Below are 57,671 nucleotides of genomic sequence, written 5' to 3'. Positions count from 1 at the left end.
TCGGTAAATTTAAACTAATTGTTTTTGATGAAATAGACAGTACAAGCTCTGAGGCTATGAGAACTGCTAAAAGGGGAATAGTTGATTCAAACTATGCAGTACTTGCTAAATCTCAAACCAAAGCACGAGGAAGAAGCGGTAAAAACTGGCAGTCTAGGGTAGGTAACTTACATGTAAGTTTACTAATAAAGCCTGATAAAGAGCTAGAATTATTACCGCAATTATCTTTTGTTACAGCACTTGCCGTTTATGAGAGTATAGCCTCTTTATGTCACTCCCATAGTTCTCTATGTCATTCCCGCCTACGCGGGAATGACATAAGAGGTGAGGATGACATTATACAACTAAAATGGCCTAACGATGCTCTCGTGAACGGTCGGAAAATTGCCGGTATACTTCTTGAATCCGTTAAAGTAGAAAATAATTATTACCTTATTATCGGTATCGGTATTAATATCACCTATCACCCTGATAATATCGACCAGCCTACTACTAGCTTAATAAGCGAAAATCTACCTCCTATAGAACCACAAGCTTTACTTGAAAAATTAATAGAGAATTTTGAAAAATATTATCAAATTTGGCATAATAACGGTTTTTCTTTTATTAGAAAAAAATGGTTAGAACATGCTTATAAGTTACATAAAAATATTAGCGTTAAATATCAAAATGATATAGTAACCGGTCTTTTTAAAGATATCGATAGTACCGGCAGAATAATATTGCAACTACCTTCCAAAAAAATAATCTCTTTTTCCACTGCCGAACTTTTCTTTTAGCAAAAATATTACTAAATTTAAATTGTAGATTTAATTTTTGTTAACTTCTACTTAAGCTCCAATTTAACAAGGTAATATTAATATGCCCCAAGAGAATAGCAACTCTAAGTCTCAAGAGTTTTTAATAAATGCGTATAAGCAATTAAACGAATTTAAAAAGTTTTCTTCTCGTAATATTAGTGAAGATTTTTTAAAAACTGAAAAAACTTTTAAATGTGCATTATTTACGGGTAATAATAACGCATGTGAAGGTTTAGTAGAATTATATGATGAAGTAATAAAAAAAATGCCTGATTATGAACTTAAGAATATAAATATAACACAATTTAGAGATATTATGGTCTTAGTCGGCAGAGAACTTAATAATGAAAAATGTATAAATACCTCCTTATTGTCAGTAAAAATTAATGAAAAATTTTTCAAACCAAGTGTTGTTGCTCATGTAAAAGCTATTGAACTATGTCAAAAGCAAAATAGCAACAATCCTTTCGCAGTTAACGAGGATAAAATTATCGACGATTTTAATCTCACTCTTGATAGACTCCCATGTATATATGTACCAATAGATTATTCAGAGCTTGTATCCTCAATACCTACAGGCGAAGATGAGGTAATAACCTCAGGAGATAATTATTGTAATATATCATAGGGATATGGATTATGAAAGAAACTCTTATTTCAGCTCAAAAATTTATACAACTAACTCCTGAGTATTTATATAAAAAAGGTAAAGAATCTTATCAGCAGGCTTTAGTGGAAGAGGTAATTTTTACACAACAAAAATTATATACAAACGCTATATTATATTTTCAAGGTGCTATGTTTTTAGGAAGCGAAGATGCTTGTGCATATTTATCTGAATTTTATAAAAATGGAAATCATCTTGGAATTAATAATGAACGACTAAGTAATTTAATAAAAATTGTAGCTAATATAGGAAAATTTTTACATTACAGTAAATTAACAAATTCTATGTGTTTAAAAGATTTTGGAATATCCGATTATTCTGAACTTATGGAACTAGCTATAATAGAAAAAGGATATATGAATGCAGTGCAGGGGGAATGGCATAAAATTTCCGTTCCTGAATATTTGAGCCTGACTAACTTAAAAACAATTATACAGGAGTTTAATATCGAGTTACCGCCTGAATATCAATTAATTACCGATGAAAGTATTTTTGAACATAAAGAAGAAATAAGAAAAAAAGAAATCAAAGACTCTATTGAAGAAGAAATCAATAAAGAATTAAATGAATTTACTCATCTAACCCAATCTCAACCTATAACTCTAGAACCAATAGAAGAATATAGAGAGAATACTAAGCACGATTATTCTACACTACTCGGGGCAGGAAACTGTACCATATCTTAAAAAAAATAAAGGAATGAAATTTAATGATAAAAAAGAAAAATAAACAAATAGAAAAGAAACTACTCACTTCTTTTGAAATGTTACAAGAAGCATTATCAGATTATTTACAAAATGTTGAAATGCCTCTTACAAATTCAGGAAGCAATATACTAATAATAACAAACGATAATATAGACATTATAATTGAATTGCATAAAGAATTAAAAGAGGCGTTAGTTTGTGGTCAAGGAGATGCAGCTTACTATTTTGCTCAGTTTTATTATAATGGCTGGTTGGTAGAAAAAAATTATACTAAAGGAGATTTTATCCTAGAAATAGGGAAGAAACTTGATTCTATTAAATGTACAAATACTTCCTATAAAAGTGATAATGCTTTATCAGAAGAGTTTAAAAAATTAACTACCGTTTGTGCTAATTCTATTTTAAATACCAAAGGTATATATCAAATGGGCATTAATTATATAATGAAAAGTAATGCTGAATTTGCTTTCAATAAACATCTAATGAATACTAATTTAACAGATATACTCTGTATTCCGGAATCAACATTTTCGCCTATCTCTACTGTTTCAGCACCACTGCCAAATACTAATATTAACCACACTACTAAAACACAAGATACTAATGGCGAAATAAAACGCTCAACTAGTTATATCCCTTCAAGCTCTATCATTCATGAAGCACCAAATGACCAAATTCTAACACTTGGTCAAGACAACTATTATAACAAACATGATAGCAGTGGATGTACTTGTTTAACGATGTAATATATTGTGGTATATATCTTGAAAAACAATAAAATCTTTTATCTATCACCGGTAAATCAGTTGCTTAAGGAAGGTTTAAGGCTGCAGGAAATGTTTTTTGTTTTTCACGATAAATGGCCTTCCTATACTAAAAAAGCAGTTAATCTATTGTTTGAGTCAGCAGTAGAAAATTTAACCTGTGCGATATTACTTGGTGAAGAAGAGGCGATATTGCCTCTATCTCAGCTTTATTATAGCGGTACTATTTACGATATTTTACCGGATTTAGTTTTTGGTGATTATATTATTTTAATAGGTCAAAAACTTGGATATAAATCATGCCAAAATATTTCTTTAAGAATGATTACTAATACTAAATGTTTAGAAAAACAGCTAGATAGTATCGCTATTACTATTACTTCTAATATGTTATTTTATCATCGTCATTTTAAATACATAGGTGATGAGATTAAAAAAAAAATTATTAAAGACTGCAATGAGCAATTTGATAAAGCATGGCATTTTTGTAAATTTGAATATTCCTATTCAACATTATTATCTTTTGAAATGCCGGAAGAAGAAGCCGAAAAACTTGAAGAAGTACCTTTGATGGGTACAAAATCTACTGATGATAGTAAATGTTTGATATCTTGAATGTTATTCCTGTCATCCTAGCTAACTTGATCGCGGGATCCAGTCTTTTTAAATTTTTTTATGGATCCCGTGGTCAAGCCACGGGATGACACCGTATTTTTCGATCCATGCAACACCCACCTCTTAGTGCTAGCATTTTTTCAGTTATATTATCTTAATTAATGCACCGAGTGATTAAGTCATGGGGTGACAACAGAAAATAGGTAATAAATATATGAAAAAAGTAATCTACAGCAATCAAACTTTCGATAATATGGAAATAAAATCTGTAACCGATAATGAGGTAGTAATTATCGGCTATGCGAGTGTTTATAATATTGCCGATCATCATAACGATTTAATTTCTAAAGGAGCTTTTGCAAATGCTTCTCACCATAACGTAAAATTTCTTTGGCAACATGACAGTAAAAAACCTATCGGAATTATTACTCATTTGGCTGAAGATGACCACGGTTTAAAAATGGAAGCGGTGATAAATAATAAAGTCAAAGCAGGAGTAGAAGCGATAGAGCTAATAAAGCAAGGAGCAATAGATGGATTATCTATAGGCTTTTATATAAAAAACTTGGTTTATAATGATGCAAGGCAGAGGGTAATTACCGAAGCAGAGCTTTTAGAGATAAGTATTGTTACTTTTCCAGCTAATCAAAGTGCTAAAATCTTATATATCACTAAAGGGCAAGAAATAGAATATAACGATAAAATCAATGAGTTAGAGGAAAAGCTATATAATATGCAAAATATTTTAGAAAGACCAAATAGTGTAAATATAGAAGAACAAGAACAGAAAACAGCTTTCATTAATTATGTACGTAAAGGCGAAGATACCGGGCTTATGCAAAAATCATCCCTAAATAGTAGTACTGAAGCAGGCGGCGTTTTAATATTACAGACTTTATATAACAGTATCATCACCGAAATAAATGCTAGATCACCAATGAGAGGACTTGCTTCGACTGAAACGATTTCTACAAATGCCCTTGATATAATAAGCGAGGACGGTAAATTTAGTAGTGGCTGGATTGGGGAGGTAGAAGCACGAGAAGAAACTCCGGCAGCGAAGTTAAAGCAACAGCGTATTTTTGTTCATGAGCTATATGCACAGCCGAAAGCTAGCCAAGCACTACTTGATGATGCGACTATTAGGGTTGAAAATTGGTTAGGTGAAAGATTGCGTGATAGTTTCGTTAAAATGGAAAATAATGCGTTTATAAACGGTGACGGCATAAAAAAACCTAGAGGTATTTTATCGCCTGACCATGATAAAATCGAGAAAATTAAGATGGGTAATAAAATTACCGCCGATGGGTTACTTGACTTTATAAATTCGCTTAAGGAAGAATATTTAACAAATGCAACTTTGCTAATGAATCGTATTACTTTGTCCGAAGTACAGAAGCTTAAAGATAATCAAGGGCGTTTTATTTGGCAGCAATCACTATCAGATTCGTTTAAGCAAACAATATTTGGAATACCGGTAGTTTGTAGCTCCGATATGCCGCCTATAGATAAAAAGGGAAATGCTATAGCGATAGGTGACTTTAAAACAGGTTATAAAATAGTAGATAGAAGCGGTATTAATATAATGCGTGATCCTTACACTGAAAAGCCTTTTGTAAAGTTTTATGCAGTGAAGAGAGTAGGGGGTGATGTGGTAAACCAAGAAGCTATTAAGATTGGCGTGTTTGGTTAGATAATTCGTCATTGCGAGGAGGCATTGTTGCGTGAATCTAAAAACACGTTCGATGTCATACCGTGGCTTGACGACGGTATCCAAAAAAACAATTTTCAAATCATAAAAACATTTCCGCAAGAAGTGTGGAGTTTAGAGCAGGTAAAGAATTATATGCGGGTGGAGGCTAGTTATGATGATGATTTAATAATCGGATTAATTGATGCGGCAATCACAGCAGCAGAGAATTTTACTAAGCTAAATTTTATCTTAAAACAAATCAAGTTTATTTGTAATATTTCAGGGAAAAAAGAGTTTTTATTTAAATATAACCCATTAATAAAAATAACAAAGATAAAGAAAAAATTTAAAGACCAAGAAAATGACTTAACGGCAGATGATTATGCGATTGAGCAGAATCTTTTAACTCTAAATAAAGCATTAAGTAATGAAGAGCTGACGGTAGAATATATAAGCGGTTACGATAAAAAAAATATTCCGCACGCTATAAAACACGGAATAATGCTACATATTGCCGAGATGTATGATCGTCAAACTACGAATTGTATTGGGTTTTCCAAAGAGGTAAAAAATTTATATTTGCCTTATCGCAATATACAAATTTGGGAAATATGGCATTTATTGTCATACCGTGGCTTGTCCACGGTATCCAGTTAAATCACCTGATAAAAAGACTGGATGCCGTGGTCAAGCCACGGCATGACACCCCGCTTAATTTAACAAGGTAATAAAATGACAAAAACAGTAGTGAAAAATTTTCAGCATCAAATTAAATTTTTAGAAAATATCGCAGGAGAGGGGATGGAAGAGGATAGATGGGTAGAGAAATTAACAATCTATGCCGAAATCAAACCGTTATGTGATAGTAAATTTCTTGCTCTAGAAAATATAAGCTTCGGACATATAATAACGGAAGGATATTTTTTATTTAGAATAAGATTTATAAAAAACATCACTACTAAAATGCGTATTTTATTTAAAGAACGGGAATTTGAAATTAAACGGATTATTAATGTTGAAGAAAAAAGTAAATTTTTAAATATAATAGCGTTGGAAATATATGTATCATGATTTTATCTATAATTTTCAGCTAAGTTTGTATAAATTACTTATAAATGATAATGAAATAAAAACTGAAATTAATAAAATATATTTTTCCGTTGTTCAGGATGCAAAATGCCCATTCTTACTTGTTAATATATTGAATGTTAATAATATATCTACTAATGTACAAAATATAATACAGCTGGAATTTGAAATATGTATCTTTACTAATGATAAAAATCGTAATATTGCTCTAAACCTTGCTAGCAAAATAAGCGATAAAATAGAGCATCACTCATTTGAAAATGTTGCAGGGATAAAAGCAAATAAAATAGAATTTCAAACTAGCAAAGACTTAGTCAGTACAAAACTGATAATGAATTATCAGACATTGTTGAAAGGTTCTAGGTGTCATACTTAGCTCAGCATTGTCTGCGTAGATACCTAATTGTCATTGCAAGGAACCGTAGGCGACGCGGCAATCCAGCAAAAATAATAAAAAAAAAATGCTAATTTATAGCATTTTTTACTGGATTGCTTCGTCAAAATTTTCAATTTTTCCTCGCAATGACGGGAAAACCGGTCCACGCAACAATGCCTTCCCGCGAAAGTGGGAATCCAGCATAAAGCGAGATAAATCGAGCTTTTAATTTCAAAAACTTGCTGTATTTGTGTTTATTTTTCCTGGATTCCTGCTTTCGCAGGAATGACATATACAAATATAATAATTTAGGTATCTTATGAATTTTCACGATATACGTATGCCGGAATTTATTGAAAGTTTTGCGGTCGGAAAGCCGGAATTTTCTACTTCTCACGCTATAACTAAATCAGGTAGAGAAGCAAGACATTTAGACCGCAATTACAGTTGCCAAAAATATTTAATCAAAAATACTAGATTAAGTAGCTCTGAATTTAAGCAGTTTAATAGCTTTTTTAAAGCAAGACGTGGAAGTAATTTTGCTTTTAGGTTTTTAGGGATTATGCCGATTATAAAGTAACGAACGGAATGATTGCTAAGGGTGACGGCAATTTAAATAAATTTCAGCTAAAGAATATATATAGCGATTCTATTGCTCCTTACGAACGAGTTATCACTAAACCGGTTAATAATAGTGTAATTCTATATATTAATAATGTAAGAGCTATGGGCATTGTAGATTACAACGATGGTATAGTGACCTTACCAAGTCCCTTAGGTCAAGATGTAATTTTAACTGCTGATTTTACTTTTGACGTAGCAGTTAGATTTAGTATAGATAGTTTTGAATATTCTTATTGTAATGACGGTTCTATAGAATTATCCAACATAGAGTTAGTGGAGGTGATTATATGAGTATTGCGATTGAAGAGGTAATTACAAAGCTTACGAATTTTGTTTATTGTTTTCAAATTAAGCTAGCTAGCGGTGAGGAATTAAACTTAACAAATAATGACTATGCTATAAAAAGTGAATAGAGAGTTTTTTTACCAAATTCCGGTTTAGATTTAAAAGAAGCAGAATTTAACGATTCCGCACAAAACCATATAATCATTGAAGGTATTTTTGAAGAAAACGGCATTACGACGGCAATGGATTTAAATAATTCTATTGTTAAAATAATAATATATACTGACAAGCTTTTTGAGCATTTCGTTACATATTATTGCACTTTATATACAAAATACGATTTAAACTTTTAAATACATTTAAAACCCGAAACAGTAAAATATAATCAGACTGTAATTAATCGATATAGCAAAACATGTAGAGCAGTTTTTGGAGATAGTAAATGCAAAATAGATAAAGCTTTATATAGCGGTATATATAAGGTTAAAGAAATGCTCAAGGAAAGTTTAAGAATACTAGATTTAGATAAAGAAAACGGCTATTATAACGGCGGTCAAATTATATTCGGCGAAAATCATTTTAACAGTAAAGTTCTAAGTAATTTCGGTGATTTGATTATATTAGAGGATATTATACCGGATGCTGCCAAAGATGCCGAGGAAGTAAAAATTATTGCCGGATGTGATAAAAATTTCATAAGCTGTTGCAATAAATTTAATAATGCTATAAATTTTAGGGGCGAACCACTAATACCAAAAAAAGATTTTATAAATTTAGTATAATCAATGAAACAAAGTTTTATAAAACTAGTATATGCAGAGCTAAAGAATATAATAAATATGAAAAGCTCCAAACAACAGCAAAAAAAAGAAACGCAATTAATTGATTATTTTAAAATAGTTGAAAGTAATATATTATATACATTTCAAAAAATAAAAAAGGAATATGAAAGAGACTAAACGTTTTTTTAACAAAAATAATAGATTAAATAAAGGTTATGCTAAGACTTTTAGTGTAAACGAGCCTGATAATAATTTTTACCGTAAAAAATTTGAACATATATTACCGCCAATTGATTTAATCAGTGAGTATGAGAGTATTTATCCCGGTACTTTACAGGAATTAATGCATATGGCACAAAAAGAACAAGCTCATAAGCATGCTATAGACCTAAAAAACTTGAAAATACAGGAAAGAGTCGCTAAATTAACACGAATCTGTTTATTAATATTTGGAATTTGTCTTGTAGTTTCAATTTTTTTTAAAACTTTCTAAATAAAATTAAAGATAAAATATTTTATTTACTTGTAATTTTAAATAAAATAAGTTAAATGCAATATATATTTATTTACAAACATAATACGGAGAAATTTTATTTCTAAAAATAATTTTCCTAAGGCTAATAGAGAAATCAGAGCTAGAGAAGTTCGTCTAGTAGGCGAAAACGGCGAAATGCACGGCGTCGTAAATATTAGAGAAGCATTAGATATGGCGGAAAGAGCTGGTCTTGACTTAGTCGAGATATCACCGAATGCTGTACCCCCTGTCTGTAAAATTCTAGATTTTGGTAAGTTTAAGTACGAAAGCAAAAAGCGTTTGCATGAAGCACGCAAAAAGCAAAAAATCGTCGTACTTAAAGAAATGAAATTTAAACCTAATATTAGTATAGGTGATTTTGAAACTAAGCTAAGAAAAATAAAAGAATTTTTAAAAGACGGAGATAAAGTAAAAATTTCTTTATGGTTTAAGGGACGAGAGATTCTTCATAAAGAGGTCGGTCAAGAACTATTTAAACGTATAGAATTAGGACTCGAAGGACTCATTAAAATCGATCAGCATGCTAAAATGGAAGGTAAGCAGATGATAATGATAGTTAGCCCTGATATTAAGGTGTGATAGCTGTGATGTCATCCCGTGGCTTGACCACGGGATCTTGTATTACAGGCTGTATCCTGAGATCCCGCGATCAAGTCGCGGGATCTCAGCTTTTTAAAACAATAATAAAAAATCAAATCTAAATAAGTTATGCCGATTAAAATTTTAATGCCTGCTTTATCTCCAACTATGACGGAAGGAAATCTAGCTAGGTGGTTAAAAAAAGAAGGGGATAAAGTTAATCCCGGGGAAGTAATTGCCGAAATTGAAACCGATAAAGCAACGATGGAATTAGAAGCAGTAGACGAAGGTATACTTGCCAAAATAGTTATCCCACAAAATAGTCAAAATGTACCTGTTAACTCTTTAATTGCCGTGTTAAGCGAAGAGGGTGAAGAAAAAACGGACATTGATGCGTTTATTGCAAAAAATAATAATGTATCACCGTCACCGAAAACAGATGCTAACCTTCCAAAACCCCACGAAAATATAGCTAAGGTAGAAGAACAGGTAGCAGTTATAAAACATGATGCTAGTAAAATATTCGCCTCACCACTAGCAAAAAGACTTGCAAAAATGGGAAATATTAGACTTGAGAGCGTGAAAGGTAGCGGTCCGCACGGTAGAATAGTCAAACAAGATATCTTATCATATACTCCTAACATTGTTCATAATAAAATAGTTAGTAGAAATCCTGAAGAATATCGTTTAGTACCAAATAATAATATCCGCAGGATTATAGCTAAGCGTCTGCTTGAATCTAAACAAACAGTACCACATTTTTATTTATCTATAGAATGTAATGTCGATAAATTGTTAGATATAAGAGAAGACATTAATAAATCTTTTTCTGAAGATAAATCAACAAGGATATCGGTTAATGATTTTATTATTTTAGCAGTAGCCAAAGCTTTACAAGAAGTACCAAATGCCAATGCTAGCTGGGGAGAAGATGCAATTAGGTATTACAATAATGTCGATATTTCAGTAGCGGTAGCGATTGAGAACGGGCTTGTTACGCCGATAGTTAAAAATGCCAATCAAAAAAACATTATAGAGCTATCTCGTGAAATGAAAGAATTAATAAAGAAAGCAAAAGATAATAAATTAACCCCTGAAGAATTTCAGGGCGGAGGGTTTACCATTTCTAACCTTGGTATGTACGGTATTAAGAATTTCAATGCTATAATAAATCCACCGCAAAGCTGTATAATGGGCGTTGGAGCTAGTGCAAAACGTGCTATAGTCAAGAATGATCAAGTAATTATAGCAACAATTATGGACGTAACTCTTTCTGCCGATCACCGAGTAGTAGACGGAGCAGTCGGTGCTGAGTTTTTGGCAGCATTTAAGAAGTTTATAGAAAGTCCCGCTTTGATGCTGATATAAATGGTCATTGCGAGCATTGCCCATGTGGATCAATTTCACCTCTGTGTCATCCCGTGGCTTGACCACGGGATCCATAAAAACAATTTAAAATACTAATATTATAGTATTTTAATCTGGATCTAGCTCACAAGTCGCGGTATGACAATAATAAAAATAAATCAAAAATAACATGAGTTTTTCAGATAATTTAGCAAAAATTTTAGATAAATATGAAAATTTAGGCAAAAAACTATCTTCCGGCATTATGGGAGACGAGTTTGTTAAGGCATCTAAAGAATATGCCGAACTTGAAGATGTTGTAGCAAAAATTAAAGAATATAATAAAGCTAAATCTGAGCTTGAAGAAGCAAATAATTTTAAGCTAGAAGTGGGACTTGATAATGCCACTTTAGAAATGATTGAAGACGAAATACACACCCTTGAAAATTCGTTACCAAAACTTGAAAGAGCCGTAAAAATTGCTTTATTACCGAAGGATGATGCGGATAGTAAAAGTGCTATTATTGAAGTTAGAGCAGGAAGCGGCGGAGAAGAAGCCGCACTTTTTGCTGCCGTACTTTTCAATATGTACCAACGATATGCCGAGTTAAAAGGATGGCGTTTTGAGATATTAGCAATTTCCGATACGGGAATAGGCGGTTATAAAGAAGCATCGGCGTCGATAAAAGGCAAAGATGTATTCTCTAAGCTCAAATTTGAGTCAGGCGTTCATAGAGTGCAGAGAGTACCGGAAACGGAATCACAAGGACGTATTCACACTTCGGCAGCAACGGTTGCAGTACTTCCTGAAGCTGAAGAGGTTGATATTAAAATTGAAGATAAAGACTTAAGAATCGATACTTATAGAGCTTCAGGGGCTGGTGGGCAGCATGTTAATACTACCGATTCTGCCGTACGTATCACTCATATCCCTACCGGTATTACCGTAGCCTTGCAAGATGAGAAGTCACAGCATAAAAATAAAGCAAAGGCATTAAAAATTCTACGTGCTAGAATTTATGAGGAAGAACGCCGCAAAAAAGAACAAGAAAGAGCCGACAGTAGACGAGGGCAGGTAGGTTCGGGAGATCGTTCGGAACGGATACGTACTTATAATTTCCCACAGGGAAGAGTATCCGACCATAGAATAAACTTAACACTTTATAATATAGACGAAGTAGTTAAAAACGGACAATTAGATGAGTTTGTTGAAGCTTTAATTGCAGATGACGAGGCTAAGAAACTTTCAGAGATATAAGTGTATACTCGCTGAATTTGAAAAATTGGCTATGTGGTTTTTTGCTTTTAATCCTCACGTACTAGTATGTACGCTGCGGTTAAAAGCTTCAAAACGCCTTGCTCTTTTCCAAATTGAGCTTCGTATACCAACAAGTATATATGTCATTCCCGCGTGGCATTGTTGCGTGGACCAACTTCACCTCTGTCACCCCGTGGCTTGACCACGGGGTCCATAAAAACAATAAAAAATACTAATAATTTTAGTATTTTAACTGGATCCCGTGGTCAAGCCACGGGGTGACAGAGGTGAAGTTGGTCCACGCAACAATGCCACGCGGGAATGACATAGGAGTCACTAAATGAAACCACAAGCATCTATAAACGGTAAAATCTGGCAGCAGAAACTGATTAACGAAGATATAGTCACCGAGTTATGTCGTAGTTTTAAAATTAGTGATTTACTGGCTAGGATAGTATCATTAAGAGTAAATAATCTAGAGGAAGTAGAAAATTTTTTGATACCGAAAATCAAAAATTTATTACCTAATCCTTTTCATCTACTCGATATGGAAAAGGCTGTAGATAGAACAGTTAAAGCTATTTTAAATAACCAAAAAATATGTATCTTTGCCGATTATGATGTGGACGGTGCTACTTCAGCCGCTTTACTTAAAAATATTTTTAGAGATTTAAATATAATATGTGATATTTATGTTCCCGATCGTATAGCTGAAGGATACGGCCCCACTCCTTTTGCTATGCAAAAAATTAAAGATAACGGCACAGAATTATTAATTACGGTTGATTGCGGTGCTATGGCACATGAAGCCCTAAAATACGCAAAAGACGTTAACCTTGATGTTATAGTAATCGATCATCATATAGCTACGGAAATATTACCTGATGCAGTAGCTATAGTAAATCCAAATCGTATTGATGAAAAAAGCGAATGTAAACATTTGGCAGCCGTAGGAGTTGCTTTCTTATTTGCAACTGCAATATTATCGAATTTAAAGAAGCAAAATTATTTCACGCAAACAATGCTTCAGCCTAATCTAATGAGATATCTAGATTTAGTCGCTCTTGGTACTGTTTGTGATATGATGAAATTAACAGGCTTAAATCGTGCATTTGTCGCAAGCGGATTGAAAGTAATGCAACAAAGGCAAAATATAGGGATTAAAACATTATATGATATGGCAGGGCTTAATGAAATACCGAAATGCTATCATTTAGGGTTTATTCTAGGTCCACGTATCAATGCAGGCGGTAGAGTAGGAAAGTCAAGTTTAGGGGCTAATCTCCTATCTACTAGTTGTTCTAATGAAGCAAGTAAATTAGCTGAAGAACTTGAAAAACATAATAATGAGCGTAAAGTAATTGAGTTATTAATGATAGAAGAGGCAACAGAAATTGCTTTAACTCAACAAGATAGTAGTTTATTATTTATCGTAAAAGAAGGATGGCATCCAGGTGTTATAGGAATCGTTGCCGGCAGATTAAAAGAAAAATTTGATAAGCCGGTAGCGGTTGTGGCTTTAAATGACGGGATTGGTAAAGCTTCATGCCGTTCTATTTTAGGTATTGATTTCGGTGCTGAGATTATCAATGCTAAAAGCAAAGATTTGCTAATAGCAGGCGGAGGTCATGCTATGGCGGCAGGTTTTACCGTAACTGCTGAAAAATTACAAGAATTGCAGAATTTTTTTAATAATGCTTTTAGAATTAGTATAAATAAACTAGAAAATTATAAGCATGCGGAATATGATATTGATTTAACGGTTAATAGTGTAAATTTTCCTTTAATGGAGGAATTAAACACTTTAGAGCCTTTCGGTCAAGGAAATCATGAGCCTATATTTAAATTCGATGATTTATTTGTATTAAAAGCAGATATCGTTGGAAGTAAGCATATTAAATGTATGCTTGTTCCAAATAAGCGAGGCTTTGGTAATAAAGCCTTATCTGCTATTGCTTTTAATTCGGTAGGAACTTCATTTGAAGATGTTTTATTAAGCCCTAAAGCAAAAAATATTGCCGCAATAGGAACGTTAAAAACCAATAATTGGCAAGATAATTATACTATTCAATTAATTATAAAAGATATAGTTCTTAGAGAGTAGATAACGTTGCCCGCATGGATACCTGAACCGTCATTGCGAGGAAGGCTTGCTTGCGTGGATGCCAAACCGTCATTGCGAGGAGCCGTGGTTGCGTGGACCAACTTCACCTCTGTCATCCCGTGGCTTGACCACGGGATCCAGTTAAAAATACTAAAATATTAGTATTTTTTATTGTTTTTATGGACCCCGTGGTCAAGCCACGGGGTGACACAGTGGGTTTTACCGGTCTACGCAACAATGCCTTGCGAGGAGCCGTAGGCGACGCGGCAATCTAGAAAAAATAATAAAAAAATTCTATAAATCAGAATTTTTAACTGGATTGCTTAGTCAAAACTTACAGTTTTTCCTCGCAATGACGGGAAACCGATCCATGCAACAACGCCGAAAATAAATAAACGATTATATAATAACAACTTAAAAAATAATATTTATGAACTATTTAAAGAAAACAAAAATTTCTAAAGACTTAGCAGAAGTACAAGAGCATTATCAAGATTATCCTTATCCTTTCAGAGACCCAAATCAAGAAAAAGAACGTTTACTTGCAATTTGCGGTGAGTTCTTAGGAGAATTAAACCATTTTCTATATAAAGGAAAAGAAAATTTTAATAATAATTTTAGATGCTTAATAGCCGGCGGCGGCACCGGTGATTCAACTATTTATCTTGCCGAACAGCTAAAAGATAAAAATGCCGAAATAATATATCTAGATTTCAGCAAGCCTAGCATGGAAGTAGCACAAAAACGTGCAGAAGTACGAGGACTTAAAAATATTAAATGGATTAATAATTCAATATTAAATATACCTAATTTAAAACTTGGAAAATTCGATTATATAAATTGTACCGGTGTGCTTCATCATTTAGCAAATCCTGATGAAGGTTTAAAAAATCTAAAAGATTCTTTAAAGCCGACCGGCGGTATGGGTTTAATGGTATATGCTAAATACGGACGTACCGGTGTTTATCAAATTCAGGATTTAATGAAAATGATAAATAAAGATACTAAAAACCGTGTCGAAGAAGTAATGAACGGGAAGCTAATTCTAGATAATTTGCCTGCTACTAACTGGTATAAAAGAGGTTGGGAGTTATTTTCAGATTACCAAAATTTCGGTGACGTTAGAGTTTATGATATGTTCCTGCACAAACAGGATAGAGCCTATTCCGTTCCTGAATTATATGAATTCGTAGAGAAAGCAGGCTTAAATTTTGTTGATTATCTTGATCCTTTAGAGAAAATTTTATTAAGACCGGAAAATTATATAAAAGATTTTTCACTTCTGCAAAAAGTTAAAAAGATGGATAAAGTAATTAGAGAAGCAATTTCCGAAATACTTACCGGTAATATTATTAAACATTCATTTTACGTATCAAATCAAAAAGATAGCGTAGCCTCTCTTGATGACCTTGATAATATACCGTACTTCCATAATATTGCCAATTTTGCTAAACAAATTTATGAGCATTTAGAATCTAATCCTTCAGCAGTAAATAATGTTATTAATTTTACTATTAATAATGGGATATTAAATAATGTTAATATCTCAATGTCGATATTTAGAAGCACTAAATATATTTTTAAATATATGGTAGAAGAGAAAAGTTTAAGAGAAATATTTGATGCGGTACGCAGCGAACTAAACCAAGAAATAAGCAATGAAGCATTATTAAACGAAGTTAAAAACGTTTTCACTCCATTACTTAATTCAAATGTGTTATTATTAAAATCAAAGGATTTGTAGAGTATACGTGGATTGGTTTATCCGTCATTGCGAACAGGCATTGCCCGCGTGGATACTGATGTCATTCCTGCGAAAGCAGGAATCCAGCATAAAGCAAGATAAATCGAGCTTTTAATTTCAAAAATTTTCTGTATTTATACTTTTTTTCTGGATTCCCGCTTTTAGTTAAGAATGACATAAAGAGCATTTACCGGTCCACGCAACAATGCCTTGCGAGCAGTCGTAGACTGCGTGGCAATCCAGAAAAATAATAAAAAAATTCTGTAAATCAGAATTTTTTTTCTTCCATGCTTTGTCAATTGCTATGCAATTTCCTCGCAATGACGGGAAAACTGATCCACGCGGGCAATACCAGCTCGCAATGACGATTTGGGTTGACAATGTGCTATTACGTTGTTAGTATGCTTTTACATACATAAGCAGCTCTTATAAGCTAACAAGATAAATAATTCTTCAAACCGCAAGAATAAATAAAATTTTCTAAAAAACTAATTTGTTTCCTAATTTTAAATAAGTATATTACTTACCTTTAAACTTAATTGCTAACTCAACTTTTCAATTATAATCTATTAATAATAAAATAATGAACACAACTAATAAAGAATCTACAGAAGAACTTAACAATGCCGAATCCAATAACAATCATAATAATTTTGCAGAAAACGGTAATATTATTAATTTAAAACAATTAAAACGTAAATTACCGGAGGAACTACAAGCTCAAGCAGAAGAATTAAAAATCGAAAATATTAATTCATTACTTAAACAAGAATTAGTTTTTGCAATTTTGAAAAAATCTGTAGAGCAGGGAGGTTTAATAGTGGGAGAAGGGGTACTTGAAGTACTACCTGACGGATTTGGTTTTTTACGTTCGCCAGAAGTAAACTATTTAGCAGGTCCTGATGATATTTATATTTCTCCTAGTCAAATTCGTCGTTTTGGTCTGCGTACCGGTGATACGGTAGAAGGTCAGATCAGAGCTCCAAAAGCCGGAGAACGTTATTTTGCTTTACTGAAAGTCAATAGAGTAAATTTTGAAGACCCTTCTAAAGCTTATCATCGTGTTCATTTTGATAATTTAACTCCCTTATATCCTGATGAAAAATTAGGATTAGAACTTGAGAATAATAGTAAAGATAGTAAGGATTTTAGTACACGGGTTATTGAACTTGTTGCCCCTATGGGTAAAGGACAACGTGCATTAATAGTAGCACCGCCTCGTACAGGTAAAACCGTATTATTACAAAATATAGCACATGCAATTACAACTAATAATCCGGAAGTATTTTTAATAGTACTGTTAATAGACGAAAGACCTGAAGAAGTAACCGATATGCAACGTTCCGTGCGTGGAGAGGTTGTTAGCTCTACTTTCGATGAACCGGCAAGCAGGCACGTGCAGCTTGCAGAAATGGTTATTGAAAAAGCAAAGCGTTTAGTAGAACATAAAAAAGACGTGGTAATTTTAGTAGATGCGATAACACGACTCGCTCGTGCTTATAATACCGTAGTGCCGTCATCAGGGAAAGTATTAACGGGCGGTGTTGATGCTAATGCACTACAAAGACCGAAAAGATTTTTCGGAGCAGCAAGAAATATCGAAAACGGCGGTTCTCTTACTATAATCGGTACAGCTTTAATTGAAACCGGTTCTCGTATGGATGAAGTAATTTTTGAAGAATTTAAAGGTACAGGTAATTCCGAGATAGTTCTAGACCGTAAGATTGCCGATAAGCGTATTTATCCGGCTATTGATATAACTAGATCAGGAACTAGAAAAGAAGATTTATTAGTAGATAAAATAATATTAAATAAAATGTGGGTTCTTCGTCGTATTATCGATCCGATGGGTAGCAGTGAGGCAATAGAATTTTTACTCAAAAAACTTGAACATACTAAAACCAACGGTGAGTTTTTTGAGATGATGAAGAGTCCTGAACGCCCTAAAAACGGTTTATAGTCGTATCGTCATTGTGAGCAGGCATTGTTGTATGGACCGGTAAAGTCACTGTGTCACCCCGTGGCTTGACAGAGGTAAAATTGATCCACGCGGGCAATGCCTGCTCGCAGTGATAGGGTTTATCTTCCTCACAATGACGTTGATTATACTAATTAAAAACATAAAAAATCATGAGTATAACACCTGATTATTTAATTGAAAGAAGACAAATAAAATCTCGTTTGTTAATTTGGAAACTAGCAGCTATTATTTTAATTGCTATCGTATTCTTACTAGTCGGTAAAGATTTTGCTCCAAAAGAGGTTTTACCTATTAATAGTAATGAAGACTATATAGCTTCCGTATTAATAGATGAAATAATCCTTGAAGACGAAAAGCGTGACAAAAAGCTCAAAAAAATAATCGATGATTCTCATATTAAAGCGTTAATAGTTAACGTAAATTCTCCCGGCGGTACGGTAGTCGGCTCTGAAAAAATTTATAATATCTTACGCAAAATATCCGAAAAAAAGCCGGTAGTAATCGTTATGGGAACAATGGCTGCAAGCGGCGGTTATTTAATTTCTCTCGGAGGTGATTATATTATTAGCCATAACGGAACTATTACGGGTTCAATCGGTGTAATACTACAAACAGCCGAGGTAACAGAGCTTGCTCAAAAATTGGGGATTAAGTTTAATAATTTCAAATCGGGTGAATTAAAAGCTGTCCCAAATCCTACCGAAAAACTGACGGAAGCAGTGCGGGTAGCCATTATGGAAAATATAGAAGATACTTATAATTTTTTCCTTGAACTTGTTTCAGAGAGGCGTAATCTTCCTATAGAAGAAGTAAAAAAGCTTGCAGACGGACGAGTATATTCAGGTCGTCAGGCTTTAAAGTTAAAGCTTGTGGATGCTATAGGCTCGGAAGATACTGCATTAAAATGGTTACAGGAAGTTAAGAAAATTAATGCTAATCTACTAGTTAAAGATTATCAATTAAAACCAAAACCAAAATTAATGGACATAATACTTGAAGATTTTGATAGTATAGCACCTAGTTTTTTTAAAAATAGTTTTAACGGAATCAAAGCGATTTTTTAATAATGGTTACTAAGAATTATTTAATAGATAAAGTACATGATAAGCTGAATTATCTTTCCAAAGAAGATGTTAAAGATTCAGTAGATTTAATCTTAGATTATTTAAGTCGGTCTCTCAAAGAACAAGAGCGTATCGAAATTAGAAATTTTGGTAACTTCTCCATCCGCAAACGCAAATTCCCTGAAAGCAATAAATTCTATAATATTGTTTATTACAGAATGCCTAAAAATTTATTTAAGGAGTAGATAAGTTATGGAATGGTCTAAATATAGTGTTATAGAGAAGTGGAAAATAATAAAAAGCATGGCATTACATAATAATATTTTTTCCATGGCTCTTCATATTGAAGATTTAGAACTCTTCAAAAAAATCTTATGAAGAATCTTTAGATTATTACTTAAATGTTATAGGGTAGGGTAATAAAATTTTCCTCTCACTTGACATTATAATAATAGGCAACTATCTTAAGTGTAAAATTAAAACAGGGTATTTATGATAAGATATTTAATAATTTTATTTGCTTCTATAGCTTTAATTGGTTGTACGGGTCAAAAAACAACGAAATCAAAAGAAGTAGTAGAACTTGACGGTGATCCAAGTTATGCAATTATGAAAACAATTGATAATACTAACAGAAATATCGCTAATACCACCTCATCTCTTCCGAGTACTCCGGTTAGATAGAAATGCTTGTTATTATTTCTTCCGCTAAAACTCTTAATTTTGTAAAGTTAGCTCTTAAGACAGAGCTAACGACTCCTATATTCCCTAATTTAACTAATCAGTTACTTTCTACACTCCAAAGCTATTCTGAGAATCAATTATCGGAAATAATGAATATAAGTGCAAAGCTTGCACATATAAATAAAGAAAGATTTAAGGATTTTAATAATCAAGAGAGTAAAGCAGCTATTTTTGCTTATGCAGGAGATGTTTTTAATAATATACATGTAGAAAAACTAACTAATCATGAACTAAATTTCCTGCAATCACATTTGCTTATTATATCAGGTCTTTACGGAGCCTTAAAACCGCTAGATGCTATTAAGCCGTATAGATTAGAAATGGCAACAAAACTAAATGAAATAAATTTAATAAGCTTTTGGCAAGATGAAATCACGGATTATATTAATAAAGTCCTTGCTAAGCATGAAAATAAATATTTACTCAACTTAGCATCACAAGAATATTCATCTGTAGTAAATCCAAATAAGCTTAGATATCAATTAGTTAACATTCATTTTAAAGAAAATAGGAATGATAAATTATCAACAATTGGAATAAATGCTAAAAAGGCTCGTGGGGCGATGGTCAAGGTTATTGCTAACAACCTAATTGACTCACCTGAGCTACTTAAGAATTTCTCATATTTAGGTTATGAATTTAGTCCCAAACACTCATCTGATAGTGAATTAGTTTTTATTAAGAGTTAAGCTTTTATAAAAATAATGGTGGGTGATAGTGGACTCGAACCACCGACCTTTACGATGTCAACGTAACAGTTCGTTTTTCTAGATATTATCTGAGCAGTTTGATAAAAATAAAATGCAGCACTATAGTGCTGCATCACGCCTAGTGAAAACCTTGTATTCATAGCTACCTCTTCGATGTGTAAAGAAATAATTTTACTGTAGTTAACTTTGAATGACCTGTCAAATACTTATTAACATATACTAACAACTTACGATGACAGGAGAAAATATGGAGCATTAATATTATCAACCATTATCTAATTTCGGTGATTATTCTTATATGATTTGCTATCATAGCCAAAGCATATTATAACTTTAGTTATCAATGCTCTTATGAGGTATTTATGTCAGTAAAATCTTTATTCTTTACTAGAGAAGCATTAAATAACATTAAAATCCCAACAGAAAAACAAAATATATATAGAGATACTAAAGAAAAAGGATTATTTTTAATAGTATCATACGGTGGTAGTAAGACATTTTACCTTGGTAAAAAAATTCAACAATTATACCAAAAAATCAAGATAGGGCGTTTTCCAGAACTATCTATTACTGAAGCAAGAACAAGAGCATCTGAATTAAAGGGGGAGATTGCAAAAGGATATAATCCTGCCGAGGAAAGAGCCAGATTATCAAAAGAGCTTACCTTTAAGGATTTTTATGACAAATACCTTAATGAATACAGTAAAATTAATAATAAAAGATGGAAAGATTATGCTGCTTCTGTAGATAGATATGCAAAACATTTATATCCTAGAAAAATATCCACCATTCAAAAAACAGATATTCAAGAGTTGTTTAATAATTTAACTAAAACTGGTAAATATGGAGCTAATAGATTTCTTGAAGTTTTAAGTCCTGTATTTAGCAAAGCAATAGAATGTGGATTGATTAAGGTGAATCCAGTTATTGGGATAAAGAAACATCAGGAACAATCTAGAGACCGTTATTTAACTAGAGAAGAAATACCACAGTTTTTTTACAGCAATAGCAGAAGAGAAAAACCAGGTAATGAAGGATTTTTTCTTAATAGCTTTATATACATCAGTTCGTAAAGATAATTTACTTACTATGAAATGGGAGCAAGTAAGTTTTACTGACAAAATATGTAATAGGACAGCTTCTAAATCATAGAGATCCAAGATCAACGGCAATTTATACTAGACTTGCCACTGATACTGCTCGAGAATATATGCAAAGAGCCATTAATGAAATGATCTCTACAGTTCAACAATAATAAACATAGTAAAACTTATATAGCTAGGAGGATACATATATGCCATATAAAACAATGATTGATAACTTAAAAGATAATCAAAGTTTATCTCTTAGTAATATAGGAGAAGGCGATGTTAAATCTCTAGCTCAAGCTCTAAAAGATACTCAAATTACTAGACTTGATCTTAGTAATAATAACATAGGATGTAATGGTCTTAAGTATTTAACTCAAGTTTTGAGAGATACCCTACCACACTTAATCTTAAAAATAACAATATAAATAACAATATAATGGATGAAGGTGTAAAATATCTTACTGAATCTCTAAAAGAAACACAAATTACTGAACTTGATTTGAGTGAAAATAAAATTGGAAGCGATGCAGCACAATACTTAAATAAGATGCTGAGTAATACTAAAATGAGGTCTCTTTATTTAGTATTAGCTGAAGGATTAAGATTATACCAGGATAGTAAAGACATCAAAAAGCTAATAAATACTATTCTTTATGCAAATAATAAGGAATTTGTTAGGATCTTTAAAAATAGTGCAGTAGCCGGTATAATTAGCAGTAGTGCCCCTGAGACATCTTCAGGTATTCAAGCAACTGTTAGTAAAAATATTGAAGCTCTGCAACATTTAAAGCCTGATGGTAGTTTTAGTATTAGAAAGTGGTTTACTGCGGACAAAGGTTGGTTATTTATAACTAGTACTCCTAATCAGAGAGTAATGCTTCGACCACTTATTGCTGCATGGATTAGCATAGCGATAAAAGCATTAATGAATAGGAATATCAATAATGTTCATAGTAATATGTGGTTTGTGATTGATGAGCTGCCAGCTTTACAAAAGATATCTTCACTCCCTATAGCTTTAGCTGAAAGCCGGAAATATGGTGGCTGCGTTGTTGCAGGCATGCAGAATATTCATCAATTAGAGGAGATATATGGTCATGCAGGAGCAGCTTCAATGCTTGATCTATTTGGCAGTAAATTTATTTTTCGGGTAAGTGACTGGCAAACAGCACATAAATCAGCTTTAATGCTTGGTGAGCAAGAAATTATTGAAACTCAAGAGAATCTCTCTTATGGTGCTAACTCCATGCGTGATGGAGTAAATATGCATAGCTTAGAGAAAAGAAAATTATTAGTAATGCCTTCTGAAATTATGAATCTACCAGATCTTACCTGTTATGTAAAACTTGCGGGTAATTTCCCAATTACTAAATTGCCAATGAATTTACAAACTTGATTTAAATCTAAAAATATTAAACCATTTTAATGGCATTTTTAAAAGATTTCAATTGCTTGATAGGGGGGAATACCTTATAAAGAAAAATCCTATTATAATGCCCCTTTAAATCGCTAATTTAGTATTACAAGTTTTAGAGGTAAGCTGCGTATAAAAAACTTTTCTGTTATTTCAGAATTTTTATAAATGATTTTTCAAACAGCAGAGTAAATTTTACAAGAAATATGTTTACTCTAAAGAACTAATAAAAGCTTCATCAAGACCGGTTACACTAGAAATTAAAGCAATATTACAACCTTGGGATAACATCTTCTTTGCTACCTCTACTGCTTTATTATATTCCCCTTCAGCTTTTCCTTCAGCTTTTCCTTCAGCTTTTCCAATCTGGATACCTTTAGCTTCACCAATCTGGATACCTTGAGCTTTACCAACTTGTAAGCCTTCAAGAATGCCTAATTCTTTTCCTTCTTGTTGCCAATGCTGTGCTAAACTTCTCATAAGCCTTGTCCCTATTTCCGGATTTAACTTTGTTGATAATAAATTCTTTAGCTTTATTTTATCAGCTTGCTCTATCTTCGTCAATGTATAATATAATATCATTTCTAGATAATCATAACCTATCGTTATTTTGGTTAATTCCGGTAATATATCTGATATTTCTTGCCATCTTTTTAACAACTCTCTCTCATGTATATGTTTGAGAAAAAATTCTAATATCCCTGACCATATCCTTTGTTTAAACTCTTCATCAGGAATTTCATGGACATTCACTAACTGGTAATCATTAATCCATAATTCTTTTGCTAATTTGTTATTAGTAAATAAATCCCACAAATTCCTTGCAACATTATATTTTTCCTGACCATTGAAAAATATCATCGGGTATATTAATGGTAAAGTCTTAGCTTTAGGATTTTGTATTAAATATCGCTCACAAATATTAATCATATATTTAAATAACCTAAAAGCCATAAAATGATCTGCTTTTGATTGATGCTCGACAAGCAAAAATAAGTATCCGTCTTGTTTATCAAATTTGCATGAGAATAAAACATCAGAGATAGAATCTTTTAAAGAGCTTTCTACAAAAGTGGTATTTTCCATTGCTAAACTAGGAAAATCTATTAAACTTTTAATATTTGGGGGCAAATGTGCATTAAAGAATTCATGGGCAACTAGAGGATTCTCTAGTGCCTTACGAAATATCTTATCATGCTTAGCTTTCTTCTTATCCTTATCTGGATCACCCAGCAGGTTTCCTTGTTCACTCATATATTTATATTTTTTAACTTGATAAAATATTATTACACTACACTCTAAACTCTTATTCCTTGATTTAGCTTGATCTCAGATACTTGCTTTACCGCACTTCTTATTTCTTTACCTATTTCTGAGCTTGGACTTATATATTGCATTACTTGTTTATCTCTTCCTATGGCATTTAAGTAATCTTCAGGGACGAGATGGCTTTTGCCTTGAAAATCATGTACTACTATATCACAAAATTTTTTATCCCCAAGATTATAATTAGGATCAAATTTATTCTGCATAATTTGTAAATCTTTCTGTATCTTCTGCTCTATTGCTGCTATGCAAATCTTGTTACTATAAGCAGTACAAGAATCTATACCTTTTTCTCTGTAGATTTGTAAAGCAGTATCGATATTTTCTGCTGTGCCAAACTTTGCTATAGCTTTTATTTGCTGTTGCTGCAAATTATTTAGTCCGTTATTATCGTTATTTGCAAATTTTGAAAATAATAATTCTATAGATTTAATTTGTGATTTTCTATCATCACTTGCTTTTAAGGATGATTTAAGTTCTGTTACTTTGCTAGCTGCTGTTAATTTTGCTATTTCAGGTTCTATAAGCTTGTTTATAGATTCTGCTCCTTGGGATTTTAACATATCATTAAAATCGCCTTTTTCTGGTGGTCGTATTATTGCTACCGTCGCTCCTTGCCTAATTAATTCTTCCTGTGCTTTAATTACAGTATTAACTGATACTGCGTCTTTGCCGTCATTATCGGTAGCAATTATTATTCTTTCTCCTTTGATAGGCTCATAGTTCCTAATGTTACTTACACCTAAACTACAAAGAATTTTGCCTTTAATACCAGCTTCCCTAATACTTAAAGCGGTCTCTACCCCTTCTGCTATAATCGTTATATTACTAACTGAATTATTGCCATCTTTACTGCTTTGTACGTTCCTGCTTTGTACGTTCTGCTGTTCGTTAGTTTTATTAATCTCAACAAAAGAACCTCTGATTCTACCAAATGAACGTTTATTAACCTCAATATCAGCTTTATTATTTGTTTCTTTGTTTAAATAAATTGATTGTCCACCGGTAATATTACCATCTTTATTTCTAGCAAAAGCAATTAATGCAGGATAATATTGTTTGCTATTACTGTCCCACATCATATTGGTTCTAAGATCATTATTTAGTTGATATCCTGTTAATATTTTTTTAATTCCACGATGTTCTAATAAATATTTTTTTGCTATATTATTTGGCGTCGTATAGATTATAGAATCTGATTTTTCATATAATTCTTCAGCTCTCTTTATCTTAGATATTTCAGCATATTTCGCTTGTTGATCTTGATTCTTAACTTTTTGGTCAAATTGCTCTTTTATCTTATCTTCTAATAACTTGCTATTGTTTGATATACCAACCATATCTTGTAAATATTTCTTAGCTTCTACAAAATCACAATTTTTTTCTCTTTGTACTAAGGTAAATAAATCTCCTCCCTCTCCTTTACTAAAATCATACCATCTGCCAGCTTTACTGCCACCTATCCTCATCACTATTTTGCCATCTTTCTCCCAGCGTAACACTTGACTATTTGATAAATGCTTGTTTGGACTGCCTAGCAAATTTCTACCTATTTCTTCCGCTTTAAATGATAATCGTTGCTTTAATTCTACTGCTTTTTGTTTATTAATAGCATTATAATCTATTTTATTCTTTGCCATAATATCCTCTTGTAATTTAACACTTATTGTTGTATCTTGTTTATTACAATTCGTAAGGTTATAAGAAGAGCTTTTTCGCTCTTCTTGGGCTTTATGGCTTGTGGCAAAATTTGTGCTAGTGCTTCTTAGGATTTCTGCTACTTTAGCAGATGATCTTGATCTCACTCTTAAGTGGTAATAGTTATCATTACTGTGTAATCTATCCTTAATATCTTCTACTACCCCTTTAAACCAATCACCTACTTTATCTATAATATTAGGACTCTTATTTTCTTGATCTTGAATCGCTACTAATTCTTCTAAAGTTTTAAAATTAATGCTAGATAGCCTATTATCTATTTTGCTAAGTTGCGATATTAAACTGGCCATATTCCTGGTAGCCTTCCTATTATAGTAAAGTTTTACCTCTTCTATATGTCTAGTCATGGCTACATAAGAATTTCTGCTATTTCCTGCTAGATTATGTAATACATAGACATCTTTAATTGAGGCTCCTTGTGCTTTATACACTGTAGAAGCATAGCCATATTTAAAGCTTACATCTTGAGGATTAAATTCTATTTCTTTTCCGCTATCTGTTTTAGCAACAAACTTATCGTTACTTACTGAAGTTATCGTTGCAAATTCACCATTTTCTATTTGTAAATCTTTATTAGTACTTTTAAACAAAATACGATCTCCTGCCATATAATCTTCATACTGCTGAGCTGGTAGATAGCATCTATATTCTTTACCGGTAAGCAAGCCTTTAGCTTTTAGTAACTCCCTGATCCCTTGATTAATACTATCTACTTCAGCATTACGCATGGTAATTATTAAACGCTCATTTAGAGCAAATTTGCTGTTACTCCAATCATTAATTAATCTTGCCATTGATTCTTCTAGCGTATGATCAATCTTTAAACATTTATGCTGTGCAAGTAAACGTAGACCACCAGTAATATCTGATTTTGCAAAGCATGAAGCCATTTCTCTTGCCCACACTTTATGCTGCCTTCTAATATTACTTAATTCATATGAGCCAAATTTACTAGCCAATACTGCAAACATTCCTCCTCGCTCAACGGAAGTGAGTTGTCTCTCATCTCCAGCCAGTATCAAATTACAATTATTACTCCTTGCTACTTTTAATAATTCTAAATAATCACTATTACCTACCATTCCTGCTTCATCTACTACTAGCGTAGTATTTCTTGGTAGATTAGCTTTACCATTATACAATTTAAATAAAAATCCTTTTACTGTATGACACTTCTGGTAACCTTTACTTTTAAGCTCCGATGCTGCTTTATGAGTAGGGCTAAGCCCTATAATATTTTGTCCATGATTGGTGGCAATTTTATAAGCTTCAGCAAGTACTTGCGACTTACTGGTGCCAGCTCTACCTTGCAAAATCCTAATCCCTTGATTATTAATTAAAATATGCTGCAGACTTGCTCTTTGTGCTTCATTAACAATTGTAAGATTATCGATAGCACTTTTAAGCTTAATAACGTTATTAAAATGAATCTGGCTATTTACCTTATCTGCTATTCTTAGTATCCTTAATTCTTCATCTCGCACGCCTTTAGTAGTATAGTATTTAGTATCCGTGCCATCTTCATTATATAGTTTTACCAGCCTATCTGAATTTAATATTTCCCTTATTAGTTTTTGCTTTTCTGCTTCTTCTGGAATCTCTTTTACCGCTTTTTCTATATCCAATTTAGTAAAAATAGCTTGATGACGAATAATACGATTTAATACTCCATCGCTATTCTTAACAATTTCAAGATGGGCTAGCTTACATATTTTATTTTGCTCTGCTATTTCATTGATAATACTTCGCATTCTAGTAGGGCCGACATGCTGCTGTGGCATAAAACTTATTGGGTCTACTCTGATTTCTAAACCTAACTTGGCAAAATATTTATTAATTACTTCTTTAGCTCTTTCATGAATAATTTTATCTTCGGGGATAATAAACGCTTTGCCCTTAACTTTGGCAAATTTAGGATTTAAATCTACTGCCTTAGCTCCTAAAGCTTTACCGTTTTCTGTAAATCTTCTGGTAGTCACAAGCACATGGGCATGCCAATTCTTTTCGTACGTCTGTGGCTGATGAATATCAACCTGAACTCCTAGGCCATTTCTTACCCACCCCATTTGAGTCTTTGAATTTTTGATCTACATGAGCAGGCAATAATACTGCATGATAAACATTATCGCCTTTTTTGCTAAAATTATAAGTGATGTTAGTTCTCTCATCTTTAATAATCAGCCTGGCATTATAGGCAGCTTTAAGGCAAGCATTTTTACCTTCACTTCTGCCTACGATTTCTATTCTTGCAAACTGTATCGCCATGGTTTGTTAATTCTAACAATGTTCAATCCATCATTGACATTACCATGCAATCTTAAAATCATCCACTGAAACCAGAACCACTTGAACCAGCAAGCAAAAATAAACCGTAAGGTTTATATATTGCGTGGTGCGACACGATGGCACTAAAATAAAGTCTGCAAGTATATTGCGGCTAGGTTGCATTTAGACCTAATTACTATTATTGCGGTGCAAGGTTGGTAACGATATTGTGCTAAGCACAATAAGAAGCCTAACTAAATTACTAATCTGGATGGGAAATAGGGGCAAGGTAAAGTTAAAATTGGTTAAACGAAAGTGAATCTTTGTTTGGAAAATATCGTAAATATAAAAGCAGATACTCCAGATAATATCTGTTATAGGGATGAAGCTGAAAAGCTTAACTGTAAGAAGGAAGACGCGACCTTCTTTAAAAATGCCAGTTCCCCGGTATACAGAAGGTAACCAACTTAACGCATCTTTAATTAGTGAAACGTGGTAAGCCTATTACTTGGCAACTGGTAGTAGGTAAGAGAGGTCTTAAAAAGCTAATGACACTAAACTGAAAGGCTACAGGAATAAATAACTGGGTGTATAGGCACTATGTGCTAATCAGAAATGATGCTGACTTGAGACTGGTGATTTACCCTAAGTAAGTAAACAAGATTATGAATTATATTGGAAAGGTTAGATGCAAAACGCAAATGTAACAATTAAGACCGATAATAATAACTTTGAGAAAATTTATTGGCATGCAATCAATTGGCAAGAAGTTAATAAAAAGGTTAATAATCTTCGTAGACGTATCTATAGGGCATCTGCAAATGGTAACATGAAATTAGTACGTAGTTTACAGAAATTGATGTTGAAATCAAGATCAAATAAATTACTTGCTATAAGACGTATTACCCAAATCAATCGAGGGCGAAGAAGCCCTGGTATTGATAAAATAGTTGTTAATACAGATAAAGAAAGAAATTTGTTAATGGAGAAGTTAGCAAATAATAATCTATCATCTGTTAAACCGATCAAGCGTGTGTATATTCCCAAACGAAAAGGCAAACTTAGACCTTTAGGTTTACCTATTATTTTGGATAGATGTATGCAAGCTGTTGTTAAATCAGCACTTGAACCATTTTGGGAAGCTAAGTTTGAAGGGAGTAGTTACGGCTTTAGACCTGGACGCAGCACCCGCGATGCAATACAGAGAATTTCTGCTATTGTTTGCCCTGGCACAACCAGGGGATGGATACTGGACGCTTATATTAAAGGTGCATTTGATAATATTAATCATAATTTTCTTTTAAAAATTATAGGAAATTTTCCAGCACGAAATTGGATTAAAGCATGGCTTAAATCTGGCGTGATGGAAGAATATCAATTCACCAAAACAACAGTTGGAACTCCTCAAGGGGGAGTAATCAGTCCCTTACTTTTAAATACAGCTCTTCATGGAATGGAAGACATACTTAACATAACTTATGATAAATATGATCATCTCCATCCAAAATCTGAATATGCTTTAGTAAAATACGCTGATGATTTTATAGTTTGTCCAAAATCTGAAAGCTCTTGTATTAAAGCAAAGAAGATAATTAACGATTGGCTAAATATTAGAGGATTAGCATTATCAGAAGAAAAGACTAAGATACTTCATATTAAAGAAGGGTTTGATTTTCTGGGATTTAATATCCGGCAATATAATACCAAGAGTAGAAGAAGAGGTATAACACTACTAGTTAAACCATCCAAAGATACTATTAAATCATTTAAAAAGCGAATAATGATTGAATGGAAAAGAAGCTTCTCATGGGAAATTGATAGGATAATTGAAAACCTTAATCCTAGAATAATGGGATGGTGCAGTTATTTTAACAAAGTTATAGCCAAAAGAACTTTTATCCAACTAGATCGTTGGATGTGGATGCGACAAGCAAGATTTGCTTGTAGAAGACATCCTAATAAATACTGGTGGTGGCTTAAAGAGAAGTATTGGGGCAGAATCAAAGCTCGAAATGATAATTGGGTCTTTATGGATAAAAGTAAAGATCTATATCTATGGAAATTACAATGGACAGCAATCAAAAGGCATATTCTAGTTAAAGGCAAAGCATCTCCTGATAATCCAGAACTTAAGGAATACTGGCAAAAACGTCAAGCTAGTAAACCAAAGTACTTCTTTAAAACTAGACAGAGCTCTGTTTGTTTAGATTCAATAGATAATGGAGAAAATGTGCAAGTCCATCATAAAAGACCTACAAGATGTGGTGGCACTGACCATATTAACAATTTGTGCTTATTGCATACAAACTGTCATAGGCAAGTATAGCAAGCGAGGCCAACTAATTGCAGCTGTTAGTAAATTGCTTGAGCCGTATGCATAGCAATATGCTTGTACGGTTCTTTGGGAGGAAAGCACGCTAAGTGCCTACCTACCCGCTTCTCCCTGTTTTTACAAACAAGGAGAGAACTCTCCTCTCTGCTACTTCTTTATAGGTTTTGAATAATGGTAATCATCTTTATTTATTTTTATTGATCTTAGTTTGCTGGTTCGGTTAGGTATGGTGATATTTGGATTTTGAATAGATTGCTATTTTATTATTATGCTGGCTTTGCAAGCTTAAAAGTTGTATCTAACATTGATCTATTTAAGAAAAAAATTTGCAGAATTTCTTAGCACTTATAATTATGATGTTGACTTCCATAATTTATTGATGATTCATGATGATTATAACAATCAAAAATAAAATTATCTCTATGGATAATGTCATAAAACGTAGATTAAAATTAGAACAAAAAAAAGTTCAAATTATTACTGAAGAAGCAAGACTTAAAATTCAAGAAAGAAAAGCTCGTACCCGTCGTTTAATTGAAATCGGCGGCTTAGTTGTTAAAGCTAAACTTGATGATTTACCCACTAACAGTTTACTAGGAGCTTTTGTTTCTTTAAAAGAAAAATTAATACAAAATCCTAATATCCAAGATCAGTGGACTAAAATCGGCAAAAATATTTTTGATAATCACGAATTAAGATAATTTAATATTAATATCATATATAAAATTTTTAATATTTAAATTAAGGAGTAGATAAATTGTATATCATCTGATACCATTATATAGTATTTAAAACAGTCAAGTAATGATAGAATATATTAAACATAATGAAGGAACATTTACTTCATTAACAACAGAACAAAAAAAAGCTGTAGGATTATTATCAATTGGAACATTTTTAGAATATTTTGATCTGATGCTATATGTTCATATGACAGTTTTATTAAATGAATTATTTTTTCCTAAGGCAGACCCTCATACTCAAGCCATTTACTCTGCTTTTGCATTTTGTTCCACTTATGTGATGAGACCTGTTGGAGCCATAATTTTTGGCTTAGTTGGTGACATAATTGGTCGTAAAGCAACTGTAATTATTACTACATTCTTAATGTCGTCTTCATGTTTTGCAATGGCCCTTGTCCCAACTTATGCTGAGAAAGGACTAATTGCTACTGTGATAGTTATAACATGTCGTATTATTCAAGGTCTATCTTCTATGGGTGAAATAGTTGGAGCACAACTATACTTACTAGAAATAACAAAACCTCCTATACAATACCCTATTGTTTTAATGACATCAGTATTTGCTAATTTAGGTGGAATTATAGCCTTAGCTGTTGCATCTTTAGTAACCTCATTTGGATTTAATTGGCGTATAGCGTTTTTGCTTGGAACTATAATAGCAATTGTTGGAGCAGTTGCCAGAACTGCTTTACGGGAAACTCCTGAATTTGCTGATGCAAAACGTCGTGTTAAGAAAAATATTACTTTAATACAAAAAACTACAGATAATCCATTAAAAGATAATCTTATTTACAATGAAAGAGTCAATCTAAAAACAGTCTTCTTTTTATTATTAATATCATGTGGTTGGCCAATATGTTTTTATTTTACTTATATTTATTGTGGTGAAATTTTAAAAAATTCTTTTAATTTTACAGCAGAACAGGTTATTCATCACAATTTCATTGTAGCAATAGTAAATTTTTGTGCTTACTTAATATTAACTTATTTAAGTTATATTATATACCCATTAAAAATTCTTAAGATTAAATTAGTAATATTTTTTATTTTTGCTCTAATTTGCCCTTATTTACTAAATAATATTACTACTTCTGTTCATTTGTTATTAATTCAATCATTTGTAATGTTATTTTTTCTTAGTAGCCAATCCAGCTATGCCAATTTTTCTAAAGCATTTTCCAGTTTTTAAACGATTTAGAACAGCAAGTATAATTTTTGCTTTATCGACTGTTTCCATGAATATTATTATATCTTTTGGTCTTGTATATTTAACAAAATATTTTGGCCATTGGGGAATACAAATGATACTATTGCCAATAATAATAGGATTTACACTTGGATTAAATTATTTCAATAATTTAGAAAAAAATAAAACATCATGTTTATTTTAGAAACAAAAATAGAAGAATTTATTTTAAATAATTCAGATCTAAAAGATGTTCATGCTGCGACCATATTCGCTTTTGATGATAAAAAATTAATAACATCATTTTTTGGTAAAACACGATCTGAATCAGGTAAGTCAGAAGAAAATAATAGCATTTGGATCAGTTTAGGATTTAAAAGTAATAATCATTATCAATGGACTACTCCAGAAAGAATCGTTTCACCGCAATATTTCCGTGATCATCATATCCCTCTAAAGCAAGATAATGGGATAATCAGTTGTGGAAATCCAGTAATTACTTTCTTTAATAATCAGTTACTCATTTTTAGTAAAATTGGACCTTATCCAAGAACATGGAGTGGAATATTATCTCGTTCTTATGATCAGGGATTAACATGGCAAAAACCAGAACTATTACATGGTATTCTAGGACCAGCACGTAATAAGCCACTAATTTATGAAAATAATATTTTATCTCCGTGTTCTCGAGAAAGTTGTATTGATGATTTTTCATATATAGAATATTCATCAGATTTACATACATGGAATTTAAGTAATACTATATTACCATCCAACCCTCAAATTTTTCAAAAGGGTTACAGAGGTTTTATACAGCCAACTTTAGTTAGTAGTAATTTACCAAATAAAATCATAATGTTAGTAAGACCTAGAAAAACTGATTCCTTAATGTCTACTTACATACACAGATCAATATCCATAAATAATGGAATATATTGGAGGAGTCAGTCATATAATTTGTGTAAGTTAAAAAAAAAGCAGATAAAGAATTACTGTAAGAAATAACGACTTAACCAAAGGAAAATATGGCTAAAAAATTAGAACAAGAGACAGCAAAAACAAATATAAATAATGAACTAGTAGAAGAGCTATTATCGCAAGCTAATCCTTCTGAGCTATTTGGTAAAGATGGACTGTTTCAGCAACTAAAGAAGCGTCTAGTAGAAAGAATATTGGAAAGTGAACTAAATCATGAATTAGGATATTCTAGGCATAGCAAAGTAGCGAAGATAGATAGCAATCGTAGGAATGGTACAACAGAAAAAACAATAATAGACGAGAGCGGTCAAAAAATAGTAATTGATGTACCACGTGATAGAGATAGTGAGTTTGAACCGCAACTAATCCCTAAAGGAGTTAGAAGATTTTCCGGATTTGATGATACGGTTATTTCCCTCTACGCTCGAGGTATGACTATGAGCGAGATACAATCACATTTAGAAGAAATCTACCATACAGAAGTTTCCAAGGAGCTTATCTCTACCATTACCGATGGAGTAATGGAAGATGTAATAAGATGGCAGAACAGAGCTTTAGATAGGATATATCCGATTGTTTATTTAGACTGTATAATGGTAAAAGCAAGAGATAATAATATGGTTATAAATAAAGCTGTTTACCTTGCTATTGCAGTTAATACAGAAGGTAAGAAAGAGTTGCTTGGTATTTGGATTAGCAAAAATGAAGGTGCAAAATTTTGGATGCAAGTTGTAACCGAGCTAAAAAATCGAGGTATAGAACAAATTTATGTAGCATGTATTGATGGGCTTAAAGGCTTTAGAGATGCTATAAACAGTATCTTTCCAAATACTATAGTACAACTTTGTATCGTGCATATGGTTCGTAATTCTGTAAAATATGTTTCTTATAAAGATCTTAAAGAAGTAACGGCTGACTTAAAACAAATCTATACAGCAAATAATGAGAGCATGGCAAATTTAGCATTAGAAGAGTTTGCTAAAAAATGGGATAGCAAATATCCGGTTATTTCTGATATATGGAAACGTAATTGAACTGGAATAGTGCCTTTTTTTGCCTTTCCAGAAGAAATTAGAAGGGTCATCTATACTACTAATACGATTGAATCGGTAAATCGTCAAATCCGTAAAATTATCAAAAATAAGGGAGTTTTTCCAGATGATAAATCTATTACAAAAATCGTCTTTCTGGCTCTAAAAAATGCTGCAAAAAAATGGACCATGCCCATTAGAGAATGGTCCCTTGCTTTAAATCAATTTGAGATACTTTGCGGAGATTTTAAATATGAATTATTAGAAAATGAATTTTAGATACTTACACAAAATTTATGATTGACTCTATTGGAGTAATTTAGAACCAGTAAACTTATTAAACCCTGATAGTGCCATTGATGCCATTAATTTAGGTGATGATACATTACTACTTACATATAATCGAGTAATCAATAATCATAAATCACGAAATATATTAAGTGTAGCTACATCCTATGATGAGGGGGTAATTTGGCACCCTATCACTATTAGAAATTCTATCTATTCTGAAGGGGATATAGAATATAGTAACATCCTATCTGAAGAATATTCATATCCTGCTATTATTATGAGTCCTGATAACAATGAAATTCATGTAATATATACATTTAATAGAATTAACCTAAAGCATAAAGTATTTCAATTACTACCAAAATAATCTATTCTATAAATAATCAAGTAGTATGCTAAATTACATTTATAGCTTCAGTGTTGTGTTTAAAATAACTCCAAAATTTTCTAGGATTATTAGTGAACAATGTATTTTCCTTTAATCTATTTTGATGTGTAGCATTTAAACATAATCGATAAAAGTGTTTTTCTAATGATGAAATTCCAAGGTAAGGCATCAAAACAATAAAACTTATTAAAGTTTCATTTATAATTTTTTTAGCTTTTTCAGGAGATTTAGCACCTATTGTCTGTATATTATGCAGTCTATCAAATAACTTTATCAGAAGTATATCATGTTTCTTCTCTTTGTATAACATCTCTACCATTTCAGCAGAACTACTCTTTATACCATTCTTCTTAATCCTCGTCAAATCCATTACTTGATTGGCTATCTTCTCTCCAAATTCTTGTAATATTTTCTCCTTGGTAAGTTCTGTATCCTCTATAGTATCATGCAATATACTAGTTACTAGTATATCTGTTCTAAATAAGTAATCTGATATCATATATGCTACTTCTATCGGATGTGAATAAAATGGTTCTCCTGATTGACGCATCTGACTACCATGATATTTCTTAGCATAGTATATAGCTTTCTTTACCTCCAATACACTCACTGGTGGTACTTTTACTACACTATTTAAATATATTACTTTATCTAATAACTTCTTAGCATAAATACATATCTCAAAATTTGTTTGATAACCTTCTATCTTTTTCATTAATGCTTATTAATTATTTTCAATACTTTTTACCTAAATTTTCCAAGTAATCCTATATCTTTTGATTATATAATTATATTATATATATAACAGCTGTGATTTCTCCACCAGCATATGATCCAACAAAAAAGTCAGTTTTTCATACCTACCACTATGCTCGTTCAGCAACATTGTTATCAATCTCTATTTTACCATTATCTAAAAACCTCATTACAGAGTTGCCTCATTATTTAGAGAACATAAGCAATAGCTCTATTCTTGGCATTTTTTTAAGTAGTATATGATACAATATCTCCTGTTAACTCTGTTGGTTTTATAAAAAAGTTATCTTGTTGAACCGTAAAAACAAATTCATTATTAACAAAACAGTTATTTTATTGTTGTTTATCTTGTATACCAACATCATAATTACTGAGTCTTGTTAAACCATCTATTGGTATAACAGCATCAAAGGATTTTATTATTATTAGATCTCTTGCGAAACTAGAGTTTAAAGAATAAAAGTTAGTTGTAACTTCATATACTTTGATCTTACATTATAACTATGTCTATAAATCACACATTTTTTCCACTATATTCCACAATTTAACTGATACGTAAATCACCGCACAAATTGATTATACTGTCTGTCTGATCATCTGGTAACATTGTTTCTAAATTAATGTCTGCACCGCCTAATATGAAAGATTTTAAAATATTACAATTGTTAAACTCCATAATACTGTTTAATACTGTTTCACCACTATTATTTTTAGTATTGACATCAGCACCATTGTGAATTAGCAATGATACTAAATCTAAGCTATCAAATATAACAGCATAGTGTAATGGTGTTTCACCACTATTATTTTTAGCATTGACATCAGCACCATAGACCATTAGCAATGATACTAACGCTAAGTTATCAGACTCAACAGCATAGTGTAATGCTGTTAGACCATCATCAGTTTTAGCATTGACATCAGCACCACGAACCATTAGCAAAGATACTAAATCTAAGCTACCCAAGTCAACAGCAAAGTGTAATATTGTTTCACCACTATTAGTTTTAGCATTAACATCAATACCCTTGTGAATTAACAAAGATACTAAATTTAAGTTACCAGATTCAACAGCATAGTGTAATGCTGTTAGACCATCATCAGTTTTAGTATTGATATCAGTACCATTGTGAATTAGCAAAGATACTAAATTTAAGTTACCAGACTCAGCAGCAAAGTGTAATATTGTTTCGCCACTATTAGTTTTAGCATGAATATCAGCTTTATTTTTAATCAACCAATTTACTAAATTTAAGTTACCAGACTTAGCAGCAAAGTGTAATATTGTTTCGCCACTATTAGTTTTAGCATGAATATCAGCTTTATTTTTAATCAACCAATTTACTAAATTTAAGTTACCAGACTTAGCAGCAAAGTGTAATATTGTTTCGCCACTATTAGTTTTAGCATGAATATCAGCTTTATTTTTAATCAACCAATTTACTAAATTTAAGTTACCAGACTCAGCAGCAAAGTGTAATATTGTTTCGCCACTATTAGTTTTAGTATGAATATCAGCTTTATTTTTAATCAACCAATTTACTAAATTTAAGTTACCAGACTTAGCAGCAAAGTGTAATATTGTTTTAGCATTATTGACATTAGCACCCTTGTGAATTAGCAAAGATACTAAATCTAAGTTACCAGACTCAACAGCATAGTGTAATGCTGTTAGACCATTATCGGTTTTAGCATTAACATCAGCACCATAGGCAATTAGTAAGTATACTAAATCTGGGCTACCATAATCAACTGCAGAACATAATATTGTTTCACCACTATTAGTTTTAGCATTAACATCAGCACCATGGGAAATTAGCAATTGTACTAAATGTAAGTTACCATCATAAACTGCATAGTGTAATGCTGTTAGACCATTATCAGTTTTAGCATTAACATCAGCACCATAGGCAATTAGTAAGTATACTAAATCTGAGCTACCAAAACTAACAGCATAGTGTAATACTGTTTCACCATTATCGGTTTTAGCATGAATATTAGTTTGATTTTCAATCAACCACTTTACTAAGTATAAGTTACCAGACTTAACAGCATAGTGCAATGGTGTTTCGATACGATCAGTTTTAGCATTAACATCAGCACCATTTTTAGCTAATAATTTCGCTGAATCTAAGTTACCATTCTTAGCAGCACAGTGTAATGATATTACACCATGACAATTTGTAGCATTAGGATTAGCACCATGTGTGATTAATAATGGCACTGATTCTACACAGCCAAGTTGAAGTCCAAGATGTAATAACTGGTCCTTATTACTATCTGATATATCATTTATTCTCTTATTCAGCTCTGATGGATCTACTAATAAGGTTATTATAGGAAGCATTTGAGTAATGTTTGTGTTTATAGTAGTTGATAAAAATTCCTTTTGACCATATTGTTCCAAAACAACTTTATCGTTTATGGTAGCCAATAATGTATTGTATGTTGTGTTAATTATATCTGTTTTTGGTGAGGGTGGCTTAAATATTGATCTGATATTGGAATCTTCATGTCTCTTTGTATAAGTTATAGTTGCCGGAAAAGAACATTCAGCTAATATTGGTTTGTAAGTGATATTAATAAAAACACTATTATGTTCGAATAATAGATTACTTGCCGGAATCTGTACTACTGCTAAAGGTACTAATTTATATTCTAAAATGTTACTCAAATTGAGATTTATATTTAGAGAAAAGTCGTAATGTATAGTATTAATGTCTTTTATCAAAAGTGATAAATTATTATTATAATACGTTATATATTCTGGGGTGGTAGTCTGAGACAATGTGCATGTTGTAGTGTTATTGACAACAAAATGAGTACTATGTTGAGTGTGGGTAAATGAAGCAAAAGTATTATAAGTACTCACGTTATTGATTATTTTACTGGTAATAGTTACGATGCTTATATCAACATTGAGTATCCTATTACTATAACTTAATGTAATATTACATAATATTATACTGACATTATTATTAGTACGAGATACATAATACTTATTTGCTTTATAAGTGTGATGTGCACTACCGTATTGTGTTTGCCTATGCATAGTGGTAGAGCGTATTTGAAGTTCAATATTACCTTTATTACTACCACCTGATATGACTAAATGTATTGATTGATATCCATTCTTCTTGGGATATCTAATATAATCAACAAAACATGATTTGACAGTATTATAATGTAGATGAATTAATTTAGAGAAATCGTAACATGCTTTTTTATTGGGTACAATTGCTCTAAAAGCTAAAATATCATTAAGTGCTGTAATATGAATATCTTTAACAAGTGTTTTTACCCATATAGAATATGGAGACTTAATTCTGTAGCTTAGGTTAGCTTTTATATTTAGTTTTCTAAATATATTTCTGAATTGCTGTTCTATATTGTGAATTATATTATCTATGTCAGGATATAGCCAATTCATATAATGAAGAATTCTATTACGTTCTTCAGGATATTGAATCTTAAAACATAAATCTTGTAAAAGATAAGCAAGGTCATTGTGTGCTGTATATGATAAAAGATACGGAATATAACAATTAGTGAGGATCTCTGATATATGCTGAGCATTGGTGTTATTATACTCAAGGTTAAAGATACTCACCTTATGTAATAATGGCACAAGCACAGTTAATACCGCCGTTTCCTGTAGTTTGGAATTAATAGTTAATAACAGCTTCTGGAAATGAATATATTGCTCAGCATATGGTTTATAGTGAATAGTAGATAATTTATTAATAACATCAACTAGATATATAATATTATTATTAAAATGATTATAATCTTCTAGATTAAGATGTTGTATATTTTCATGTAATAGTACTGCTGTGAATGAGGAAGAATCTAGTTGCAATGCTTTTGTAATGGTATGTATTTGGTCAGGATAGGTTGTTTTATCGGAGCAGTATTTATGGTATAACTCTAAAGCTTGATTAATGCATGAATTATTGGTGATATTTTGATATAACATTATTTACTTAAGCATCTGTGAAAGTATTGCAAGATAAAAAATTTTTAACCACACTATAAAATCGGCTCTGGATATATAAGTGTGTAAATTCTAAAATAGGCATTAAATTCGCCCCTCAAATTTTATCAAAAAGTGAGCCATGGCCTCTCCCCAATTTTGGATAGGCATATTTCATTTTCGCGTAATATAGTCAATTGTCAAGTACAAAGTCTTAAATACAGAGTCGTCGTTAGGAAAACCCCTTTTGTTATTAGTAACCTTGCGTAATTGACTATTGACTATTTAAACCTTCGATTGCATTGGTTGTATAAATGATACGCCTAATCACTTCTGGGTATTGTAAAAAAATTATCAAATTCTGCCAATTATTTTGCCATGATTTTGCAATATGTGGGTACTGTTTGCCCCATTTCATATCAAAATCAGATAAGGCAGTAAGTGCTTCATCCTCAGTGATAGAGCTGTATACTAGCTTCAAATCTGCTGCAAGTTCTTTACGATCTTTATAGCTTACATATGACAAACTATTTCTGATTTGATGTACAATGCACAGCTGATGCTCAGTTTGTGGATATACTGCAGATATCGCCTCACTCATGCCCGTTAGATTATCGCTACAAGCAATTAAGATATCTTTTAATCCCCTGTCTTTCATTTCAGTAAAATTATTTAACCAAAATTTAGCTCCCTCATTCTCGCTAATACACAAGCCTAAAATATCTTTCCTTCCGGTTAAATCTACACCTAAAGCTACATATACTGCCTTATTGATAATTCTCTTATCTTGACGTACTTTAACTATAAGTGCATCAAAATATACTATAGCATATATGGCTTCCAGAGGCCTATTCTGCCAACTCCTGACCTCATCCATAACATTATCGGTAACCCGACTAATAAGGCTTTCACTGTTCTCTGCACCATATAGCTCATGAATCTGAATCTTAATGTCAGAGAGGCTCATCCCTTTAGCATATAAGGATAATATCTTCTGATCTAATCCATCAATCCTAGTCTGACGCTTTGGCACTAGTACAGGAGAAAATTCAGCATTTCTATCACGTGGTACTTCAAGTTCCAATACTCCACCTTCAGTAATTAGGCTTTTTTTGCATACACCATTTCTACTATTGTCAGTCTCTATCCTGCCATATTTGTTATAGACAAGATGCTCATCCATCTCAGCTTTTAAGGCTCTTTCAAATATATTTTTAGTTAACTGCTTTAATATCCCGTCTTTGGCAAAAAAACTCGTTAAATCAGTATCTTTATCTATTAGCAAATCTACTGCTTGTTTTATCTTCTCTTGGTTACTGTTACTCATGTTATTCCTGATAAATTATATTATTGTTAATATAACCTATCCTAGAAATTTACACACTTAGTGAGACAGCACCATAAAATCTATATCCTGAAATCGTAATACTTTCATTCTGAAATAAAAATTTTATCTTGCAACACTCTCAGTACATTTAATTTTTTGTAATTTGCAGCTATATTTAAGCAATGTGTATATAATTGCCTTGCAACTCTCGGTACCTTGAGATAAGTAGCAATAGTTAAGAAAAATTGTAAAGTCTCTAAAATTATTTTCCATCCTTTCTCAGGAATTTTAGCTCCGACTGTTTGTATATTATGTAATCGATCAAATAATTTAATTAATAGCAACTCTTTTTTCTTTTGCTGATATAATATTTTAACTATTTCTGCTGAACTAATTTTTTTATCATTTTTAACTCGTGTTAAATCTTCAACTTGATTAGCAATCTTATGGCCAAATTCTTGTATAATCATTTCTTTAGTAAGTAACGTATCTTCAATACAATCATGCAATATGCTAGTTACTATAATATCTGTTCTAAATAAATAATCAGAAACCATATATGCTACTTCTAAAGGATGTGAATAATAAAATTCTCCTGTTTCTCGCTTTTGCCTGTCATGATACTTTTTAGCAAAATATATTGCTTTTTTAATTTTATTAAGATCAACTTTGTTTCTAGAAATCTTATTAATGAGCATGAGCTTAGTTAATAGTCTTGTACTATATCGGCAATTTGATAGATCTGTAATTTTTACTTTGTCTAGCTCAATATCTATAGGTTTTAACTTTCCTATAATAGGATCTATAGTTTTTTGATGATTTTCTTGACTTTTTGCCATATATCCTTCCTTACTATAATTTACTTAAGTGTAGCAAGTGAAGCACAATAATCAAGAAAATTATCATTAGACCTCTTTCGAAACTCTCTTATGGTTAAGAATTTGAATGCAACACGAAGCACAAAACCTCAACATAAATATACTGTGCGTGTGGATTCGAGCACCGGACCAACGTATAAATTATCATCAAAAGTAGAGTTTCGAAAGAGGTCTATTATCATACATAATTATCAAAACCTTATCAATATCAACATTATGTATCATAAATCAGATCATCAAGGAGAGGTAACTTAATTGGTATATTACAGACGATAGTAGTACTTTTACCTTTTTCACTCGTTACTTCAATCTCTCCATTTAGCTCACTAATTAGACGTTTTACAAAACTTAATCCTGATCCAAGTCCATGATATTGCGTAGCAACATCAAATTTATCAATCTTTTCATGAAGATGTTGCCTGATTTCTTTAGATAAACCAACACCACTATCATGCACCATAAATTGGAATACCATTTCTCTATTTTGTTGTTCTGATTCTGATAATGCAGGACTAGTAGCAAACATGTTCACTGTTACCACAACTTTTCCTTCTTTAGTAAATTTAATAGCGTTATCTATTAACTGTTCTAATATTGCTCCTATTCTATAAGTATCACTAATTATAGCATTTGTTAAATCATACTGAAAATTACAAGATAAATTTAATCCTTTACGTTGAGCTATTGGCATCGCTTTATCAATAATCTTATTTACCAACTGTTTTGGATCAAACTTATTTAAAACTATAGGAGGTAGTCCTGAATTATTTTGTAGGTAACTAATTATGTTGTTATAATAATCCAGTAATTCTTCAGCACAATTTACAACACTAGCTAAATAATCCTTTTTTTCAGGATTATCTTCTATTTCATAAAGAGCTGTTACTAATGAAAAAATCCCATTACATGGAATCTTTAATCCATGTACCATATTTTGAACTACATCTCTTTTAAATAACTCAGATTCTTTCAATTTATTATTTGCTTCTTGTAATTCTAATTTATATTTAATTATATCAGTATAATTTGTAATCGTCGAGTTAATGATATTCTCTTCTTGCTGATATGGTATTAATGTGACAGATATGGGAGATAATTGAAGATTCCAATTTGTTTTAGTAAGATTAGTAATATTATGATTATCTTTTGGTTGATTTTGATTATTAATTGTCATAGCATTTCCTTGCTGTTAAAGTTAAGAAAACAGCTCAGAGGTTAAAGTGTTAAAATTTTGTAGTTTTTTAATTTAACCTCTGAACCAGAGTTGCACCACGGCCGCTCTTAACAAGGACAGATATCACCACAATATTATGAAGTACAGAGGATTTAAGAGCTTTTATGACAGATTTTTATACAATTGGGCAAACAGCTGCACAAATGAGACAGACTTAAAATATAATATTTGTTAGCCATATTCTTTATCAATTATACATAGATAAAAATAACACTAAGTGATGCTATAATAAATACTAAAATCCTTTTGAATATGCTGTTTTGCTCGCATTTAAGCCTCTTTTCTGATATAATCTTTAGTAGAAAATAAAGATAAATAACAAATTATGTCAGTAAAGAACTTAGATAAACCACAACCATTCCTGCAATGGGTGGGTGGTAAAAGAAAAATCGTTGATCAATTAGTTAAATTTATTCCTGAAAGACTAAACAACTACTATGAACCATTTCTTGGTGGTGGAGCTTTATTCTTTCATGTACGAGATAAATTTAAACAATGCTATTTATCTGATATTAACCTTGAGCTAGTAACGTCCTATAACGTAGTTAAGACAAATCCTGATGCGGTTAGTAAATTACTAGACTTACATAAAGCAAAGCACTCTAAAGAGCATTATTATCAAGTGAGAGCTAATAATGATAGTAGTGATCCAATAAAAATTACTGCAAGATTTATTTATCTTAATAGATATTCATTTAAAGGTATTTACCGGATTAATATTGATGGCAAACCAGCTCAAACTTTCTCTGGTAGGAATTATAGCAAATCTGATATTGCGTCTAGACTAAAGCAATGTAGTAGCTTACTTGCTGGCACATCCATTTGTGCTATAGATTTTTCTTTTATTGAACCACAACAAGATGATTTTGTTTATTTTGATCCTCCTTATCATAAATCAGGTGAGAAATTCTATACTAGATTGCCATTTGATGAAAATGAGCAAACTAGACTTAGAGATTTTGCTCTAGAGCTAAACAATAAAAATGTTAAAATAATGATTTCTAATAGCGACACTCCTTTTATTAGAAACTTATACAAGAATTTCAATATTAAGATTATTAAAGTTAAATATTCTATGCCTGAGCACAATAAAATATCTGATGAAGTAGTTATTACAAATTATCAATGACCACAATAGCTTAGTTATATTCAAACTTGATTAATTCAAAGCAATAATATTGAGTCTTAAAAGCTTCTTCTAGATCTTGCATATGACGATTTCTAACATAGTAATCATTAAAAGCCGTTGTTGATTTAAGGATTACCTTTTTGTTGACTATATCTTCCTCTACCACTACTAATTTACCTAATACCCCAAAATCAATATATTGGTTATAACGTTCAATAAGAAATTTTCTTACCTGGTACCATACTGAATCAGGATTTAATTGTTTACTTAATTGCCATAAATAATCTTGTTTTTGATCTTCAATATTATTCTGCTTCGCTTCAAGCTCAGCAAATGGTATGATTTGTAACTGCCCAATACTACTGCCATAGATCATTCGTACTTGCTGGAGTATTTTATCTTTGCTATGTTCTGAAAGCGTAATAGTTTTAAGCAGTTTTATTTGATAGTTATTACCTACTACCCCAATAAAGCAGCAAGAGCTTAATAATTCATAGGCAGTATCATGATCAAAAATACCGACGATTTTACGTTTTAACTGGGCTTGTCTGCTAGTATTGTTACTGCTTTCTATTTTATCTAGATATTGCTCCTTAACTTTATGCACATTGCTAGATTTAAACTGAAACTTCTCACAATTAGCTTGAGTAGTTTCTCTCAGTTCATGAGCTAAAGCTTTAGCCATGTAATTTAAAAACACTTTTTTATGACCAAAATGATGTTCTGGGTATTGTTCAGCTAATTTCAATAAGAGCTTGTTAATAAAAGTAAGATTAAATTCTCGATTTGATTTTATCTGTAATAAATCAGCCTCTTCTTGGGTTAATGGATGGAAATCTGTTAATTTTTTTCTTTTGAACCAGCTTTTATGATTAACGGCATTAATTGATGCATTATTGCTGTTTGATGGTGTAGAGTTATATTTTTTAGAGATTTTATTAATAACTGCTTGTAGTGCAGTATTAATCCGTGTAGCACCTATTGTGATATTAGCACTAGAGAAATTAGTATTATCAGCTTGTTGTTGATCGTTGATTAAGCTTGTTGCCTTGAATTGTAAATTTGTTTCAAGTTGTTGTTCTTGTAACTGAGTTTGGTTATTGTAATTAGATTCATTTTTCTTATTTTGAAAAATTGTAAATCTGTTAGATCTAGATTTATTAGATATATTTTTATTATTATCTATATATAAGTAGTTGGCGAAATTTTTTTCAGGTTGACCTGAAATTTCTTTCGGGTTGGAGCGAAAAATTTTTTGTGTATGGCTGAAAATTTTTTCATTTTCAGCTGAAGATGTATGATTATAAGGCTGGAAATCTTTTGCTAATTTTATACAAGGAGTGTTACGACATTTGATACCATATTTAATTACTGTTGTGGTAGAAAGATTGATGAACCCGGATTGTTCTAGTTCGAGTAGACATTGTCTTACTCTTCGTTGACAAACTCCTAGAGATTCTTCAAAGAAATGATAGGTTTCCTGGAGTTCGTCGATAGAATTGTTATAATAGATTTGTAAGCGGAAGACTATCAGGGATAAGAGCTGTCTTGAGGTTTTACTTAAGATTTTACCATTATTAGAGGTCAGATTATTCCATTCAGGTGGAATAAAATTACCGACAAAATTGTAGAATATAACAGAGCTATTATCACTATTGTTAATATTTAACTTATTATTAGAGTTAGAGGTGGAAAAAGAGGAGAATATATTATGCATAATATTTCTCCTGAATATCAGTTATAGAAGAGATTTGAAAGCAATTATAGCTCTGATAACTTAATCTCAAAGGAGAATATAAGGAGCATAAGAATTTTTTGATAACAATACTAAACTGTGTAAGACCTAGAGATAAGGTGGTGGGCGATGGGGGAGTCGAACCCCCGACCTTTACGATGTCAACGTAATGCTCTAACCAACTGAGCTAATCACCCTTAGAGCCTATCAGTAAATAAATTTTAAATTCTATATTTATTGCATAATGTACTAGATTTCAAGCTTTATTTCCATTATTTATAATATTTTATTATTTAGTCTATATAATTTTATGGTGGATTTAAAAACTAAAGCCTTTGATATTTCTCAAAATTTTACTATTTCCCTTGACGGTCCTGCTGCTTCAGGTAAAGGGACTATAGGTTTAATATTGGCAAAAAAATTTTCTCTTAAATATTTTCAGTCAAGTATTGTTTATAGGCAGCTTGCTTTTGACTGTATTAATCAAAAAATAGATGTTACTGATATAGATGCAGTAATTGCTTTATCTAAAGAATTAAAGCTCGATAATAATTTTGACTTAGAAAATGAGGATATAGGGAATATAGCCTCGCAAATTGCCGTAATAAGCGAAGTTAGAAATAATCTAAATAAATATCTGATTAATCTAGTAAAAACAACGCCAAGAATCATTATGGAGGGTAGGGATATAGGTACCGTTGTTGCACCTGACGCCGATTTAAAGATTTTTATCACTGCAAATCCTCAAATTAGGGCTGAAAGACGATATAAGCAGTTGCAAGCAAAAGGAAAAACATGTATACTCGATGAGATTTTACGGCAAATAATCTTGCGAGATAAAAGAGATAAAGAGCGAAAAGCCGCACCGTTATTACCGGCTTCAGATGCTTTAATTATCGATACTTCAGAGCTTTCAGCTGTAGAAGTCGTAGAAGAAGTAACGAATTACATAAAGAATAAGATAACTTGAAGAAGTGCTAGGTTATTTTATTCGATTTTATGGTGTTGTTGCGTGGCTATTATGTCATTCCCGCATGGCATTACCCGCGTGGATTAATTTCACCTCTGTCACGTGGCTTGACCACGGGATCCAGTTAAAAATACTAAAATTATTAGTATTTTTTATTGTTTTTATGGATCCCGTGGTCAAGCCACTAGGTGACACACGGTGGGTTTTACCGATCCATGCGGGAATGACATAAAACACTTTTTTTAGCCGTGCAACAGCATACCATTTTATTAACCTTTTAAAAAAATTTTATTAGTTTAGGCTTTGCGAACATTGAGCCTAAGCACTTTAGCTAATATTACGAGAAAAATATGTCAATAAAACTAAAACAACGATTTGTTCCACAACTTGCAGCAATTAATCACGAATTTGAAGAAGATTTTTCTAAAATGCTTGAAACCGTTGATACAAGTCATATAAAAGAAAAAACGGTAGTTAAAGGTCAAGTAATCGAAATAAAAAACGATATGATTATTGTTGATGTTGGATTAAAAAATGAAGGTAGAATACCTAAATCTGAATTTTTAGCTTTACCTGAAGTTGGGGACGTAGTTGAAGTTTTCATCGAGAAAATTGAGGGACGTAACGGCAGAACGATATTGAGCCGTGAAAAAGCAGTTAAAGAAGAATTATGGGGGCAACTAGAAATTATGTGTTCCAAGGGTGAATTTGTCGACGGTACGATTTTCGGTCGTGTGAAAGGAGGCTTTACCGTGGATTTATCAGGTGTAGTAGCATTCTTACCGGGAAGCCAAGTTGACGTTAGACCTATTAAAGATCCTACTTCTATAATGAATATTAAGCAACCGTTTAAAATTTTAAGCATGGATAAAAAGCTTGGTAATATAGTAGTTTCAAGAAGAGCTATTTTAGAAGAATCACGTTCCGAAGCTAGAGATGAGATGCTATCTAAAATTAAAGAGGGCATGGTGTTAGAAGGAACCGTAAAAAATATTACTGATTACGGTGCATTTATCGATCTTGGAAGTGTTGACGGTTTATTACATTTAACCGATATTTCTTGGGGAAGAGTTAACCATCCTTCAGAAGTATTAGAATTTAACCAAAAGGTTAAAGTAATGGTTATTAAGTTTGATGAAAAAACCAAAAGAATATCACTTGGTATAAAACAACTTGATTCTAACCCATGGGAAGCAATTAAAGAAGAATTCCCCGTCGGTAAAAAAATGACCGGTAAAGTTACAAATTTTGCTGATTACGGCGTATTTATAGAATTAAGAGACGGACTTGAGGGACTTGTTCATTCAAGCGAAATTAGTTGGTTAAAATCTAATCAAAACCCTAGAAAAACGCTAACTATAGGGCAAGAAGTAGAATTCGTAGTTTTAGAGGTCGATACTGAAAAGCATCGTGTTTCTTTAAGTATTAAACAATGCCAAGAAAATCCTTTAATAAAGTTTGCTGAAAATAATCCTGTTGGTACTATAATTAAAGCACCGATTAGAAATATTACGGATTTCGGTATTTTTGTTGCACTCGGTAATAATATGGACGGCATGATTCATGAAGGTGATATTAGCTGGGAAGATAAGGGAACAGATTTATTAAAATCATACAAGAAAGGTGACGAAATAGAATGCAAAGTTCTAGCCATTAATATTGAAAAAGAACAAGTTAGCTTAGGTATAAAACAATTGTCGCCTAATCCATATCAAGAAATCAGTGACGAATATAAAAAAGGCACAATAGTTAAAGCCCTTATAACAGAAGTTAAAGATGATGGACTCAAAATACTATTAAACAATAAAGTAGCAGGTTTTATTAAAAGAACTGAACTATCGGATGAAAAAGACGAGCAGAAGCCTGAAATGTTTAAAATAGACGAAGAAATAGAAGCAAAAGTTGTTTCTATCGAGAAATCAACCGGTAGAATTTTATTATCGGTAAAAGCTCATAAAATAGCAGAACGTCAAAAAGCTCTCAAAGAATATGGTTCTAGTGATAATACCACCAATATGGGAGATATACTTGCTAATGCTTTAGAAGATAAGAAGTAGAAGCTTTTTTTCCAATTTGTCATACCGTGGCTTGACCACGGTATCCAGTTTGAAATGTTAAGTTATTTTTTGGATACCGTGGTCAAGCCACGGTATGACATTTTAATATAATTTCAGGAGAAAATATTAATGTCGTATGTACCTATAGTAATTGAACAAACATCACGCGGTGAACGTGCTTATGATATATATTCAAGATTGCTAAAAGAACGTATAATCTTTGTATGTAGTACTGTTGAAGATCATATGGCAAACTTAATCGTTGCACAATTATTGTTTCTTGAAGCAGAAAATCCTAAAAAAGATATATATATATATATCAATTCCCCCGGAGGAGTTGTAACCGCAGGGCTTGCTATTTATGATACAATGCAATATATAAAGCCTAAAGTAGCTACATTATGTATAGGTCAAGCTTGTTCTATGGGTTCACTTTTACTTTGTGGAGGCGAGAAGGGAATGCGTTATAGTTTACCTCATAGCCGTATTATGATCCATCAACCGTCAGGAGGTTATAGAGGACAAGCTACCGATATAGAAATTCACGCTCAAGAAACCCTAAAAATCAAAAGGTTACTTAACGAATTGTATAGTAAACACACTGGACAAGAGTTAAAACATATCGAAAAAAGTATGGAACGTGATAATTTCATGTCACCGGAAGAAGCAAAGAAATTTGGAATAATCGATAATATAATTTCTTCTAGAGATGCTATGACAATGTCAGCAAAATAAAGAATTGGTATTGCTAACTAAATATAGATTCGTCATTGCGAGCTGCGACGATCTATCTATACTTAGTTAGCAATGCTTAAAGAATTTTATAAAAAAATCTTATAGATTTAGTTTTATTATTATAGTATAAGAGAATTAATTTGTTATTGGGGTCATAGCTCAGTTGGTAGAGTGCTTGAATGGCATTCAAGAGGTCGAGGGTTCGATTCCCTCTGGCTCCACCATGTCTTATTTCTATTTCAATTTATAAACACTTCAAACAGTAAACATATTATAAACTAAGGACTTTTTACTCTTCAAAAAAGTTAGATAATATTCAATCTTTATCATAATTCCTTTTTAGATTAGTTTTAACTTACTTAGTGAATTAATTAAGAGGCTATAAAATGAATAAAGTAATTACACAATTATCAGAAATTAAATTAGTTGGTATTACAGCCCGCACCTCAAACGCCGCAGAAATGAACGCTGATACTGCAAAAATAGGGACAACAATGCAGCAATTTTTTGCAAGCAAATTATAAGATAAAATCCTAAATAGAAAAACTCCGAAAAAAGTTTTTGCAGTTTATACAAATTATGAGAGTGACGCTACCGGGGAATATACTTACTTTCTTGGAGAAGAAGTTACTTCTTTTGAGAATATAGATAAAGAATTTTCAACTCTTACTATTCCAATGCAAACTTATGCAAAATTTACATCAGGTCCCGATCAAATGCCTAAAGTCGTTATTGATATGTGGCAAAAAATATGGAATATGAATACGGCAATGTTAGAAGGTGAAAGAGCTTAATAGCTGATTTTGAAATATATGATGAAAGAAGTAGTAATCCACATAATGCTGTAGTTGATATTTATATTGGTATTAAAAAGTTAAACTAGGCTATATGCTTTATCGGCAAGTTTCAAAAATAACTCATTTTCTATTCCATCCTCAAGATTCCAACAGATATTTTCTCTATATCCATAATAAATGCACATACTTCATTTATAGGATATCCAATTACTCCTTTAGGGTCAATTACTACCCAATGCTTACCATTTTGTAATATATTCTCATGATGTAAATCACCGTGAATTAAAATTTGAGGCTCAGTATTTTGAAGAAGCTCATCTCTCAATTTTCTTGCCTTTTGTAAGTAAGTTTTAGGTAAATCCCATTCTTTATCCAAAGCTTTCAGCTGATCCTTGATATTAGGAAAGTGATGAATTTCTGGTATAGATGCTCTGTGCAGCTTGCTCATAACAGAACAAGCTATAGCAATTTTGTTATCTGATGAATATTCTTTTAAAGAAATACCAGGAACGGCTCGCTCAAGCAGTAAAGCTTTATCTTTTTGGGCTAGAATAGTTGCAGCACCAAACCCTGAAAAAACTTTTAAAGCCTCCGCTTCGTTTGTTAGGTCTTTAGCAGTAAAGCTTAGCTTCAGTATAATGGGCTTATTATTTTGATAACCAGATAAAACATAATTGAAAGATACATTATCTATAGCTTAAGGTTAGACAAATTCCATTCTTGAGCTAATTTTGATACAATTTCAGGTAGTTTTTCAAGCCAGATTTCCCCTTGCTCTTTATATATACTAATTATATTATTTCTAAATCTATCCATGTTATAGATTATATATGAATATACATTTCGAGAAAGCTAATTTAACTCATATTATTTAATAGTAAAAATTTATGGATAATTTATTTCAAGCAATCATCGGTACGCCTTTTTGGGTTTGTGGCATCTTTATCTATGTATTGTTTGTTGGATTCAAAGCAGCACATACGCAAGTTACTTCTCTTTCAAGACTTTTTATTATTCCTGCTATTTTAATTGGAACAAAGCATCAATTATTTCTTTCAGGCAATAGCTTTAATATCATAATTTACTTATTATTTATAACTATTGGTTTTGGCATTGGAGTTTTGATTGGATATAAAACCCCTATAAAAATCAAAAAAGATTTAAAATCTATTGAATTACCTGGGTCTTATTCCAAACTTATTATATTACTTGTATTCTTCTTCGTAAAATATAGTTTTGGTTATATGGAAGCTGTTAATTTAGAATTAGCTGTTAAATATTCATTCTTTGAGATTTCGCTTAGTGGCTTAATTTCAGGATATTTTTTAGGTATGTCTTCCTGCTATATGTGTAGATTCTATAAAGAAAAATAAAAACAATATGATTGGTATTCTAAAGCAAAACATTTTAATTCGCAACGCTAATAATAACGATATTTCTGCTATGGATTGGTCTTTTATAGGAGAGCAGTTAATCGAAAAAATTAAGCCTAGAGCTAAAAGCAAAGGGGCTAGTCAAATATTAGTAGTATGCGGTGCACATGACGAACCTAAACGTCAATTTTTAAGGGAACTTGGACTAAATGTCGCTTCAGAATGGTATATAAGCTCTATATGATTAAGCCAATAATATATTTTAAGCTAATCCTTATTATCATTTTTCTAATTAGCTGTCAAAGTAGTAGCCATAAAAACGATGATCTTAAATTTATTTATAATCAAATCCAAGAGAATCATCCTGGGATTTTTAATGAACAAGACCCTAAATTTAAAGAAAATTTAGAACTTAATTATAGTAAAACACAAAAGACTATTTCAAAAATATCTAATATCACAGGGTATAAGCAAATTATCAAAAACTTTGCAAACAGTTTTAATGATACTCACCTTAGCATTCATTGGTTTGATGAAATAAATAATTCGCCTGTACCCAAATCGTTTCAAATTAGTAATTTTTATAAAAATTCTGTTTGGATAACTTTGCCTACTTTTGATCTAAACGAAAAACAACGAAAAGAATTTAGAGTAATACTTAGATCGCTAAAAAGTTTTAGAAAGGAAAATATTATAATATTTGATTTAAGAGGTAATCAAGGCGGCAATTCTGATTATGGCAGTCAAATTATCGATAAGTTATTTGGACAAAAATATGCAGAATATAAAAGAAATTTAGCTAATAAAAATACTTATGTAGATTGGCGAGTAAGCCCTAGTAATTTAGAGCATGTTAAAAATATCTATAATCAATATAAACTACCTTTTCTTAAAAAAACTGTAGCTGGTTTAGAACAAAAATTAGCAAAAAATGAACCTTATTACAGAGAAGTATTATTTGATAAATCATTAACTGCTAATACTCTTTTGCAAAATCCTGTTAAAGCGAAAATTATTGTGATTATTGATAAAAAAAACGTAAGTGCTGCTCTTGATTTTATTGATGAATTGAAAATAATGTCATCAAATGTAATTTTAGCAGGGAAAACAACCAAAGCTGATAGATTATATATGGAAGTAAGAACAGTTAAGTTACCAAGTAATGCAGGCATATTTTCTTTTCCTATAAAGGTTTATAGAAATAGAGAACGCAGAGATAATGAACCTTATGTACCTGACTTTGAAATTGATACAAAAAATACATCAAAATTAGAAGAATTTATTATTAAAACGTTCTTTTAAATATATTTAAGGAAATAAGTAGCATAGAAACAGCTCAAGAACTAAAAGGATAAAAAAGATAGTTATGAACATAAGCTTTACCCCGATTTCTACTTCTCATTTTTCGCTTCTTTTAAAATGGTTAGAAATGCCGCATGTAAAGCTATGGTAGGATGAGGGTATAAAGTGGAGTTTAGAACTAATCGAACAAAAATACTTAAGCTATGTCAGAGGGTATAAGCTAGAAAATAATAGATATCTTTCCAAACCAGCTTATAGAGAGGAATTTAAAGGAGACACTTCACCTCGCACCGCAGCGTATATAGACAATCGCACAGATGCGAGTCTAGGCTCGACATCTAAATTACCTCTAGAAGCGAAGTTTGAAAAGATATCTAATGAGCCTAAAAATATACAAGCTTATATTATAGAAGCAGACCGTACTCCTATAGGATATATCCAAATTTATAATGCCTATGATTTTGAGCGTTCAAGCCCCTTAATAAACTTACCTTCAAAACTTGTAGCAATCGATTTCTTTTTAGGGGAAGTTGAATACTTAAACAAAGGAATTGGACTACTTGCTTTAAAAAATTTTTTAGATAAGAAATATACTCATATAATGTTAAGAGTAAAAAATGATTACTAATATTAAATATGAAATAGCTACAATTGAAGATTTACCAGTTATAAATAAATTATATGATAAAGTCGGATTTGTACATTCGCATCCTAATAAAGATATTGTGATTATAGGAAAAAACAATGATGAAATTATTGCTTTAGGTAGAATTGTCAGAATTAATCCCTATAATGCAGAGCTTGGCGGGATGTATTTAAAAGATGAGTGGAGAGGTTATGGTATAGCTAATTCAATTGTCTCTAGGCTTTTAGAAAATTCCAAAAATTATCAACTCATTTTTTGTTTACCGTTCCAAAGATTATTAAATTTTTATATGAAATTTGGGTTTATTAAACCAAAATAACATATTATACCCGTTGAAATTGCTGAAAAACATAAATGGTGTAATAGTGAATATACTGAACCGGTAGAGCTGTTAGTCTTAGATTTTAAGCACCTTAACTAATAATATAGCAATTGCTTTTAAGTACATTTGATATATAATTGTCTTTACTTAAAAATAAATACTTTACGATATGGAGATAACATGAGCTTTGAAAGTAAATTAGTTATTATTGTAAATAAAGATATTGAAATAGGTGTTGCTATGAATGCGGTAGCACATTCTTCTCTTGCAGCTGGTGCTTTGCTTGGTAAATCTACTTGTTTCTTACAACCTAATGTTGATGCAAGCGGTAATAATTGGCAAATTTCAGGAATGCCATATATAATCTTACGTGGAAAATCAAGTGAGATAAAAAAAGCTATTCTCGCAGCAAAAGAATCAGAAGTTATGCAGTTAGCATTTACAGACAGTATGACTGGCGGAACATATTTAGAGCAAATAGAAAATATTGCAAAGAAAACAGAAGAAGAGCATGTCTACTATTCGGCTGTTCTCTTCGGAAAATGGGATGTGGTTTCTCAAATAACAAAGAAATTTTCATTGTATAAGTAAGAAGTCATATTATATAGAACTAAGATAAAAGGTTTTATGACATTCCAATACAAACTCGTTGACTTAATACATACGCTTGATAGCAACATTCCAACTTGGAATGGGGGCTGCGGTTTTCATCACGATCTGCATTTAGATTACTCTGATTGCAAAGGTGAGTATAAATTCCGTGTTATGAAAATGCGTATGCATGCCGGTATTAGGACTCATATGGATGCACCAAGCCATTGATTTTAGGCGGAAAATCTATTCATGAATTTGAAGTAAATGATTTAGTAATGCCATGTTTTGTCATCGATGTTTCGGGTAAAGCACATGAACATTACAGCGTAACGCCTGAAGATATTGCAGCTTTTGAATCAAGTTATAGCACTACAATTAGCCAAAATTCATGCGTAATGATCAAAACCGGCTGGGAAAAATTTTGGACTGAACCTGAAAAATATCATAACAATCATCTCTTTCCTTCTGTATCTGCTGAAGCAGCCGATTTATTACTTAAACGCCGTGTAGCAGCTCTAGACATAGATACCTTGTCACCAGACTATCCGGAAGATGGATTCAAAGTTCATAAAGTTTTTTTAGGAAACAATAAGATACTAATAGAAAATGTAGCAAACTTAAATAATATGCCATCAATTGGCAGTTATATTATGTCTCTTCCTATCAAAGTGAAAGACGGAACGGAAGCACCGATAAGATTAATTAAGAAATAAGTTACCCGATTATGTTTACATCCATCCCCATAATTTCCGAAAATAAATTTTGTTCATATTCCGATAACTCTTCTATTTCTTTCATTGTATAAGCTTTTCTAGAAAAAGCTTTAGAATCCCATATTACTAATTTTGTATACCATATTTCAAGGTCTTTTATATTAAGCGGCTTATTCTTATCATATCCATAATAAACTCCGGCTCTATCTTGTATAGTTTGCTTAAATTCATCTAATTCATCATAAAATTTATAGAGATAATTCTTGTATAATTCTAAAGGTTTTTTCCCGTGCGGTAGATTAATTTTTGTGTTCGCTCCTTGTTCCTTTAATAAGTAGCAAATTTTTAAATGTCCATTCTTAATTGCTGCTATAAAAGGAGGAGTAGAGCCAAAATTAATATCAGCTCCTTTACTTAATAATGCTTCAATAATTTCTACACTACCTACAGATGCTGCTGTTGCTAAAGGAGAATAATGATATATTGGAATACCGCTACTACTTATCGTTACAGGTTCAATATTAATTTGAACATTATTTTGTTCTAGCAGAAATTCAACTATTTGTAGATTTTTTTTACTAGCGGCACACTGTAATAAATAACCTTTGCTTAATACTTTGTTCTGAATATCTTGCGGAGCATCATAAAAAAATTGTATAAATAAATTGAAATTACCGGATATGATAGCAACTTCTATGGAGACTTCAAAATCAACAGCGACTCCTTTAGTCATAGATGTCAATACATTAAATATATTTACATGATTATTTTTTATTGCATAATATAAAGCTGAGTTTTTTATATCATTATCGTAATAATTTAATTCATCTTTATTAAGAATAGGGGTAAGTTTCAGAACCATATCAACTCGTCCACATCTAGATGCTTCTATTAACGTAGTAGTTTCAGGATTTAGCCCTGAAGATATAGCATGTGGCTTAAAGTCATATGCTAACAACATTTTAAGCATTGCAAGATTACGTTTTAAAACAGCTACTGAAAGCAACGAATAATATACTTCATAATATGTTTCCTCAGGGTCACGATCACGAAGATCTCCATTAAATTTTTGAAACTGATTTGCTTCAATTAATTTTAAAATAAGAGAAACTGCTTCTTTTTCATTATTATTCCATACTGCACTACATAAAGCTTTTTCATCAGCTGTTTCAGCAATATAAAATTTTTGGTTATTTGAGAGTGGCATAAAGAATTATTTTTTACTAACTTAGGCTCTGTGAACATTTCTAAAAAGATCTAATTTTGGTTATTTTTTGCTGCAAATTATAAGATTTTTTTGAAATAGGACTAGCTATTCCAGCAAAAATCTTATTAATTTTCGCTAAAAAATCCCTCAAAATAGCAAATCAATTAGAAATGTTCACAGAACCTAGGCAATATATCTTATAATTTGTGTATTTCTTAAAGCCTAATTTTTCAGCAAGTGAAGTTGCCATAGGTGAAGTTTGAACCACTGCTTTATCTACTCCCATTTCTTTTAATATTTTAAATCTAGCTCTATATAAATCGCTTGCAAGACCACGATTTCTATATTCCGGCATCGTTGAATCATGATAAAAAGCTGCTATGCCATTTGCAAAAGTTATAGAGGCAGTTGCAACAATTTTATTTTCTTCATATGCTGCAAGTGGAATAAAAATTTTATTATCTCCAATAAATTTTGATAAATTATCAAAATAAACGTCATAAACATCATCACTAAATCCAAATGATCTAATTAATACTCGGATCCATTCCTTATATTCCTCTATTTTAGTAATAATTTTAATATTTTTATTATCTATATTTGTTCAGAATAATCTTTAAGCTCATAAACCATTCCAATCGCATCAAAATCAGTATATTTATCGTTTTGGAAATGCTCAAGCATTTCCGAT

At 31.7% G+C, this 57,671-nt stretch carries 60 protein-coding genes, 3 tRNA genes and 8 pseudogenes (2 of these 71 running past the window's edge); 52 read left to right on the top strand and 19 right to left on the bottom strand.

Annotated features, from left to right (window positions below; all coding sequences use genetic code 11):
• The 9 genes from AC5587_RS04770 to AC5587_RS04730 all read left to right on the top strand — a co-directional run.
• A protein-coding gene (locus AC5587_RS04770) for a biotin--[acetyl-CoA-carboxylase] ligase (RefSeq protein ID WP_499162995.1) crosses the window boundary here: on the top strand, positions 1-779 show its 3' portion. 7 nt of this gene lie to the left of the window's left edge; only the last 779 of its 786 coding nucleotides appear in the window; the start codon falls outside the window, past its left edge; it ends in the stop codon at positions 777-779.
• 82 nt (positions 780-861) lie between these two features.
• Positions 862-1,428, top strand: a complete 567-nt coding sequence (locus AC5587_RS04765) for a hypothetical protein (RefSeq protein ID WP_499161941.1) — start codon at positions 862-864, stop codon at positions 1,426-1,428.
• An 11-nt stretch (positions 1,429-1,439) separates the two neighbouring features.
• On the top strand, positions 1,440-2,153 hold the full coding sequence (locus AC5587_RS04760) for a hypothetical protein (RefSeq protein WP_499161939.1): 714 nt from the start codon (positions 1,440-1,442) through the stop codon (positions 2,151-2,153).
• 23 nt (positions 2,154-2,176) lie between these two features.
• A complete protein-coding gene (locus tag AC5587_RS04755; protein WP_499161938.1) occupies positions 2,177-2,920 on the top strand; it encodes a hypothetical protein in 744 nt (247 codons plus the stop codon).
• A gap of 18 nt (positions 2,921-2,938) precedes the next feature.
• Positions 2,939-3,553, top strand: coding sequence for a hypothetical protein (locus AC5587_RS04750; RefSeq protein WP_499161936.1), 615 nt, complete (start codon positions 2,939-2,941; stop codon positions 3,551-3,553).
• 214 nt (positions 3,554-3,767) lie between these two features.
• Complete coding sequence (locus tag AC5587_RS04745) at positions 3,768-5,246, top strand: phage major capsid protein (protein WP_499161935.1); 1,479 nt, start codon at positions 3,768-3,770, stop codon at positions 5,244-5,246.
• 24 nt (positions 5,247-5,270) lie between these two features.
• Entirely contained in the window at positions 5,271-5,903 is a 633-nt protein-coding gene (locus AC5587_RS04740) for a head-tail connector protein (protein WP_499161934.1), read from the top strand.
• A 75-nt stretch (positions 5,904-5,978) separates the two neighbouring features.
• Positions 5,979-6,317 carry a phage head closure protein gene (locus AC5587_RS04735; RefSeq protein WP_499161932.1) on the top strand — a complete coding sequence of 113 codons (339 nt, stop codon included), beginning with the start codon at positions 5,979-5,981 and terminating at the stop codon, positions 6,315-6,317.
• A complete protein-coding gene (locus AC5587_RS04730) occupies positions 6,307-6,711 on the top strand; it encodes a hypothetical protein (protein ID WP_499161930.1) in 405 nt (134 codons plus the stop codon). The genes AC5587_RS04735 and AC5587_RS04730 overlap by 11 nt, the downstream gene beginning before the upstream one ends.
• Positions 6,712-6,841: 130 nt before the next feature.
• Here AC5587_RS04730 and AC5587_RS04725 read toward each other — a convergent pair whose 3' ends face one another.
• The gene (locus AC5587_RS04725) at positions 6,842-7,003 is read right to left on the bottom strand and encodes a hypothetical protein (RefSeq protein ID WP_410527722.1); all 162 of its coding nucleotides are present in this window, start codon (positions 7,001-7,003) and stop codon (positions 6,842-6,844) included.
• Positions 7,004-7,030: 27 nt separating this feature from the next.
• Between AC5587_RS04725 and AC5587_RS04720 the strand changes: the two are divergent.
• The 11 genes and pseudogenes from AC5587_RS04720 (at position 7,031) to AC5587_RS04670 (ending at position 14,387) form a co-directional block, all read left to right on the top strand.
• Positions 7,031-7,626: pseudogene (locus tag AC5587_RS04720) on the top strand (phage distal tail protein, Rcc01695 family).
• Positions 7,623-7,850: pseudogene (locus AC5587_RS04715) on the top strand (baseplate hub domain-containing protein); the annotation flags it as partial. The pseudogenes AC5587_RS04720 and AC5587_RS04715, both read left to right, overlap by 4 nt.
• 123 nt (positions 7,851-7,973) lie before the next feature.
• The gene (locus AC5587_RS04710; RefSeq protein WP_499162994.1) at positions 7,974-8,402 is read left to right on the top strand and encodes a phage/gene transfer agent baseplate hub protein; all 429 of its coding nucleotides are present in this window, start codon (positions 7,974-7,976) and stop codon (positions 8,400-8,402) included.
• A gap of 3 nt (positions 8,403-8,405) precedes the next feature.
• A complete protein-coding gene (locus AC5587_RS04705; RefSeq protein ID WP_008580225.1) occupies positions 8,406-8,579 on the top strand; it encodes a hypothetical protein in 174 nt (57 codons plus the stop codon).
• Positions 8,566-8,895 (top strand): DUF2335 domain-containing protein, encoded by a 330-nt coding sequence (locus AC5587_RS04700; RefSeq protein ID WP_499161928.1) that lies wholly within the window; start codon positions 8,566-8,568, stop codon positions 8,893-8,895. The genes AC5587_RS04705 and AC5587_RS04700 overlap by 14 nt, the downstream gene beginning before the upstream one ends.
• A gap of 63 nt (positions 8,896-8,958) precedes the next feature.
• A complete protein-coding gene (gene infC, locus AC5587_RS04695) occupies positions 8,959-9,516 on the top strand; it encodes a translation initiation factor IF-3 (RefSeq protein WP_410527728.1) in 558 nt (185 codons plus the stop codon).
• 129 nt (positions 9,517-9,645) lie between these two features.
• Positions 9,646-10,884 (top strand): pyruvate dehydrogenase complex dihydrolipoamide acetyltransferase, encoded by a 1,239-nt coding sequence (locus tag AC5587_RS04690; RefSeq protein WP_499161926.1) that lies wholly within the window; start codon positions 9,646-9,648, stop codon positions 10,882-10,884.
• Positions 10,885-11,053: 169 nt separating this feature from the next.
• Positions 11,054-12,121: a peptide chain release factor 1 gene (gene prfA / locus AC5587_RS04685; protein WP_499161925.1), complete on the top strand. Its 1,068-nt coding sequence runs from the start codon at positions 11,054-11,056 to the stop codon at positions 12,119-12,121.
• 153 nt (positions 12,122-12,274) lie between these two features.
• Positions 12,275-12,438, top strand: a pseudogene (locus AC5587_RS04680) (tRNA lysidine(34) synthetase TilS); the annotation flags it as partial.
• 23 nt (positions 12,439-12,461) lie between these two features.
• Positions 12,462-14,225, top strand: a complete 1,764-nt coding sequence (recJ, locus tag AC5587_RS04675) for a single-stranded-DNA-specific exonuclease RecJ (RefSeq protein WP_499161924.1) — start codon at positions 12,462-12,464, stop codon at positions 14,223-14,225.
• A gap of 6 nt (positions 14,226-14,231) precedes the next feature.
• Positions 14,232-14,387: a hypothetical protein gene (locus AC5587_RS04670; protein WP_410527064.1), complete on the top strand. Its 156-nt coding sequence runs from the start codon at positions 14,232-14,234 to the stop codon at positions 14,385-14,387.
• Here the strand turns inward: AC5587_RS04670 and AC5587_RS04665 are convergent.
• Positions 14,338-14,463, bottom strand: coding sequence for a hypothetical protein (locus AC5587_RS04665; RefSeq protein WP_499161922.1), 126 nt, complete (start codon positions 14,461-14,463; stop codon positions 14,338-14,340). The genes AC5587_RS04670 and AC5587_RS04665 overlap by 50 nt on opposite strands.
• A 192-nt stretch (positions 14,464-14,655) precedes the next feature.
• Between AC5587_RS04665 and AC5587_RS04660 the strand changes: the two genes are divergently transcribed.
• Entirely contained in the window at positions 14,656-15,969 is a 1,314-nt protein-coding gene (locus tag AC5587_RS04660; protein WP_499161921.1) for a class I SAM-dependent methyltransferase, read from the top strand.
• 165 nt (positions 15,970-16,134) lie between these two features.
• Here the strand turns inward: AC5587_RS04660 and AC5587_RS04655 are convergent, their stop codons facing one another.
• Positions 16,135-16,350 (bottom strand): hypothetical protein, encoded by a 216-nt coding sequence (locus AC5587_RS04655; RefSeq protein ID WP_499161919.1) that lies wholly within the window; start codon positions 16,348-16,350, stop codon positions 16,135-16,137.
• Between the two features lie 202 nt (positions 16,351-16,552).
• On the opposite strand from AC5587_RS04655, the gene rho reads away from it, so the two are divergent.
• The 6 genes from rho (at position 16,553) to AC5587_RS04625 (ending at position 20,447) form a co-directional block, all read left to right on the top strand.
• On the top strand, positions 16,553-17,929 hold the full coding sequence (rho, locus tag AC5587_RS04650; RefSeq protein WP_410527243.1) for a transcription termination factor Rho: 1,377 nt from the start codon (positions 16,553-16,555) through the stop codon (positions 17,927-17,929).
• Between the two features lie 170 nt (positions 17,930-18,099).
• On the top strand, positions 18,100-19,014 hold the full coding sequence (sppA, locus tag AC5587_RS04645; RefSeq protein WP_410527244.1) for a signal peptide peptidase SppA: 915 nt from the start codon (positions 18,100-18,102) through the stop codon (positions 19,012-19,014).
• Positions 19,015-19,016: 2 nt separating this feature from the next.
• Positions 19,017-19,259 carry an HU family DNA-binding protein gene (locus tag AC5587_RS04640; protein ID WP_011271096.1) on the top strand — a complete coding sequence of 81 codons (243 nt, stop codon included), beginning with the start codon at positions 19,017-19,019 and terminating at the stop codon, positions 19,257-19,259.
• A 7-nt stretch (positions 19,260-19,266) separates the two neighbouring features.
• Positions 19,267-19,392, top strand: a complete 126-nt coding sequence (locus AC5587_RS04635) for a hypothetical protein (RefSeq protein WP_410527245.1) — start codon at positions 19,267-19,269, stop codon at positions 19,390-19,392.
• Between the two features lie 114 nt (positions 19,393-19,506).
• Complete coding sequence (locus AC5587_RS04630; RefSeq protein ID WP_039594994.1) at positions 19,507-19,698, top strand: hypothetical protein; 192 nt, start codon at positions 19,507-19,509, stop codon at positions 19,696-19,698.
• Between the two features lie 2 nt (positions 19,699-19,700).
• A complete protein-coding gene (locus tag AC5587_RS04625) occupies positions 19,701-20,447 on the top strand; it encodes a YaaA family protein (RefSeq protein ID WP_499161917.1) in 747 nt (248 codons plus the stop codon).
• Positions 20,448-20,463: 16 nt separating this feature from the next.
• Here AC5587_RS04625 and AC5587_RS04620 read toward each other — a convergent pair.
• Positions 20,464-20,587, bottom strand: a tRNA-Val gene (locus tag AC5587_RS04620).
• 243 nt (positions 20,588-20,830) lie between these two features.
• Between AC5587_RS04620 and AC5587_RS04615 the strand changes: the two genes are divergently transcribed.
• From AC5587_RS04615 to AC5587_RS04605, 3 genes and pseudogenes are all read left to right on the top strand, one after another.
• Entirely contained in the window at positions 20,831-21,541 is a 711-nt protein-coding gene (locus AC5587_RS04615; protein WP_499161915.1) for a tyrosine-type recombinase/integrase, read from the top strand.
• A 221-nt stretch (positions 21,542-21,762) separates the two neighbouring features.
• Complete coding sequence (locus tag AC5587_RS04610; RefSeq protein WP_499161913.1) at positions 21,763-21,984, top strand: hypothetical protein; 222 nt, start codon at positions 21,763-21,765, stop codon at positions 21,982-21,984.
• A gap of 146 nt (positions 21,985-22,130) precedes the next feature.
• Positions 22,131-22,955 (top strand): annotated as a pseudogene (locus AC5587_RS04605) (type IV secretion system DNA-binding domain-containing protein); the annotation flags it as partial.
• A gap of 228 nt (positions 22,956-23,183) precedes the next feature.
• Here AC5587_RS04605 and AC5587_RS04600 read toward each other — a convergent pair.
• Genes AC5587_RS04600 through AC5587_RS04590 form a run of 3 tightly spaced genes read right to left on the bottom strand, consistent with a single transcriptional unit; the run spans position 23,184 to position 28,283 of the window.
• Positions 23,184-24,227 carry an Rpn family recombination-promoting nuclease/putative transposase gene (locus AC5587_RS04600; protein WP_499161911.1) on the bottom strand — a complete coding sequence of 348 codons (1,044 nt, stop codon included), beginning with the start codon at positions 24,225-24,227 and terminating at the stop codon, positions 23,184-23,186.
• Positions 24,228-24,271: 44 nt separating this feature from the next.
• Positions 24,272-28,084, bottom strand: coding sequence for an AAA family ATPase (locus AC5587_RS04595; RefSeq protein ID WP_499161909.1), 3,813 nt, complete (start codon positions 28,082-28,084; stop codon positions 24,272-24,274).
• Positions 28,047-28,283 carry a hypothetical protein gene (locus tag AC5587_RS04590; RefSeq protein ID WP_499161907.1) on the bottom strand — a complete coding sequence of 79 codons (237 nt, stop codon included), beginning with the start codon at positions 28,281-28,283 and terminating at the stop codon, positions 28,047-28,049. The genes AC5587_RS04595 and AC5587_RS04590 overlap by 38 nt, the downstream gene beginning before the upstream one ends.
• A 688-nt stretch (positions 28,284-28,971) precedes the next feature.
• Here AC5587_RS04590 and ltrA point away from each other — a divergent pair.
• The 6 genes and pseudogenes from ltrA to AC5587_RS04560 all read left to right on the top strand — a co-directional run bounded on the left by ltrA (position 28,972) and on the right by AC5587_RS04560 (position 35,211).
• A complete protein-coding gene (gene ltrA, locus AC5587_RS04585) occupies positions 28,972-30,609 on the top strand; it encodes a group II intron reverse transcriptase/maturase (RefSeq protein WP_499161905.1) in 1,638 nt (545 codons plus the stop codon).
• Between the two features lie 428 nt (positions 30,610-31,037).
• On the top strand, positions 31,038-31,316 hold the full coding sequence (locus tag AC5587_RS04580; protein ID WP_266234755.1) for a conjugal transfer protein TraD: 279 nt from the start codon (positions 31,038-31,040) through the stop codon (positions 31,314-31,316).
• Positions 31,317-31,419: 103 nt separating this feature from the next.
• A pseudogene (locus AC5587_RS04575) lies at positions 31,420-32,749 on the top strand (MFS transporter).
• Positions 32,737-33,549 (top strand): exo-alpha-sialidase, encoded by an 813-nt coding sequence (locus AC5587_RS04570; protein WP_499161903.1) that lies wholly within the window; start codon positions 32,737-32,739, stop codon positions 33,547-33,549. Before AC5587_RS04575 ends, AC5587_RS04570 begins: the two are co-directional and overlap by 13 nt.
• Before the next feature lie 20 nt (positions 33,550-33,569).
• Positions 33,570-34,832, top strand: a pseudogene (locus AC5587_RS04565) (IS256 family transposase).
• A 76-nt stretch (positions 34,833-34,908) separates the two neighbouring features.
• Positions 34,909-35,211, top strand: a complete 303-nt coding sequence (locus AC5587_RS04560; RefSeq protein ID WP_499162993.1) for an exo-alpha-sialidase — start codon at positions 34,909-34,911, stop codon at positions 35,209-35,211.
• Positions 35,212-35,239: 28 nt separating this feature from the next.
• Here AC5587_RS04560 and AC5587_RS04555 read toward each other — a convergent pair whose 3' ends face one another.
• From AC5587_RS04555 to AC5587_RS04530, 6 genes and pseudogenes are all read right to left on the bottom strand, one after another.
• On the bottom strand, positions 35,240-35,947 hold the full coding sequence (locus tag AC5587_RS04555; RefSeq protein WP_499161901.1) for an HD domain-containing protein: 708 nt from the start codon (positions 35,945-35,947) through the stop codon (positions 35,240-35,242).
• Between the two features lie 151 nt (positions 35,948-36,098).
• Positions 36,099-36,158, bottom strand: coding sequence for a hypothetical protein (locus AC5587_RS04550; protein WP_134820363.1), 60 nt, complete (start codon positions 36,156-36,158; stop codon positions 36,099-36,101).
• 374 nt (positions 36,159-36,532) lie between these two features.
• Positions 36,533-39,964: an ankyrin repeat domain-containing protein gene (locus tag AC5587_RS04545; protein ID WP_499161900.1), complete on the bottom strand. Its 3,432-nt coding sequence runs from the start codon at positions 39,962-39,964 to the stop codon at positions 36,533-36,535.
• Between the two features lie 102 nt (positions 39,965-40,066).
• Positions 40,067-41,288 (bottom strand): annotated as a pseudogene (locus AC5587_RS04540) (IS256 family transposase).
• A gap of 104 nt (positions 41,289-41,392) precedes the next feature.
• Entirely contained in the window at positions 41,393-42,127 is a 735-nt protein-coding gene (locus AC5587_RS04535; protein WP_499161898.1) for an HD domain-containing protein, read from the bottom strand.
• Between the two features lie 253 nt (positions 42,128-42,380).
• On the bottom strand, positions 42,381-43,340 hold the full coding sequence (locus AC5587_RS04530; RefSeq protein WP_499161897.1) for a sensor histidine kinase: 960 nt from the start codon (positions 43,338-43,340) through the stop codon (positions 42,381-42,383).
• A gap of 385 nt (positions 43,341-43,725) precedes the next feature.
• Here AC5587_RS04530 and AC5587_RS04525 point away from each other — a divergent pair, with 385 nt between their 5' ends.
• Positions 43,726-44,529 (top strand): DNA adenine methylase, encoded by an 804-nt coding sequence (locus AC5587_RS04525; RefSeq protein ID WP_499161895.1) that lies wholly within the window; start codon positions 43,726-43,728, stop codon positions 44,527-44,529.
• A 10-nt stretch (positions 44,530-44,539) separates the two neighbouring features.
• On the opposite strand, the gene AC5587_RS04520 is transcribed toward AC5587_RS04525, so the two are convergent.
• Together AC5587_RS04520 and AC5587_RS04515 are read right to left on the bottom strand one after the other, a co-directional pair.
• Positions 44,540-46,246, bottom strand: coding sequence for a hypothetical protein (locus AC5587_RS04520; protein WP_499161894.1), 1,707 nt, complete (start codon positions 46,244-46,246; stop codon positions 44,540-44,542).
• A 138-nt stretch (positions 46,247-46,384) separates the two neighbouring features.
• Positions 46,385-46,461 (bottom strand) — tRNA-Val (locus AC5587_RS04515).
• A gap of 113 nt (positions 46,462-46,574) precedes the next feature.
• On the opposite strand from AC5587_RS04515, the gene cmk reads away from it, so the two are divergent.
• From cmk to AC5587_RS04480, 7 genes are all read left to right on the top strand, one after another.
• On the top strand, positions 46,575-47,234 hold the full coding sequence (gene cmk / locus AC5587_RS04510) for a (d)CMP kinase (protein ID WP_499161892.1): 660 nt from the start codon (positions 46,575-46,577) through the stop codon (positions 47,232-47,234).
• A gap of 4 nt (positions 47,235-47,238) precedes the next feature.
• Positions 47,239-47,466, top strand: a complete 228-nt coding sequence (locus AC5587_RS04505; RefSeq protein ID WP_499163033.1) for a hypothetical protein — start codon at positions 47,239-47,241, stop codon at positions 47,464-47,466.
• A 118-nt stretch (positions 47,467-47,584) separates the two neighbouring features.
• Positions 47,585-49,291 (top strand): 30S ribosomal protein S1, encoded by a 1,707-nt coding sequence (locus tag AC5587_RS04500; protein WP_499161890.1) that lies wholly within the window; start codon positions 47,585-47,587, stop codon positions 49,289-49,291.
• A gap of 129 nt (positions 49,292-49,420) precedes the next feature.
• A complete protein-coding gene (clpP, locus tag AC5587_RS04495) occupies positions 49,421-50,026 on the top strand; it encodes an ATP-dependent Clp endopeptidase proteolytic subunit ClpP (protein WP_041079150.1) in 606 nt (201 codons plus the stop codon).
• 148 nt (positions 50,027-50,174) lie between these two features.
• Positions 50,175-50,250: transfer RNA gene (locus tag AC5587_RS04490), tRNA-Ala, on the top strand.
• 162 nt (positions 50,251-50,412) lie between these two features.
• The gene (locus AC5587_RS04485; protein WP_499161888.1) at positions 50,413-50,550 is read left to right on the top strand and encodes a hypothetical protein; all 138 of its coding nucleotides are present in this window, start codon (positions 50,413-50,415) and stop codon (positions 50,548-50,550) included.
• Positions 50,551-50,556: 6 nt separating this feature from the next.
• Positions 50,557-50,820: a GyrI-like domain-containing protein gene (locus tag AC5587_RS04480; protein ID WP_499162992.1), complete on the top strand. Its 264-nt coding sequence runs from the start codon at positions 50,557-50,559 to the stop codon at positions 50,818-50,820.
• A 130-nt stretch (positions 50,821-50,950) separates the two neighbouring features.
• Here AC5587_RS04480 and AC5587_RS04475 read toward each other — a convergent pair whose 3' ends face one another.
• Complete coding sequence (locus AC5587_RS04475; RefSeq protein WP_499162991.1) at positions 50,951-51,457, bottom strand: aminoglycoside phosphotransferase family protein; 507 nt, start codon at positions 51,455-51,457, stop codon at positions 50,951-50,953.
• Positions 51,458-51,710: 253 nt separating this feature from the next.
• Here AC5587_RS04475 and AC5587_RS04470 point away from each other — a divergent pair, with 253 nt between their 5' ends.
• The 8 genes and pseudogenes from AC5587_RS04470 to AC5587_RS04435 all read left to right on the top strand — a co-directional run bounded on the left by AC5587_RS04470 (position 51,711) and on the right by AC5587_RS04435 (position 55,773).
• Positions 51,711-52,196, top strand: coding sequence for a hypothetical protein (locus tag AC5587_RS04470; RefSeq protein ID WP_499161887.1), 486 nt, complete (start codon positions 51,711-51,713; stop codon positions 52,194-52,196).
• A 7-nt stretch (positions 52,197-52,203) separates the two neighbouring features.
• The gene (locus AC5587_RS04465; RefSeq protein WP_499161886.1) at positions 52,204-52,440 is read left to right on the top strand and encodes a hypothetical protein; all 237 of its coding nucleotides are present in this window, start codon (positions 52,204-52,206) and stop codon (positions 52,438-52,440) included.
• Positions 52,437-53,498, top strand: a complete 1,062-nt coding sequence (locus AC5587_RS04460) for a S41 family peptidase (RefSeq protein WP_499161884.1) — start codon at positions 52,437-52,439, stop codon at positions 53,496-53,498. Before AC5587_RS04465 ends, AC5587_RS04460 begins: the two co-directional genes overlap by 4 nt.
• A 232-nt stretch (positions 53,499-53,730) precedes the next feature.
• A pseudogene (locus AC5587_RS04455) lies at positions 53,731-53,904 on the top strand (palindromic element RPE1 domain-containing protein); the annotation flags it as partial.
• Positions 53,905-54,115: 211 nt separating this feature from the next.
• On the top strand, positions 54,116-54,463 hold the full coding sequence (locus AC5587_RS04450; RefSeq protein WP_499161883.1) for a GNAT family N-acetyltransferase: 348 nt from the start codon (positions 54,116-54,118) through the stop codon (positions 54,461-54,463).
• 183 nt (positions 54,464-54,646) lie between these two features.
• On the top strand, positions 54,647-55,057 hold the full coding sequence (locus AC5587_RS04445) for a DUF2000 domain-containing protein (protein ID WP_499161881.1): 411 nt from the start codon (positions 54,647-54,649) through the stop codon (positions 55,055-55,057).
• A 36-nt stretch (positions 55,058-55,093) separates the two neighbouring features.
• Positions 55,094-55,288 carry a hypothetical protein gene (locus tag AC5587_RS04440; protein WP_499161880.1) on the top strand — a complete coding sequence of 65 codons (195 nt, stop codon included), beginning with the start codon at positions 55,094-55,096 and terminating at the stop codon, positions 55,286-55,288.
• Entirely contained in the window at positions 55,285-55,773 is a 489-nt protein-coding gene (locus AC5587_RS04435) for a cyclase family protein (RefSeq protein ID WP_499161878.1), read from the top strand. The genes AC5587_RS04440 and AC5587_RS04435 overlap by 4 nt, the downstream gene beginning before the upstream one ends.
• 1 nt (position 55,774) lies before the next feature.
• On the opposite strand, the gene AC5587_RS04430 is transcribed toward AC5587_RS04435, so the two are convergent.
• The 3 genes from AC5587_RS04430 to AC5587_RS04420 form a co-directional block, all read right to left on the bottom strand.
• The gene (locus AC5587_RS04430) at positions 55,775-56,980 is read right to left on the bottom strand and encodes an ankyrin repeat domain-containing protein (protein ID WP_499161876.1); all 1,206 of its coding nucleotides are present in this window, start codon (positions 56,978-56,980) and stop codon (positions 55,775-55,777) included.
• Between the two features lie 160 nt (positions 56,981-57,140).
• The gene (locus AC5587_RS04425; protein ID WP_499162990.1) at positions 57,141-57,449 is read right to left on the bottom strand and encodes a GNAT family N-acetyltransferase; all 309 of its coding nucleotides are present in this window, start codon (positions 57,447-57,449) and stop codon (positions 57,141-57,143) included.
• 125 nt (positions 57,450-57,574) lie between these two features.
• Positions 57,575-57,671 carry the final stretch of a hypothetical protein gene (locus AC5587_RS04420; RefSeq protein ID WP_499161874.1) on the bottom strand. The gene runs 110 nt beyond the window's last position, so only the last 97 of its 207 coding nucleotides appear in the window; its start codon lies off the right edge, out of view; its stop codon occupies positions 57,575-57,577.

This window comes from Rickettsia endosymbiont of Hedychridium roseum, assembly GCF_964028255.1.
Classification (GTDB): Bacteria; Pseudomonadota; Alphaproteobacteria; order Rickettsiales; family Rickettsiaceae; genus Rickettsia; species Rickettsia asembonensis.
This window is presented reverse-complemented; position numbering and strand designations above follow the sequence as displayed.

Excerpts from the sequence above, each read along its gene's own strand:
- AC5587_RS04500 (WP_499161890.1), top strand. The coding sequence starts at position 47,585 with ATGTCAATAAAACTAAAACAACGATTTGTTCCACAACTTGCAGCAATT.
- AC5587_RS04440 (WP_499161880.1), top strand. The coding sequence starts at position 55,094 with ATGACATTCCAATACAAACTCGTTGACTTAATACATACGCTTGATAGC.
- AC5587_RS04470 (WP_499161887.1), top strand. The coding sequence starts at position 51,711 with ATGGATAATTTATTTCAAGCAATCATCGGTACGCCTTTTTGGGTTTGT.
- AC5587_RS04485 (WP_499161888.1), top strand. The coding sequence starts at position 50,413 with ATGAATAAAGTAATTACACAATTATCAGAAATTAAATTAGTTGGTATT.
- AC5587_RS04595 (WP_499161909.1), bottom strand. The coding sequence starts at position 28,084 with ATGGGGTGGGTAAGAAATGGCCTAGGAGTTCAGGTTGATATTCATCAG.
- AC5587_RS04735 (WP_499161932.1), top strand. The coding sequence starts at position 5,979 with ATGACAAAAACAGTAGTGAAAAATTTTCAGCATCAAATTAAATTTTTA.
- AC5587_RS04705 (WP_008580225.1), top strand. The coding sequence starts at position 8,406 with ATGAAACAAAGTTTTATAAAACTAGTATATGCAGAGCTAAAGAATATA.
- ltrA (WP_499161905.1), top strand. The coding sequence starts at position 28,972 with ATGCAAAACGCAAATGTAACAATTAAGACCGATAATAATAACTTTGAG.
- AC5587_RS04535 (WP_499161898.1), bottom strand. The coding sequence starts at position 42,127 with ATGGCAAAAAGTCAAGAAAATCATCAAAAAACTATAGATCCTATTATA.
- AC5587_RS04640 (WP_011271096.1), top strand. The coding sequence starts at position 19,017 with ATGGTTACTAAGAATTATTTAATAGATAAAGTACATGATAAGCTGAAT.
- AC5587_RS04590 (WP_499161907.1), bottom strand. The coding sequence starts at position 28,283 with ATGGCGATACAGTTTGCAAGAATAGAAATCGTAGGCAGAAGTGAAGGT.
- clpP (WP_041079150.1), top strand. The coding sequence starts at position 49,421 with ATGTCGTATGTACCTATAGTAATTGAACAAACATCACGCGGTGAACGT.
- AC5587_RS04725 (WP_410527722.1), bottom strand. The coding sequence starts at position 7,003 with ATGTCATTCCTGCGAAAGCAGGAATCCAGGAAAAATAAACACAAATAC.
- AC5587_RS04430 (WP_499161876.1), bottom strand. The coding sequence starts at position 56,980 with ATGCCACTCTCAAATAACCAAAAATTTTATATTGCTGAAACAGCTGAT.
- recJ (WP_499161924.1), top strand. The coding sequence starts at position 12,462 with ATGAAACCACAAGCATCTATAAACGGTAAAATCTGGCAGCAGAAACTG.
- AC5587_RS04765 (WP_499161941.1), top strand. The coding sequence starts at position 862 with ATGCCCCAAGAGAATAGCAACTCTAAGTCTCAAGAGTTTTTAATAAAT.
- AC5587_RS04630 (WP_039594994.1), top strand. The coding sequence starts at position 19,507 with ATGATAAGATATTTAATAATTTTATTTGCTTCTATAGCTTTAATTGGT.
- AC5587_RS04625 (WP_499161917.1), top strand. The coding sequence starts at position 19,701 with ATGCTTGTTATTATTTCTTCCGCTAAAACTCTTAATTTTGTAAAGTTA.
- prfA (WP_499161925.1), top strand. The coding sequence starts at position 11,054 with ATGAGTTTTTCAGATAATTTAGCAAAAATTTTAGATAAATATGAAAAT.
- AC5587_RS04755 (WP_499161938.1), top strand. The coding sequence starts at position 2,177 with ATGATAAAAAAGAAAAATAAACAAATAGAAAAGAAACTACTCACTTCT.
- AC5587_RS04745 (WP_499161935.1), top strand. The coding sequence starts at position 3,768 with ATGAAAAAAGTAATCTACAGCAATCAAACTTTCGATAATATGGAAATA.
- AC5587_RS04555 (WP_499161901.1), bottom strand. The coding sequence starts at position 35,947 with ATGAAAAAGATAGAAGGTTATCAAACAAATTTTGAGATATGTATTTAT.
- AC5587_RS04465 (WP_499161886.1), top strand. The coding sequence starts at position 52,204 with ATGATTGGTATTCTAAAGCAAAACATTTTAATTCGCAACGCTAATAAT.
- AC5587_RS04700 (WP_499161928.1), top strand. The coding sequence starts at position 8,566 with ATGAAAGAGACTAAACGTTTTTTTAACAAAAATAATAGATTAAATAAA.
- AC5587_RS04525 (WP_499161895.1), top strand. The coding sequence starts at position 43,726 with ATGTCAGTAAAGAACTTAGATAAACCACAACCATTCCTGCAATGGGTG.
- AC5587_RS04445 (WP_499161881.1), top strand. The coding sequence starts at position 54,647 with ATGAGCTTTGAAAGTAAATTAGTTATTATTGTAAATAAAGATATTGAA.
- AC5587_RS04570 (WP_499161903.1), top strand. The coding sequence starts at position 32,737 with ATGTTTATTTTAGAAACAAAAATAGAAGAATTTATTTTAAATAATTCA.
- AC5587_RS04615 (WP_499161915.1), top strand. The coding sequence starts at position 20,831 with ATGTCAGTAAAATCTTTATTCTTTACTAGAGAAGCATTAAATAACATT.
- AC5587_RS04450 (WP_499161883.1), top strand. The coding sequence starts at position 54,116 with ATGATTACTAATATTAAATATGAAATAGCTACAATTGAAGATTTACCA.
- AC5587_RS04760 (WP_499161939.1), top strand. The coding sequence starts at position 1,440 with ATGAAAGAAACTCTTATTTCAGCTCAAAAATTTATACAACTAACTCCT.
- AC5587_RS04530 (WP_499161897.1), bottom strand. The coding sequence starts at position 43,340 with ATGACAATTAATAATCAAAATCAACCAAAAGATAATCATAATATTACT.
- rho (WP_410527243.1), top strand. The coding sequence starts at position 16,553 with ATGAACACAACTAATAAAGAATCTACAGAAGAACTTAACAATGCCGAA.
- AC5587_RS04520 (WP_499161894.1), bottom strand. The coding sequence starts at position 46,246 with ATGCATAATATATTCTCCTCTTTTTCCACCTCTAACTCTAATAATAAG.
- AC5587_RS04730 (WP_499161930.1), top strand. The coding sequence starts at position 6,307 with ATGTATCATGATTTTATCTATAATTTTCAGCTAAGTTTGTATAAATTA.
- AC5587_RS04660 (WP_499161921.1), top strand. The coding sequence starts at position 14,656 with ATGAACTATTTAAAGAAAACAAAAATTTCTAAAGACTTAGCAGAAGTA.
- AC5587_RS04610 (WP_499161913.1), top strand. The coding sequence starts at position 21,763 with ATGCCATATAAAACAATGATTGATAACTTAAAAGATAATCAAAGTTTA.
- cmk (WP_499161892.1), top strand. The coding sequence starts at position 46,575 with ATGGTGGATTTAAAAACTAAAGCCTTTGATATTTCTCAAAATTTTACT.
- sppA (WP_410527244.1), top strand. The coding sequence starts at position 18,100 with ATGAGTATAACACCTGATTATTTAATTGAAAGAAGACAAATAAAATCT.
- AC5587_RS04690 (WP_499161926.1), top strand. The coding sequence starts at position 9,646 with ATGCCGATTAAAATTTTAATGCCTGCTTTATCTCCAACTATGACGGAA.
- AC5587_RS04600 (WP_499161911.1), bottom strand. The coding sequence starts at position 24,227 with ATGAGTGAACAAGGAAACCTGCTGGGTGATCCAGATAAGGATAAGAAG.
- AC5587_RS04580 (WP_266234755.1), top strand. The coding sequence starts at position 31,038 with ATGGATAATGTCATAAAACGTAGATTAAAATTAGAACAAAAAAAAGTT.
- AC5587_RS04545 (WP_499161900.1), bottom strand. The coding sequence starts at position 39,964 with ATGTTATATCAAAATATCACCAATAATTCATGCATTAATCAAGCTTTA.
- AC5587_RS04460 (WP_499161884.1), top strand. The coding sequence starts at position 52,437 with ATGATTAAGCCAATAATATATTTTAAGCTAATCCTTATTATCATTTTT.
- AC5587_RS04635 (WP_410527245.1), top strand. The coding sequence starts at position 19,267 with ATGGAATGGTCTAAATATAGTGTTATAGAGAAGTGGAAAATAATAAAA.